Origin of the sequence: Aquimarina muelleri DSM 19832 (assembly GCF_000430665.1) — a bacterium.
Lineage (GTDB): Bacteria > Bacteroidota > Bacteroidia > Flavobacteriales > Flavobacteriaceae > Aquimarina > Aquimarina muelleri.
In genome coordinates this window covers 57,672-115,342 of the sequence record NZ_AUML01000016.1, presented here as the reverse complement: position 1 = coordinate 115,342, position 57,671 = coordinate 57,672, and the positions used below count along the sequence as shown (strand labels likewise).

Genomic DNA, 57,671 nt, shown 5'->3' with positions numbered 1-57,671 from the left:
TTTCAATTTCGTTAATTTCAATAGGCATTGCTTGTGTAAGATTTATATTTCCTGTTTCGGTAATTAGATAATCATTTTCTAGTCGACAACCTATCTCTTCCTCTGGGATATAAATTCCAGGCTCGCAAGTAAGTACCATCCCTGGTTTTAAAACTTGAGAATATAAACCTACATCATGCACATCTAATCCAAGATGATGCGCAGTACCGTGCATAAAATATTTTTTGTACAAAGGTTTTTCGGGATCTTGATTAGCAATATCAGAAGCTTGTAATAACCCAAGTATAATAAGTTGTTCTTCAACTAAAGTTACCATCTGTTTTTCATAATCAGCAGGAAGAATACCTGGTTTTAGTAACTGACTCCCTTTTTTTAAACAATAAAGTACAGACGAATACACTTCTTTTTGTCGTTTAGAAAACTTACCATTTACAGGAATACAACGTGTAGTATCGCTATTATAATTTCCGTAGCAAACGCCAAAATCTAATAATATCATATCCCCTTCTTTACAAATACTGTCATTCGTATTATAATGTAAAGCACAGGCGTTTTTCCCTGAAGCAACAATAGGTTTAAAAGCATGTCTTGTACCACCATTTTTGATGAGCATATACGTTAGCTCAGCTTCTAATTCATATTCTTTACAATTTGGTTTTACCGTTTTAAGTACCCTATGAAAACCTTTAATGCTAATATCAACAGCTTTTTGTATTAATGTAATCTCTTCATCAGACTTAATAGTGCGTAAGGCTCTTGTAATTTTTGCAGCTCTGTAATATTGGTGCAAAGGATATTTTTCTTTGCACCAATTAATCCATCTGTCTTGTTGTGTTTGTTGGTTATGAGTAACTCGTTTTATATGTTCATTATGTCCTAAATAAAAACCATCTGCTTCAAAGGCCATACTTTGAAGTGTTTTTTCAAAATCATGAACCCATTCAACTCTGTGAATGCCAGAAATTTTGAAAGCTTGTTCTTTGGTAAGCTTTTCTCCATCCCAAATTTTAATATGCTCATTGGTTTCTTTAATAAATAAAATCTCTCTATTTTCAGTCTTATAAGCATCGGGATACAGTACCACTATTGTTTCTTCCTGATCAATTCCACACAGATAAAACAGATCGTTGTTTTGGGCAAACCCCATTACATCGTCTGCATTAGTATGTTTGATATCATTGGAGGTAAGAATAGCAATAGTATTATCCTTTATTTTGGAAATAAATTTTTTTCTGTTCTTTATGAATAAGCTATTGGGGATAGTTTGGTATCGCATATTAAAAAGTTCTATCTGGATGAAAAGGGTTTAAATCTAGTGATAATTTTTTATTAGAAATGATTTCGGAAACTAATTTTCCTGTAGAGGGTCCCATGCTCCAACCCATCATTGCATGGCCTGTGGCAATAGTTAAATTTTTACATTTTTTAGATCTACCAATATAAGGTATTCCATCTGGCGAAACAGGTCTTAATCCACATTCTACAGTATTTTTTTCTGTAGTAGAAAGTTGTACTTTAGGGTAGTATTTTTGGGTAGCATTAGCAATGGCTTCTACTCTTGCTTTATTAATAGTATGATTAATTCCTGCAATTTCCATAGTGCCTGCAAATCGAGTAAATCCCTGCATAGGGGTTATTGCTACTTTAGCTTCGGCTAATATTGCAGGAATAGTGATTCCAAAATCTCTTTCAGAATTAATGCGATATCCTTTTCCTGCCTCTAGTAATAATTTAATCCCTAGTTTTTTACTTAGTAGGTTGGACCAGGATCCAGCTGCCAAAACAAACTCATCTGCGGTATATGTTTTGTTTTTTGTTTGTACCGAAGTAATTTTATTATTGGTTACAACTATATCCTCTACTTTTTCGTTTTTGAGAATTACTACTCCAGAATCCACTAGATGTTTTTTCATTTCCTCCATAAAAGTTTGTGGAGTAGTATGCCAGTCACAGGAATAGTGTACAGCTCCTTTAGCTTGTATGTTAGCGTTAGGTTCCAGCTTTTTCAATTCATGAAGCGAAAGTTCTTTTACAGCAAGACCTTCGTTAGCAGCAATATTGGCAACTTTTATTTCCTCTTCTAACATTTTGTCGGTTTGACAAATCATTAGAAGTCCTTTTTTTTCTAATTGAAAAGAAAATTTTTCTTCCGTCTTAATTTCAGCATATAAATCTCTACCCGATATTGCAATATCTTTGATAGCAGTAATCCCCCGATGTACATTTTTTGCGGAGCAAGATTTGTTAAAAGCCCAAGTCCATTCTAGGAATTCTGGATTAAGACGTGGTTTTATAAATAAAGGACTTGTAGAGTTAAACATCCATTTTAACCCCTTTTTCATTACACCCGGAGCAGCAAGAGGAATAATATGACTAGGAGAAAGATATCCCGCATTAATATAAGAGGCACCAACATCCATAGAGGATTGGTCAAGAATGGTTACTTGATGTCCTTCTTTTTGTAAGTAATAAGCAGAACATAATCCTATGATTCCACCGCCAATGATGATGATTTCTTTATTCATAATTGTATACACTTCGACAAGCTTAGTGTGATATTTTGTTACGTTTAATTTAGTTTTATTATTACTTTATTTGTTTCCTTAAAAGTTAATAACCAATTTAGGCGCTTATGTGAGCTCGTTGAAAATTTTAGATAACCTGAAAACCATGTGCGTAGGGATCATTCTCTTCGTCTATGATAATAGTATTATACCCATACACCTTTGCCCATCCTTGTATACTAGGTATTATGGCTTTTGTACCAACTAATTCTGTTTCTTCTTCAATTCTACCTATAAAGGTACTACCTATATAACTTTCATGAATAAACTCTTCTCCTTTTTTTAGTTTCCCCTTGGCATGTAGTTGCGCAATTCTAGCAGAAGTTCCTGTGCCGCAAGGAGAGCGATCAATAGCTTTATCTCCATAAAAAACGGCATTTCTACCAGAAGAAGAAGGATGGATAGGATCTCCTGTCCATAACATATGTGTTACATCTTTAATGGTATGGTTTTCTGGATGTATAAAAGCATTTGGATATTTTTTGTTAATACACTCTCTTAGTGTCTGAGAGTACTGTATTAATTTACTAGCAGTAAAGTTGTGTACTCCACTAAAGTTTTTTTGCGGATCTACAATAGCATAAAAATTACCGCCGTAGGCAACATCAAAGGTAAGCTCTCCTAGTTCTGGACATTCTATGGTCAATCCTTCTGCGGCTAGGTAGGATTTTACATTTTTAAGCCTTACCCAATCTACCTTTTTATTAGTTTGCTGGTATTCTATCTCTACCAGACCAGCTGGGGCTTCCATTCTAATTTTACCTGGAACTTTTGGAGTAATTAATCCTTCTTCGATAGCAATGGTTATAGTTCCTATAGTACCATGGCCGCACATAGGTAAACATCCTGAGGTTTCGATAAATAATATAGCAAAATCATTATCGGGATGGTGGGGTTCAAAAATAAAACTACCACTCATCATATCGTGTCCTCTGGGTTCAAACATTAATCCTTTTCTAATCCAATCATATTCGGCAAGAAAATGTTGCCGTTTTTCGCTCATCGTTTTACCTATTAGATTTGGTTTTCCTGTGGTAACTACCCTTACTGGGTTTCCGCAGGTATGTGCATCAATACATTTATAGAGATTTCTTGCCATTTTTTGTCTTTTCAATATATCTGTTAATTCTATTTTCTAAAATAGAAAGTGTTACGGTTCCTTGTTCTAAGATTATTTCATGAAATTCTCTGATATCAAATGTGTCTCTTAGTTCTTTTTCTGCTTTTTTACGAAGTTCTCTTATTTTCAATTCTCCAATTTTATAAGATAAAGCTTGACCAGGCCAAGAAATATACCGGTCTGTTTCTGTATGTATTTCATGCATGGATAATGCGGTATTCGATGCCATAAATTCGATAACCTGTTCTCTGGTCCAACCTTTAGCATGAATCCCCGTATCTATAACTAATCTACAGGCTCGCCACATTTCATAGGTTAATTTTCCAAAATGCTCATAAGGAGTAGTATACATGCCCATTTCTTCTGCGAGAAATTCTGAATATAATCCCCAGCCTTCTCCATAAGCAGATAGGTACAGATCTTTTCTAAACTGGGGGATGCTATCTCCTAGTTCGTTGTTTAAACTACTTTGCAGATGGTGTCCTGGTACGGCTTCATGTACTGTTAGTGCAGGTAATGTGTATAGTGTTCTGCTTGGTAAATCATAAGTGTTCACCCAATAGTAACCAGGCTCTGTACTATTGGCTTCTGTGCCTATATATCTGCCACTAGTATATTTTGGAGCAATAGCATCTGGAACAGGAGCTACGCCATATGGTTTTCTTGGTAATGTTTTAAAAAAACGGGGTAACTGCTCATCTGCTCTTTTTGCCATGTCTCTGGCAATTCTAAGTAATTCTTCTGGGGTTTCTGCATAGAATTGCTTATCAGTACGCAGAAATGTAAAGAAGTCTGAAAAACTACCTTTAAAGTTTAAATCTTTTATGATTTGTTGCATTTGCGCATGTATTCGGGCAACTTCTTTTAACCCTATAGTATGAATATCCTCTGCGGTATATTTTGTACTTGTAGTATAATAGTTTATTCTATTTTGATAGTATGTTTTACCATTAGGGGTTTGAGATATTCCAAGAGTAGTTATGGTTTTAGGTAAATATTCTGTTTCAAAAAATGTTTTTATCCTTTTAAATTCAGGAACAACTTTGTTTTTTATAACTTCTTTTGCCGCATTTAGTATAGAATCTTTTTGATTTTTGTTTAAGGATTCTGGTAGATTTTTAAAAGGAGAATAGAAATAACTTTCTTCCACATTTTCAACGATATGATCGTTATAAGTAGATTCATATCCGTTAAAAATAACTCTGGGTTGCGAAATGCCTTTTTCAAGCCCTTCACGCAAATTTTTATAATGTTGTTTGGCGAATTCTGGTATTGCATTAAGAGTGTTCATGTACTCTTTAATTTGCATGTAATTAGTAAATGGTTTAACAATATAATTAAGATTGTTATGAAATCCAGAATCGGATAGTAAGGGGTTTAAATAACTTTCAAAAACATAGAAATCAATGTTTTCTTGTAATGTAAATTTTAATAACTCCAAAGATATTCTATCTGTTTCTTTAAGGAGAGTTGTATCTATATTTTTAAGTTCTGTTATTTTGTCTTTTGCAAACTCTGCTTCTTTTTTAAAATATTCTTTGGTGAAGAGTCCAAGTGGGTATTTTTTTTTATCATACGCTTCTCTTTCTTCGGTTTGAGTTATAATAGTATGTAATTTTTCTTCTTCAGATACTTTTTTTGTTTCTTGTTTGGTATTGTTACAACTAATAAACAAAGTCAGTATCCCTAAAATTTTAAAAACTCTCATATTACATACATATTATACATACTAGTTCTTATATCATTTTATTATAAAAGAACAAGAACTAGTATGATTTTGAGGATTAAGATAGAAAATTATATTTTTCTATAGGTATGTTGACTGTCTATTACTCTCGAAATACCTAATGGGTTTTCATTTTTAAGTTCGTCTGGCAATAAGTCGTTAGGCCAGCTTTGATAACTAAATGGTCGTACCCATCGTTTGATTGCATGAATACCTACTGCAGTAAATCTACTATCCGTAGAAGCAGGATATGGTCCGCCATGAAGCATAGCGGGACATACTTCTACCCCGGTAGGAACACCATTAAAGATAATTCTTCCTACACGATTTTGTAGGGCTTCAATTACAGTATTGTATTTTACAATCTCTTCGTTTTCTGCTATAATAGTTCCTGTAAGTTGTCCTTCCAGATTATTTATTATGGTTTCAAGTTCTTTGGCATCTTGGCATTGTACCACCATAGAAAAAGGTCCAAATACTTCCTCGTGTAAGGTTTTATTTTCCAGAAATGTTTTTCCATCTACAGTAGTTAGGGTTTGCCGTGCATGGTTTGTTGCAATATCGTTATTGAACTCTGCAGTAACCGCTAAACCGTTTTGTTGCAATGCATTTGTTTTGTTTTTGTCGTAGTTGCCAATAATATTTGGGTGCAGCATACAAGAAGGTTCAATTTTTACTATTTCATCAGATAATACCTTTATAAAATCATCCAAAGACTCTCCTTTAATACCAAGGATAAGACCTGGGTTAGTGCAAAATTGTCCTGCTCCCAGAGTGATAGATTGTGCATAGGTTTTAGCTATTTCTGTTCCTCTTAAAGTAGTTGCTTTTGGTAGTATAACAACAGGGTTTACACTTCCCATTTCTGCAAATACAGGTATTGGTTCTGGTCGTTGTGAAGCTAGGTCAAACAAAGCTCTTCCTCCTTTAATGCTACCTGTAAACCCTACAGCTTTTACTTTTGGATGCTTAACAAGTTGTACACCTACTTCTATGCCAGCACTATTAAGATTTGAAAACACTCCTTCTGGCATTCCAGTTTTTTGTGCAGCCTTACTAATTGCAGAAGCTACTAATTCTCCTGTAGTAGCATGCATAGGGTGTGATTTTACAATCACAGGACACCCAGCTGCAAAAGCAGCAGCAGTATCTCCCCCTGCGGTAGAATATGCCAGAGGAAAATTACTTGCTCCAAATACAACTACTGGTCCTAACGGAACTAACATTTTACGAATATCTTGTTTGGGTATAGGATTTCTGTCTAGATCCGAAGTATCTATAGTTGCTTCTACCCAAGAGCCTTCTGTTACCAAATCAGCAAAAGTTCTTAATTGCCCTACAGTTCTCCCTCTTTCTCCTTTTGCTCTTCCCTCTGGTAAGCCAGTTTCTGACATATATGCTTCTATCAAAATTTCATCCAGATTCAAAATTTCATCAGCAATAGCATTTAAAAATTCTCCTTTCTTAGCTCCAGATACTTTTTTGAAAACTTCAAAGGCTTCAGTAGCTAGGGATACTGCTTTTTCAATCTCTTCTTCTGAAGCTTCAAAAAAAGTATGCTCATTTTCAATATTCAGCTTTGGATTAAAAGTTTTGTATGTTTTGTTTCCAGTAGCTAAGAGTTGATTTCCTATGTAATTTTTGCCTGTTATCATAATTTTTAATGATTTAATCTCTCACAGCGGGTTTTTACTTCTCTGAAGCTTCTTTAGAAAATAAAATATATGTTCAGAAGTATGATCATGAGTTTGCTATAAGGTTGGTGATTATAAAATGAATACTTGTAAAATTACTAAATGTTATATAGTATATATAGGGTTTAACATTTAATATGTTACTACATTAAGTTCTTTGTAATTAGGTAAAACAGGTCTTGTTTTTATGCCTTTTTCAATAATTTCAAGGACTCTTTTACGCTCTTCGCCAACAAGAGATAATCTTGGGGCGCGTACATTTTCTGAACCAATACCAGTTGCTACTTCTGCCAGTTTTATGTTTTGTACTAATTTAGCATTTATGTCTAATTCTAGTAATGGTAAAAACCAGCGATAAATTGCTATAGCTTCTTTAATTCTTCCTGCTTTTTGAAGTTCATAGATAGCTACAGTTTCTGCAGGAAAAGCATCTACTAACCCTGCAACCCATCCATCTGCGCCCATTATTAGGCTTTCTAGAGCTAAGGTGTCTACGCCGGTAAAGATTTTTAATCGATCACCAAATCTATTTTTAATTCGGGTAACGTTAGAGATATCTCTGGTAGATTCTTTTACAGCTTGTATATTATCTAGTTTTAATAGCTCCTCAAACATATCTAAGGTAACTTCAATTTTATAATCTACAGGATTATTATATACCATTATCGGTAGATCTGTGCTTTGAGCAATTTCTTTAAAGTATACTATGGTTTCATGATCTCCGGCATTATATCGCATAGGAGGAAGCACCATTAATCCGCTGGCACCATCTTCTTTTGCTTTCTTTACCGCTTCTATAGCTCCTTTTGTAGTTTGTTCGGCAATGTTAATAATAACAGGAACTTTGTTTTTAACGATGTCTACTGTGGTTTTTACTAAAATTCTTTTTTCATCATCACTTAATGTACTGGCTTCTCCTAAGGTACCCCCAAGGATAATACCATGAACACCTGCTTCTAATTGCGCATGGATGTTAACTTCAAACATTTTTAAGTCTAAAGTGTCGTCTTTTGTAAATTTTGTAGTTACTGCAGGCATTACGCCTTTCCAATCTATTACCATAATCGAGTTTTTTTGTCAAAGATATTAGTAAACCCATGAAAGGGATACTGTGAAATTATCCAAAAGTGATACTATATTACCCTAGATTAAGGTATTTTAATAGTAAAATGAATAATATTAGTTAGTTTTGGTGTGATAAATAGATGAGTAAAGATCTGACTATTAAAAACAAAATGTGTATAGATGAAAGTTTTACCCTTTAAAATACCTAAAACATCTACAGATACACTTATCGTTCAAGAGGATAAAGGTTTGATGTTTTATGACACTCTTCATCAGCATGAAGAGATTCAAATGTCTCTTATAGTTAGTGGAGAAGGTAGTTTGATTGTTGGAGATACTATTACAAACTATAAAGCAGGTGATGTTTTGGTCTTTGGTAGTCAAGTACCTCATGTTCTAAAAAGTATTGCTGCAACTATAGATTCTTATATGATTTCTATTTTTTTTACAGAAAAATCTTTTGGTTCTGGCTTTTTTGAACTTTCGGAGTTTAATGACATATCTAATTTTTTTAGTAGTTTATCTTATGGCATAAGAGCAGTGTCTAAAAAAGAAGAATTAAAAGAACAATTTTTAGCAATTCAAAAAAAGAAATTTCGATTAGATCGTTTTATGATTTTTTTACAGATTTTAAAACTTTTTAGCAAAGCAGATATACAAACAATATCGACTTCTATTACTAGAAAAAAGTATACGGACAATGAAGGAAAACGAATGGCAAATGTTTTTCAATTTGTAATGAATAATTTTTATAGAGATATGACTCTAGATGAGGTTTCAGATATTGCAAGTATGACTTCTAACGCTTTTTGTAGATATTTTAAGCAACGAACTAATAAGACTTTTTTTCAGTTTTTAACAGAGGTGCGAATAGAGAATGCTTGTAGGATTCTTTCTAAAAAGCCAGATATTTCTATTACTGAAGCATCTTTTGAAAGTGGTTTTAAAAACCTTTCTAATTTTAATAGAAAGTTTAAATCTATTAAAGGTATAACCCCGTCTAAGTACAGAAAAAAAATACAACAATCTCATCTTATTTAATCTTTAATCCACATTGTGGAGTTTAATTCTCCGAGGCTTACCTCGAAAACAAAATATATTTTCGGAAACATACCTCGTAAGCTTGCTCTGAGGTTATTGATTTATTCGTAAATCGTATTAACTCCTAAATAGGGGTGATTATCCAAAGCTTGTCTCGAGAAAATAAATATTTTTTTAGAGTGTACTTTATTATCCTACTTAAGGTTATTTATTTTGCAGGATATTCTGCTATATTATTATTAGTTTTTGGATGTTTTGGATTACCACAAACAGGAATAGATGGTTCTTTGGTTACACTGTATGGTAAGTTGCCTTTTTTTGTAGGTAATTTTGAAATGGCTTCATGTTTAAATATATGAACGTCTGATCGGGTATATCTTCCTGCCAGAGCTAAACGCACTTTGTTTTTTGAAGTATTTGCATAAGAGGCATGGGTATTTAAAGAGGTAAAGATAATAGCTTCTCCTGCTTTCATTTCGAGATCTCTAACGGTAACATGATCAAAAAGAGAAGGAACTTCTTTTTTTATCTTTTCGAATACTAATTGTGCTTTTTTGAAATTACCAGTAGTATACCATATAGTTTTTAAAGATTTAATAATTTCTGAATAGGATATTGACATTAAATATCCCAAAAGATCATTTTGGATATTGGTAACAATTCTTTCTAAACGTCCATCTTTAAAAGATCCTTCGATCATTCGTAAACATCCTGTTTCTTTATTCGTATCTCTAAGTGCAATCCAAACGGATAATTGTACTATTGCAGGGTGTGTAGGAGTGGTTGGTTCTAATTTTGGTTTTGTATCAGATTCTCTAAAAGTGCCAGTTTGATGCCAAAATGTTCCTTCTTGTTTTGGTTTTTTTTCGAAAAATTGAGATCTCCAACATAATAAATCATCTCCCAAAATACTTTGTAAAGGCTGTGCTATTTTTGGATGTACCAAAACATCCCAAATCTTTCGATATTTGGATCCTTGAAAAAAACCCAAATAATTAATAGAATAATTACCAGATACTTTTAAAGAGTTTAAAATATCATCTCCAAAAGCGGTAGTTTTATGAAAATTATCATGAAAAAGAGTATCACTGTCATTAGCCAAATCCTCTGCGTCATCTGTTGCTAATACTCTAAAAGGGCCATGAATTCCACTTTTTAAAAATTGTTGTATTTCTGATTCTGTAAGATAGTTTTCTCCAAATTCCTCTTTTCGTTTACTTCCTAAAGCTTCAAAATCGCCTAAATAATCATTTGTATTTGCTAGTAAATCAAAACTTTTATTAAATAAAATTCTAATTGGTTTAAGAATAAGTTTAAGTACTGTTATTATGATAGCAGTACAGTGTATTTTTATATTTTGTGTAGTACTTAATTTTGTCTTAGTCCAATAACTATCCAGGTTTTCATAACAATCTGTCATACTAGTGTCTTATTTTTTAATCTCTCATCTAGGGTTAGAAACCCTAAGACTAGCCTCAAAAATAAAATATATTTCCAGAAGCATATTTTGTGATTTTATCGTGAGGTTGTTGATTTGTTTTAATATGCGAGTAGTATACTAATCACGCCTATAACCAAACATAATGGAGAAAATAATCGGGCATCTAATTTACCAAATTTGGTTTGTGTAATTTTTTTAAAAAACCCTATATATTTAAAATCCCCTATGGCTCTTAAGATAAATATAAACGGAATAATCCATTTTAATATATTGTATATCCAATTAGATAACTCATAACTAACAAGACCAGATTGTAAAACATAAAAAGAACCAAAAAGAGTTAGTCCTATCGCAACTATAGCACTGTCGGTTTTTTTAGGGTTTAGTATTTTTGTGCCATCTTCTTTTGTTGGTAAGGAGGCATCAAAACCAAATTTTCCGCCAATAACCCAATTAAAATGTATACCAGCCAAGATGAAAAGGATAATACTTAATAATATAGATAGTATCATATATTTATTTATAAATTATTTTAGGTTTTAAAATTCCAGTTAAGGATTGGTGTTTTTCGTTTTTCATTACTATTCCAAAGTCCGAGTTGAATACCTCTGGTATTTTTACTTTTGTTAAATATCCCGATTTGAATACCCCGTACTGTTTGTCCATAATTTACGGCACCTATTTGAAGCCCGTTCATGAGTATTGCCGAATTACTTAAGGCTATTTGGATGCCACTTAAATATATTGCTTCATTAAAAAACAGGGAAAGTTGCGCTCCATTGGATTTATCCATTGCATTCCAAACCCCTGCGATTGCTACTCCGTTGCTTAGTTCTCCAAATTGCGCTATAGCTGCAATCGTTATTCCGTTAAAATTAACACTGCCAATGGTTCCTGTAGAAACATTTATACCATTAACAATTTCATTAAAATGATACTTTTTTCGATCAAATTTTTCATCAACACTAATAACATTAGATATTGGACTTCCATTTCCTAAAGGAGCTAAAAACCCAAAACCAGGTATTTCTAATCGAATTCCATTAGTTTTTACGAATTGATTTGAGGGAAATGCACCTATAGAAATTCCATTTACTGTAGTGTTTTTGGTATGAAAAGTCCAAAACAAATACTTGTTATTTTGATTGTACTCCTGACTTTGAGAGCTAACAACAAAAAGAAATATTATAACAAAAAGGGTGTTTTTCATTCGATATGTATAGTATTACTTGCTGTATAATATCAATCTATAGATATATTTAGGTGGTATAAATGTACTATTAATGTTTTAAAACAGTATCTGTTTTAATTGCTAATTTTCTAAGGTTTGTGTTGAAAACAGAATATACCTTCAGAAACATGTCTTGTAAGCTTTCTTTAAAGTTATTGATTAGTTCTACTGCATAAAACGGTTTAGACATTACTACTGATTTGTTAGATATTATTTTCTTTTTTTAACCAAAAGTGTAACTAATTGATATACAAAATTATGGTTATCCTGTAATATGTGTATTGGTTTTTTAGAGAAGAAATATCGTGAAATATTTTTTTATAAATATTTTTCAGACATTGTATGATGTAATCAAAAGTATACTATCGAATTGAGTTGCAACTATTTTTATTTTGTTTATAAAGGCGGAATCTGAAAAGCCTGTTTTTAATAGAGTAAGAGATAATAATTATACATAATTATGAGAACAATCACACAACAAATAGTTCCAACTTTTGATGAGGCAATGCCCCTTCATTCTGGTGATGAGAATTTTTTAAAGGAACTTCAGGCTGTTTTAGAAAAACATGGAAATATTAATAGGTTTGGACTTACCCTTTTACATGACCATTTTACAATTAACGAAGATGAAATTTTATTAGAGACTAATGATCATCACGATAGAACATTAGAAATGCAGGTAGTTAAACGATCTGATTTAACACCAGATGTTAAATTTACAAGTTGGCGTATAGGAGGACCTAATGCGGTAGCATTAACTGGATGTAAAGAGGATAAATGTAAGAGTCCTGTTACTATAGAAGCACTTACTGGATGTAAAGAGGATAAATGTAAGAGTCCTGTTACTATAGAGGCACTTACTGGATGCAAAGAGGATAAGTGTAAGAGTCCTGTTACTATAGAAGCATTAACTGGATGCAAAGAGGATAAGTGTAAGAGTCCTGTTACTATAGAGGCATTAACTGGATGTAAAGAAGATAAGTGTAAAAGCGCGATTATTTCTGCAAAAGCATAAATCCTAATTACAAATTTTAATCAATAATATAAATTTTCGCAGTAGTACATAGAGTCTACATTGTAAACTCTATGTACTACTATGTTTTTCAAAGATTTTTAAGACTATCTTTTGTTCTATTTAGAAAATTTCAGATCATGGATTATATGTTTAAAAAAGATTTAAGACTTCCTTTTGTTAAGGATACTCCTGTAACGAGTTTATCGGATTACCTTGTCAGTAAACAAAAACTTGATCATGAAATAATGCTAGGGGTAGCTAATGCTAAAGTATTATTTGCAAACTATGCTGTTATTAAATCAGATTTTCCAAATCAATGGAATAGAATAACCAAAAACACCAAAAACCCAGAAGAGGCGATAGATAATTGGCTTTTAAAAAACACTGCTTTTATATCTGTTAGCCAAGCAAAATCTAAAATTACTAATACGACCATACATACCACAAACGCTAAGTCCTCTGCATGGCGACCACCACGATATGGTAGAGCAGCAATTTTGGGTCAACCAGAAGAAAAAGAAGAAAGTTCCCCTTTTTTATTCGATGTTAAAGGTACAGGTGTTCCTCCTTATGAAGAACCAATACTACCAAATTCAAATGGGTTAATGACTTTGTCTGAGGCGGTACATGAAGTTATGATGGAGCACTTGGTTTATATGTCTATGAATCATGCAAATACAGATATTCGTCCTTTGCCATCCTATGCAGTTATCGATCTTGGTTTTGATGCACTTTGGCTGGATGGAAATGCGCCAGAAAGAGCTGTTTTATTGCTAAGAAGAACTACTACTAGGCCTCGTTTTCAGTGGGAACGTTTTTATCAAGGAAAAGAAGTAGCATCTGCTTTATTAGAGGTAGAATTATTGTTGCGCAAATACGGACTAACAGCGAGTAATTGTGGAGCTGTTCGATTTAATATTTTTAATAATGGAGAAGAATTGATTGCAGATAGAGACGGAAAAAACATAGAACTAAAAAATACAGTAAAGAATCTTGTGATGAATTCACTTAAAATAAATGAAGGAGATACTGTTATTGTAGATGGGGTTAATGTACAAATTGCAGGTCAAGTAGAAACTAATCCATTATCTATGCGAATAATGGATTTTGGTAGGTATAGATTTTGCTCTCAGTTTAATAATGAATTATACTCATGGATAGATGCAGATTATCAAAATTTAAATGGAGTGTTTTTGTCGAAAAAAGATAAAGAGTATACGCAACCTGATCCAATCTTAAATTTAGCCAATACTACTACAACTCCTGATTTTTTATTGTTAGATGATTTTGTTAAAAATTACAGCAAAAACGATGCGTGCCCTGAAGAACTTGCAAGCTTATTTCGTAATGTAATTACTTATGCAACAGCAAAGTTGAATAGTTGATTTTTGACTGAATTTAAAATACCTCAATTTAATTTACGGTAATTTCATTTAAGAACAGATAAAAATTGAGCTTAAAGGATTCTATCTACTCTTTATTTTTAGATTGTAATATCATCTTTTTAATTAAAGTAATTTGTCCTAAATGATAGTAACTGTGTTCTATCATTGCCTCAATATTTCTTTGGTATGTCCCGTATTTTTTGTCTACAAATATTTTATCTAAATCTTCGTCGGGCATATCTTCAATACTATTCGCAAATTTTTGGGCATTATTCCACATAGTATTTATCAACTCTTCCCAATCTTTTTGTGATGTAATAGGGGGCAGATCAAAGCTATATTTATCTCTAATTTCTAGTGCGCCTCCTTCAAACACATTCAGAATACCAGCTATATAATAGTTGATATGAAAAGTAAGAGCAGCAATGGTGTTTAAAGACTCTATTTTGGTTGTTGCCTGATGCCAGGTTATGCTAGTCAATTGATCTTTATAATTAGTATTAGCAATCCATACGCCATTTAGAATTACTTCTCTAAATCGATTTGCTATTTGTTCTGTTCGTTTCATATGTTACTTTTTTATATGTCGAAAAATATTGTGGTAGTAACCTGAGTTCGATTTATCTGAAATGCGTCAGTTTGAGTAAAATTCTATTAAGAATTTTGTATAGAAAATTAGCATTTTCAGATAAATCAAACTCGAGTTAGTAAAGCTTTTGTAATAAGTCTGTTAGTGATTTTGTATCAAAAAAAGACTTTACAGGATATAATCTGGTTTTATATTTATTGTTACAGATATAACATAGAGTAAAAAATATTCAAAAGTTGAGTGAAATATACTCAAAAAAGAAACCCAAAAGATCCTTTTTTTGAGTCTTTTGGGTTTAAAAAAAAAGATTCCCTTATCTTTTTTCACTTATTTTTTTAAAAATTGTTGTTTTAAATCGTCGTAGATAGATTTTGTACTAGTGATTCCTTTTTTATTAGCTCATAGTATAATATAGATACTTGTAATGCCTCATTACCTACCAGTAATATGTTATTATCTATATCTCAAAAAAGTTGTTCTATAAGATTAGTAATCGGGTTAATTGTGCTGCTACAGGTTCCGTCTTTTAAAAAATTCTTCCTTATCCATATACAATGGCATCAACTCTGAATTAGTTTTTAATAGCCATTAAAATGAGTTTTTATGTGTATTAAATTTTGATAAACCAAATGTAAAACAAAAATAGCTCTGTTAATCAGGGGATTAAACCCCTTTTTCGCAGGGGAATTTTCTTAAATTTTATTTTCAACCAATACAGATGTAGTAGTATTTATGTATTCTTATAGCATAAATTAGATATAGAATTTTGTTTTTAGCCTACATTGTGGAGTTTAATTCTCCGAAGTTATTGGTTATAAACCAATTTAGTTTTTTGAGATGTTTAAGGATATGTTTCTCATTTTATTTTTTGGTATTTCTGATATATGAGTGGCAAAGTTGTAGCTATTCTTTTCCTCTAAAATTGATAATACAAGAAAAATGATATTCTTTTTTAAGAGCAAACAATAGATGTTTTTACGTTTTATATTAATGAATAGTATTGTATCTGGAAAGTTATAAAATCATCAAAGATCGAGAGTGCCTTTTTTAGTTTCCTTATAGATATTATACTCCCTATGTATAATTTTATATTCCTTGTATAATATATGTTTATCCACAGACTAAAAGTAGTGCTCCCCGCTATCATGAGCATAAAATATAGTGCGGGGATGAGTATATATGCGCGGGGATAGACAAAGGTAGTGCGGGGGTGGGTAAATATAGTACGGGGATGAGTATATATGCGCGGGGATAGACAAAGATAGTACGGGGGTGTATAAATCTAGTGCGGGGATGAGTATAGATGCGCGGGGATCAGTAATATCAAGGTATTTTTCTTTTGCTTACTAACCCTTTTGGAGTATACAGGATAGTATAAACTATACAATCCCCATCTTTTTTAATAAAAACGAGGCATTCATGTTCTGGCAAATACCATCTTTAAATTTATAATCAAAATAGAGTTCGTCGTCTATGATTTGTGCATCAAAAAAGCGGTTTTTTACTTGCGGTAGCTCTGTCGCTATTTCGCAAAGGCTTAAGTCGTGTGTTGCAATAATACCTGTTGCCTTGGCCTTAACTAGTTTTTCTACAAACTTGCGGGATCCAGCAGCCTTATCTTTACTGTTGGTACCTTTTAGGATTTCGTCCAAAATGATAAAATATTCATCGGTTTCCAGAGCGGTAACAATTTTTTTAAGTTGTGTTAATTCTGAAAAGAAATACGAAGCATCATCGCTTAATGAATCTGAGGTTCGCATACTGCTTATTAATTTAATAGGGCGATACTCACATGTGGTTGCGCAGATTGGTAATCCTATATTAGATAGTACAATTTGTAAGGCTACAGTACGTAAAAAAGTACTTTTGCCTGCCATATTAGCTCCTGTAATGATTAAAAACTGTTCTTTATCGATAACCATATCATTATCTACTCTTTTGGCAGGATTAAGCATAGGGTGTCCTAATTGTTTTGCATTAAGTACGGTAGTTTTTTCGGTTATGGTTGGATATATATACTTTGGGTTGTTAAAAGCAAAATTACCTAAAGAGTTATAGGCATCAAAAAAGGCAATTACTTCAAACCATTGTGCTACTTTATCGTGATTTTTGGCAATCCATTTTTCTATACGGTAACTTTGTAAGAGATCCCAAAGGAATAACCCGTTGGCAAGAACTCCAAACAACATATTATTACGTTGGTCCAAAGCATTAAGTATGTCTGCAAATTGCTTAAGGGTTTGCGAAGCTTTTTCTTTTTGGTCAATAACCAGCTGTTGTTTTTCTTGTAATAAAGCAGCTTCAAATTTGGTGTTTTCTATTTTATCTACGAGTTTATAATACTGCTCAAAAGTATCTTTTGCTTGGTTAGAGTTACGGTATATGGTGTTGATTTTTTTAAGTTGTGTTCCTGTAATACCAAGTCCAACAAAAAACCAAATGATGAACATATTAAAAGTAATAATCTCGATAAAAAGTAATACTAGTAGTAGTACTGAAACGGTAGAGACTATAGCGGGTAATATGCGCATAATTTTTGGTATAACCAGAGTGTAGTTCTGTAACCATTTTTGAATTACCGAGATAGAAGTGCTTACTTCTGCCAAAGATGCGATGGCACTAAACTCTTGCCTCCACTCGGGTAGTATCGACATGTTTTTTATAGCTTCTTGTTTTTTTTCTATAACATCGATAGTGTTTGCAGCCAGTATTTCTGCTAGTTTGTTTTTTCCTGCTAGTGTTGTTGTACGGTTGGTGTATTGAAAAAAAGAATGCTCCCCAAACAGATCGATATCGTGACTATAAAAATGGGTTGGATCGGTATACTCACTACCAGAGGCTAGCTTGCTTATGTCTCCTTTAAAAACATCTAATTCTAATTGGTTGATGTTTAAAAGTTTTTCTAGTTTGTTTTTAATATACGTAAGGTTAGAATGCCGGGTTACTAAATAAATAAAACCGATAATTCCAATAACAATGCTACCAATAATGATTTGAGTATTAGGATATCCATAATATACTCCTGCGATTATAGCAAAAAAAACAGATAGCCGTATCGTACTAGAAATGGTAAGTTGTTTTTTTATTTGTTTTAAAGATTGGCTATGTAGCGAAATTTGGGTTTTATAAAATTCTTGTGGATTGTTCATATATGTTGTCGAAAAAAAATAGAAATTTTTATGTAGATAAAACGATTGTCTGCTTACAGAAGGTTTTTGTCTGCAAATTTGCCTTAAAAAAGGTTATGTCATTTCTGTTTTTTAATTTTAAAGGTTCTCTAATTCTTGTTTTAATTTTTTAGTTAGACCATTTACAATTAAGTCGTAAGAGTGGTCTATCAATTCTTGTTTAAGATTAGTCGATAAACTTCCAGAAAAGTTAACGGTATTCCAATGTTTTTTATTCATATGATATCCTGGAGCAACTTCGGGATGCTGTTCTCTAAGTTCGAGAGCGCGATCTGGATCGCATTTTAGGTTTACACTAAAAGGGGTTTTTTCGAGCCCTGTTAAAGCAAACATTTTACCCATTACTTTAAAAACAAGAGTGCTTTTATCAAAAGGAAAACCTTCTGTAACTCCTTTTTTGGATAGGCAATATTCTCTAAACGTTTCTATATCCATTTTTTAATCCACATAGTGGAGTTTAATTCTCTGGAGGCTTGCCTCGAAAACAACATATATTTTCGGAAGCATACCTCGTGAGTTTGCTCCTAGGTTATTGATTTAGTTATAAGTTTTGCCATAATCTTGGTAGGATCAGGTAGGGCTGTAAAACCAAATTGTGTATATAGTTTATGAGCGCCGCTAGTTGCTAACATCCATCTGCTAATATTTTGTAAATCGGGATGTTCCATAATGGCTTTCATTAACAATTTAGAATATCCGTTTCCTTGTTGTTCTTCTATAATAAATAGATCCATCAAATATCCAAATACGGTATAATCTGTTAATACTCTAGCAAAGCCAATTTGCTTATTATCCAAATACACACCAAAACACAAGGGGTTTCTGGTAGTAGTACTTACTTTTTGTTTTGTTCTTTTTTTTGCCCAATAAGAACGGGTTAAAAAATGATGAATAAAGTCCATATCCAATTTTTGTGTATTTGTAGAAATATCTATTGTCATAGGTATTTATTCTAACTTTTTAATATCCGTATTATTATTCAAATATAAAGCAGAATAGTCTAATTGCCACCCTATAGATTCTGCAAGAGTTTCCATAAGAGAGATAGCGTCTAGAGCTTCTCTTTTTGCAGATTCCATTAATCCGCTTTGCGGAACTTTATCTCTAATAAATTGTTTGGCTTCTAGATTGATTTCTGTAAGGTCGCTAGAGGTAAAAGGATTTAGCCAACCTTCTTTCATGTCATAAAACTTAAAATCGGTTTCTATAGTAAGAAGTGTTGGTTGTGGAAATTGACTAATGATAATCTTTTTGTTTTTTATATCACTTTGTATTGTAATTTTAGAAAGATCAAACCCTACATGTGCTTTGGCATCTATTAGGATAAGTGCTTTTTTTCTTCCGATTAGTTGCTTAAAAAACTTGTCTTTTACGCTTTCATAATGATAGATTTCTGCAAAATCTCCTTCTACAGTAACCAGTTTACTCACTTTTTTTATTTTTTCCATAAGAACCACAGATTGTGTTTTTACAGAGGATTTGTTTTTTGCAGCACTAAATCTTGCAAAAATAAAGTAAGCGAGGATACTACCTGCGATAAGACCAATAAATAATAACTCCATTCTAATTCTTTTTTCCTAGATCACCTAAGTGTGTAAATTTAAAACCTTTTTCGTATTTCAAGTCATATCCGAGAATTCTATCGAATGCAGCGTGCGAAAAAAGTAGGATTCCTGCTAGTTGTAGGATGGGATTTGTACTATAAATTCCGATACCATAGATACCAATTGCAAGTCCTTTATGATGAAATATGTTATATAGTAAGGCTCCGATTTTAATATTAATAAGATACCCAAGCATGCCGATATCTGGGGCAAGAAATAAGGCTAAAAATAGCCACCAGGGATAGGGTAATGTGTTGTATAGATATATTCCTAATGCCAACATTGCAATTTCTTCTAATTGTAGTGTTGTTTTCATTATTATAGTGTTTTATATAAAATGGGTTTGCTGGGCGAAGCATCATTTTCGAACGAGGCAATTTGTAAATTAAGCAGGTACATGCCATCTGTGATGGTATTTTTAACATAAATCATTTCTGTAATGGTTGCTTGATGGCGGGTTGCTTGCGGGTAGTTCCAGAAGGCTTTATGTGCTACTAGTTTTCCTTCATCTTTTTCTTTATCTACCGATGGCAGATCGATAAGCAGGTGTTTGATACCTAATGTTCTGATATAAATAGCCGCTTCTTCTGTAAGATATGCCCAATTGGTATGCGAGTATTGGGTGTTGTTTTTTTCTTTGGTATTGGGTAGTGTTCTTATTACTAATGCTTCAGGAGAGGCAGAGGTTATTGCTGATGCAATATGTTGTTTGGTAATGATGGTGTCTTCTCCTTGTTTTTGCGGAACTACTGAAATGACTTCGGCAATAAAAAAAAACTGTGTTAGTGCATCATTAATACTATAAAACTCTGGGGTAATGTGTCCTACACATTCGGTATGGGTACCATGTCCGTGGGGATTAAAATATATATTATTAAAATTGGTCGAAGCGCCTTTGGATACTTTTCCTATCCATTTGCCATCGGTAACTGGTTCGATATTGGGTGCGCCAATATACCATGCGTTTACATTGTTTTTGGATGCTCTTAAAAGAATAGATATGTCTAATGGTTTAGAAAGATCTACGGTATAGGATGTGTGGTTATGTGTTATGGTTGTAATCATAGTGTTTTGCGTTAGGGATAGAAGTGATATCCTTTTTTGTTTTGTAAAAAACAGGAAAGATATAACGGATAGCCCGCTCGAACGCCCTAATTATTTATAAACTACTCTAAATTTAGTAAGAAAAGATCACTTGCTATACCATCGCTTAAAAACTTTCCTTTTTTGGTTACCAACAGGGTATTATTATCTATATATAATAGATGTTGTTCTATGTGTTTTTGGGCTTGCTGGAGGAGATAATCTGTGTGTTTTTTACCAAATTCTTTTTCTACTTTTAGCAAAGATACTCCCCACTGAGTTCGTAGTCCGGTCATAATATATTCGTTATATCTATCGGTGATAGTTAAGGTTTCTATTTCACTGGGCAATTTGTTTTGTTGTAGTGCTTTTATATATTTTGTGTTATTATTTATATTCCAACTTCTTTGGATTCCGTTATAGGAATGCGCTGATGGGCCGATACCCAAATAGTTTTTTCCTTGCCAGTACGCAGTATTGTTTTTACTAAAGAACCCTGGTTTTCCAAAGTTAGAGAGTTCGTAATGTTCAAAACCATTGTTTTCTAAAATCTCTACCAGGATTTCGAAATGTTTTTGTGCCAGATCATCATTTACTGGTGCTATTTCTCCTTTTTCAATTAATTTTGGTAATGCGGTATTTGGTTCGACTGTAAGTGCGTAACAGGATATATGCGGTACTCCAAAATCCAAAGCTGTTTGTATGTTTTGTTTCCAGGCATCGATAGACATATTTGGGATCCCGTAAATTAAATCTATGGATATGTTATCAAAGTATTGCGTTGCCAATGCCAGGCTTTCTTTTGCTTCTTTAGCATTATGAGCGCGGTTCATTATTTTAAGATCTTCTTCAAAAAAAGATTGTATGCCTATGCTTAATCGGTTGATGTTACTTTTGGCTAGTTGTTCTATTTTTTGTTTAGTAAGGTCATCGGGGTTGGCCTCGATAGTAATTTCTACCTCTTTTGCAACGGTATAATGTGTATAAATAACATCGATAATATGTTGTAGCTCTTGTATAGATAATACAGATGGTGTGCCGCCACCAAAGTATATGGTTTGTACAGAGTCGCCTGTATGGATCTCTGGTTGTCGAAGTATGATTTCGTTACAAATTGCAACTACCATTTGCTCTTTTTTCTGCATAGAGGTAGAAAAATGAAAATCGCAATAGTGACAAGCTTGCTTACAAAAAGGAATATGTATATAGATACCGCTGATGTTGTTAAGGTTTAGGGATTATAGTTATTTTTTTACTCTCTTTTCATTTTGTTTTACAAAGGCACTCCAACCAGTATAACTTTTACCTACAATATCTGCACGACCCATATTATAAAAATGACATACGGCAGCTGCAAGGCCATCGGTAGAATCCAGATTTTTTGGTAATGTTTTGAGCTGTAAAAGGCTTTGTAACATTTTTGCAACCTGCTCTTTACTGGCATTACCGTTACCTGTAATTGCCATTTTTATTTTTTTTGGCGAGTATTCGGTTATAGGTATCTCCCGACTTAGTCCTGCTGCCATTGCTACTCCTTGTGCCCGACCAAGTTTTAGCATAGATTGTACGTTTTTACCAAAAAAGGGTGCTTCTATAGCTATTTCATCTGGGTGGTAGGTATCGATAAGCTCTATGGTTCGCTCAAAAATGAGTTTTAGTTTTAAGTAATGGTCATCATATTTACTTAATTGCAACTCGTTTAATTGCAAGAAATACATTTTTTTCTTTTGAACTTTGATTAGCCCAAACCCCATAATGGTTGTTCCTGGGTCAATACCCAATATGATTTTTTCGTTTTCCAATGGTATGCAGGATTTTTACAAAACTACGCAATTAAGAATAAGTAATAATCTATTCGACATGTATAACCAAAGGAAGTTTGTATAGTGTGGTAACGGGTGTGCTTCGGGTGTGTGCTGGTTTAACGTTTGGTAGAGAATTGATGCTTTTTTTTAATTTATCTTTTAAGGTGGGTATTTGTTTTTGAATATTAGAGGGTAAATTAAAATCTTCGAGTATGATTTTACCATCTTTGGTGATAAGCAATGGTACCCAAATAGTATCTTTAATGGTTTCTTTTACTGTGATAGGATGCTCTGTAAGATAGTTGTAAATATGCTGGGTAATGGTGTGTTGAAAGCAAGATTCTAGATCTTCTGTAGACTTTTCTTTGCAAAGATCAAATAAAGGAGGTTGTTCTACCTCGTTCCAATTCAGTTTTTGGAGGCTTTCTTTTATAATATCTTTTTTATTCTCTTTTTTAAGTACAAAATTATCGCATGAGAATAACGTAAAAACCAAGAAGCCTATATACCAATTTCTTACATTCATTATCCGTATAACTTTTTCGGATAGCAAACTACATAAAATTTTTAAGAGAACGAAGTATAACAATTGGTACTTGCTAATTTTTTAGGAGGTTTATATAGTGGGGAGTATATGCTGTAAATATGCTATGCCATAAATAAATACTTTTGTTTTATTTATTGTTGATTATTCATAAAACCACAATTAAAGCTTACGGGTTTATTATACACAAAACTTTGTTTAGAGGGATTGTATTTTAGAGGAGCATTTAATCCTTTCATAGTTTTTATAATACGATATAGTTTAGTTTTTGAGATGCCTAGCTTGGTAGCAAATTGATCAGGAGTTCCGGTAGCTTGTAACCTTACAAGTTTATCAATTCTTTCTATGAGTTTAATCTGTTTAATAATAATATTCATTCTTGATAATAGATTAACTGATATAAATAAAAGCAATAGATTATGCATCTGCAAAATAATTAAATTATAGATTGTTTTGTAGATGCATAACTTGTGTTACTTCTGTTTTAGAATAGAGGTATGATTTTATTTTTTGTTATGTATAACTAGAGTGTTTTTTATAAGACAGCAGCATTATTTATTGTCATCGATAGATAAATCTAAATTATAGCTGGGAACATTTAATCCTCTATCTGTTTTTAAAGTATTAAAATCAAGGATATTTTTGTTGATCGTTTTTTTGTTCTCTATTTTAAAGTATGCTATGCATTCTCCATTTATCGTTTTTTCGCTATAGTTTTTGCCATAAGTGATATGAAGTTGATATTTCCCTTCTGGAATATTTTTTATAAGATATATTTGATTTTTACCTAGATGTATTGTTCTAATGCTTTTCGAACTTTTAATAGAGGTAACATGTATTATACTTTCTGAGTTTTTACTAGATGTTATTTTTAGATAATTATCCAACTCATTATTATATTCTGCATTTTGATTAGGACATTCTGGTTCATTAGTTCTACGAGTAGTTAAAGTCTCTTTTCTGTTAGGGTCGATGAAATTTTTATCCAGAGATATACTATAACTAGGAGTGTGATAGCCTGTATCTGTCTTTACTCCATTAAAATCAAATAGATTTTCATTTGTTACTTTTTCTTTTTCATTTTTAAAATATGCCAAACATTTTCCATCCACCATTTTTTCAGCATAGTCTTCTCCGTATGTTATATGTAGTTTGTATTTTCCTTCTGGAATATTTCTGCTAAAATAAGTTTGGTTTTTGGAAAAATAAATTGTCCTTATTTTTTTTGAAGTCTCGACAGAGATAATGTTTATAATAGCTTCATGATTTTTTCCATTTCTTATACTCAGGTAGTTGTCCAGTTTTTTTTCATATAACGAATTTTGATTAGGGCATTTAGGTTCTTGACTTATTAAAGGTTTTGAGGAATTTAAGTTCTTGCTATTTTCTATAGTGGTGCTATTTTTTATTTGATTTTCGTTATCACTACAAGAGGTGTAGATTAGAATCCCTATAAGCACAGGGGCTAATATTAGATATTTAAACTTTGAAGTGGTTTTGGATTTAGTTTTTAATAACATAAGTATTCGTTTTTTGATTAATGATTGATTATAAAATTGATTGATGAATGGTATTTCTTGAGTTTGAAAAGTAGTATTCAGTAATTGTTGGATATATGTTTTTTTATTTATCGTTTTAACAACTATTGCATCGGCAATATATTCATGTAGTATAGTCACTCTGGATTGATATATGTATATAATTGGGTTCCACCAGAGTACTATTTTAAGAAGTTCAAACCATATTTGATCGAGAGAATGTTTTTGTGATAAATGAACGGTTTCATGTATAAGTATTTGTTCTTTTTCTTTTGTATTTAAAGCGTCTCCTATGTAAATGGTATTCCAAAACGAAAAGGCTTGGCTACTATTAGGAAGGATAACTATATTGTTTTTTGATTTAGTTTTGGTAGCAATAGATTTTAGGATATTAAGTTTATAAAGTTTAAGGGCAAGTATAATTATATTTGTGAGAACACCAGTAAAATATGCTATTAACCACCAATTTATAGTGTTTGAAGAGGTATTGTTAATTGTTATGGCAGTAATGTTTTCGGAGGAAACGGTAATTATTCTTTCTAACTTAGAAACATAAACCTGTGACGTTTCTGTTTTAAAAAAATCTATTTTTATAAAAGGAAGTATGAGAGATGCAATAGGGGTAAGAATTAGGTATATTCTATTCCAATTAAAAAAAGTGTCTTTTTTTAGAAGAAAATCATAGATAGCTAAAAATGAAATCTGAAGGATTAGTATTTGTAATATATACTGTACCATAAAACTAATTTTCTTTATCTAGTTCTTTTAAAACTTGTTCTAAATCTTTAATGTCCATATCATTTTTTTTAACAAAAAAGGATACCATGTTTCTAAAAGACCCATTAAAATAATTATTAACTAGCTTGTTAAGAGATTGGTTGCTGTATTCTTCTTTTTTTACCAAAGGAAAATATATATATCCTTTTCCTTCTTTGCGATGGGATACAAATTTTTTGGTTTCGAGAATCCTAATAATAGTAGAAATAGTATTGTATGCCGGTTTTGGCTCGGGCATTTGTTCTATTATAGAAGCTACATTGGCTTCTTGTAGCTGCCATAGCTGCTGCATTATTTCTTCTTCGGCTTTTGTAAGTTGTTTCATGTCTATGTAACTAAATGATTAGTTCTATGAAACAAATGTAACTAAAAAATTAGTTTAAACTAATTTTTTAGTTACAAAATAGATATTTACAGCTTCAAAGCTAAAATGGGATAAGAGTGTGTTTAAGAAAGAAATACTTAAAAATTAGTCATTACCTGTTATTCTTTTTTGAGAGGATATATCTATTTCTGTAGCGTCTACTTGAAATGTAATAGCTAAGGTATATGTGTCTTCAAAAATTTCATTTTCTTTTTCAGAAATACTCATTGGGGGTATAGTATGTGGAAAAGATTGTAGAACTCTTATAGCTTCTAATTCTAACTCTAAAGAAGATGCTTTTGCTTGAATGTCTGTTATACCTCCTGCTTCATTAACGTTAAATCTGGTATAAACCCGATTAGCTCCGGGTTTAGCATATATTGCGATTGCTCCAATATTATAATTTGCATCAACAAATTCTTGTATTGCCGTAGTAATACAGTTTTTTCGGATACGCTCATTTGTTTCCTTATTGCATTTTAAAGTAGTAGAAGTTCCTTGGGAATAAGATACAGAAAAGATCATTAATCCGAGTAAGACTAAAAAATATCGCATAATTTTAGGGTAATTTTAAACTATAACTTTGGCTTATTTGTGTTTACGAAGGCAAATAAAGGAAATAAAAACAGGTATAAAGTGGTGTAGAAAAATTAATAATCTAAATCTATAGTTAATTTATATTGTCGTAACAAAAAAGAAACATTTTCGTCATATATCCAAAAGGATATGGATATAGCATTAATCATTATTGGGTTTTTATTTTGTTTGTTAGGGGTACTAGGAAGTTTTCTTCCTGTATTACCAGGGCCATTTACTTCGTGGGTAGGTTTGCTTATTCTTCATTTTACGGATGCGATTCCACAAAACTGGATGTTTTTAGGGATTACTTTGGTAATATCTATATTGGTTTGGGTGTTGGACTACATTGTGCCTGCTATAGGTACAAAGAAATTTGGAGGTACAAAATATGGAATGATTGGTAGTTCAATAGGTCTTATTATTGGTCTTATATTTATGGGGCCTTTAGGGATTATCATAGGGCCTTTTGCTGGAGCTTTTTTAGGAGAGTTTATAAAAGATAGTAATCAGCCATCAAGGGCATTGAAGGCTGCTTTTGGTTCGTTTATTGGTTTTTTAGCGGGTACTTTTCTTAAATTTATAGTATCTGTTGGGTTTGTAGTATTTTATATTATTAAAGTATTCGAAAACTGGGATATAGTCTTTTAAATTGCTTAAAAAATTCCTAAAAAAGTTATAATTCGCTTTGTTTTTTCTTAATTGTAGTTTTTGAGATTTAAGAATTGCACGCTATTGATTATCTTTAAATCTTTTTTCAACATACTTATGTTCATATTTGTTTAAAATAATAAGAGGTGGCAAAAAATATATTAGTGATTGAAGATGAGCAAAATGTGGCTTCATTTATAAAACAAGGTCTTCTAGAAGCAGGATATGAAGTATTTTTAGCTTATGATGGTCTTACAGGGATAGAGCTTTTAATGCAGAAAAATATAGACTTGGTTCTACTAGATATTATTTTGCCAAAAATGGACGGTATAGCTGTGTCTTTGAAAATTAGAGAACTGGGGTATAAGAATCTTCCTATTATTATGTTAACGGCTCTTGGTACTACAGAAAATGTAGTAAAAGGACTTGACTCTGGAGCGAATGATTATTTGGTTAAACCCTTTAAATTTAAAGAACTTTTAGCCAGGATACGAGTATTAACCAGAAGAACAAGTTCTTCAAGACCTATCAATCAAATATTAAAAATTCAAGATCTTGAACTGGATAGTGATGCTAAAATGGTTAAGAGGGCAAACAAAGAAATTAAATTAACCTCGACAGAATATAGATTATTAGAGTTTCTTTTGAAGAATAAAAATAGAGTATTAAGCAGGATTGATATCCTTGAGAATGTTTGGGATATCAATTTTAATATGGGAACCAACGTGGTAGATGTTTATGTAAATTATTTGAGAAACAAAATAGATAAAGATTTTGATCCAAAATTAATACAAACTGTTATAGGTATGGGGTATACTATAAAGGATCAATAATGCAGTTACGAACTAAAATTACTGCTATTTTTATATTACTTACAGGTCTTTTTCAAGTAGCAGTCTTTGTTTTTATTTATCATTTTTCTAAAAGCTATACAGAGAGTGAGTTTTATTTGCGATTAAGTCAGAGAGCTACTATTGCAGCACATACTTATTTGGAGGATAATGAAATGAATATCAATATTTATGAAGATATAAGAGAGAGACATCTTCAAACTCTTCCTAATGAAAGAGAAGCTATTTATCCTGTTAGTAAAAGGACCAATAAGGAAGATAATCACATGGATAAATCTCTTCCGAATTCATTTTTTCAAGAAATTTTTGATAAACAATATGCCGAACTGAAGCAAGAAAAATTTTATTATACAGGATTATTGTATAATGATAATGAAGGGGATTTTATAGTTATATTATCTGCTCAAGATTTTTATGGAGAAGGAAAACTTGAAAACCTTCGAAATATTTTGATCTTGGCATTTTTTCTAAGTATGATCTTTATATCTCTGTTAGGACAATATCACGCTAAGCAAGCATTAAGTCCTATATCAAAAATGATCAAAAAAGTAAATACAATAAGGGCAACAAATCTTCATTTAAGAATAGAAGTAGGTGCAGGAAAAGATGAACTAGTCGAGCTAGCACATACATTTAATAATATGTTAGATAGACTTGAAGTATCATTTGATTTACAAAGTAACTTTATAAATAATGCCTCTCATGAACTTAGAAATCCTTTAACAGCAATATTAGTACAAACAGAAATTGGTTTAAATAAAGATAGAACAATAAAAGAATATCATTCTATTTTAGGAGGTATCGAAAAAGAAGCATTACGGTTAGATACTTTGGTAAACGGATTGCTAAAGCTTGCGCAGATGGATTTTGACAAAAAAGGTATTGTTATAGAGCCTATTCGTATAGATGAGACTGTAATCGAGATTAAGAAGATTTTGGATACAACAAATCCTGAAAACAATATATATTTAGATTTCAACCATCTGCCTGAGGACGAATGTTTACTTGTGTTTTTAGGAAGCCAAAACCTCCTTAAAGTTGCTCTTAATAATATTTTAGAAAATGCATGTAAGTTTTCTGAGAATCAAAAAGTGACTCTAAAAATATTGGCAGACACCAATAATATCAAAATTATAATTACAGATAAGGGTATTGGAATTCCCCCCGAGGAATTAAAAAATATTTTTGAACCTTTTTATAGAGGGTCTAATGCGTTAGGTACGAATGGATTTGGATTTGGACTACCTCTAGCGTATAGAATTATAAAGTTGCACTCAGGAGAGATTAGAGTTTCTTCGCAAATAGATAAGGGAACTATTGTAAAAGTAAGTTTGCCTAATCAAAAAAAATACACTTCTTTCTAAAAAAAAAATCTAATCTCATTCTAATTTCATTTTTAAACCATTCTAATTACCTGGCTTTACTTTCGCAAAGAAATAAAGAATCAGATGAAGAAAATACTAATTCCGACAGACTTTACAGTTGAATCGTTACAGTTAATTGAATATGGGATTTTAAATTATCCAAATACCAAACTAGATGTAGTGTTGGTTCATGGACACAGAATGCCTGAAAACAAATGGGGGGTAATTAATTTTTCTTGTAAAAGACAAATAAGTAATTTAACAAAAGAAAACTTCATTGAGGCAAAAAATAACTTCATTAATGAGCACAAAAGCGAAATAAATTCTATAGAGCTTGATCTTTTTACAGGCATAAACTCAGTAGCATTCAAGAATTTTTGTAAACAACATCAAGTAGAAGATGCCATTATCCCTAAAGATCAATTTTTAATTTTTGCTCATAAAAATAGTTTTGATCCTACGTTTTTTATGAAACGAAATATCAAAAATGTGGTTGAGGTTCATCTAGAAAATCCTAATAGAGAGATAAGTAGAAAAAAATTTTCGATTTCAAATCTTTTGAACTTATAAAACAAACAAACCCAGATCAATATAATCATAATTAGATAAAAAATATTATATGAATAATTTCACAACAAAATATATTAAATCAGACATAAAATCAGGATTAGTTGTATTTCTTGTAGCTCTTCCTTTATGTTTAGGTATTGCTCTAGCAAGTGGAGTGCCCTTGTTTTCAGGAATTATATCCGGAATAATAGGAGGTATTCTTGTAGGGGTGTTAAGTGGTTCGCAACTTAGTGTCTCAGGTCCTGCAGCAGGATTAACTGCTATTATATTAGCCGCATTAGTAACTTTAGGTTCTTTTGAGGTTTTTTTACTAGCTGGAGTATTGGCGGGGATTATACAGTTGATACTTGGTTTTTTAAAAGCAGGAATAATTTCGAACTATCTTCCTTCTAATGTTATTGAAGGAATGCTAGCTGCAATAGGAATCATTATTGTATTATCACAAATCCCACATGCAGTAGGGTATGATGCAATGCATGAAGGAGATTATTTTCATATAGATGCAGAAGGAAATCACCAGCTTTTTTCTGTTTTTATCGATGCAATTAATTTTATTCACCCAGGAGCTATACTAGTTGCATTAGCATCATTAGCAGTTTTAATAGCATTTATTAGAGTTCCTTTTTTAAAAAAAATAAAATCTATCCCAGGTGCGTTAATAGCAGTTTTAGTAGGGATTTTGATTAATGAAATATTTAAAGCAACAGGATCATCTTTGTTGATAGGAGAAAACCATTTAGTGAGTCTACCTGTTCCAGAATCTATCGAACAATTTTTTGGGCAATTTAGTTTTCCAGATTTTACTCAAATAGCAAATGTCGACGTGTGGGTAGTAGCATTTACAATTGCAGCAGTAGCGAGTATTGAAACCCTTCTTTGTATTGAGGCTTCTGATAAATTGGATCCACTAAAAAGGTATACCAATACGAATACCGAATTAAAAGCACAAGGAGTAGGAAATATTTTAAGCTGTCTTATAGGAGGTATCCCAATGACTTCAGTTATTGTAAGAAGTTCTGCTAACATAAATTCTGGAGGAAAAACAAAAATTGCAGCAATATCTCATGGAGTTTTTCTGTTATTATCTGTAGTGGCAATACCTCATTTATTAAATAAAATACCATTAGCTTCTTTGGCAGCAGTTTTATTAGTAATTGGTTATAAACTAGCCAGCCCACAAGTCTTTGTTCATATGTGGAAAAACAGCAAGAAATTTCAATTTATACCATTTGTAGTTACAATTGTAGCTATTGTTTTAACAGATCTATTAATGGGTGTTGGTATTGGATTAGCAGTAAGTGTTTATTTTATTTTGAGAGGTAATTTAAAGCTAGCATACTTTTTCAAAAGAGATAAGCATACAGAAGGAAAAACTATTCAAATGGAACTTGCTCAAGAGGTTTCTTTTCTTAATAAAGCAGCGATAAAACAAACTTTTATACACTTGCCTGAGAATACCAATGTTGTTGTAGATGCATCTAATACAGTTTATATTGATCATGATGTTTTGCAACTCATTAAAGATTTTGTCAATTTTGGTTCAAAAGAGAAGAATATAAAAGTAGAGCTAGTCGGTTTTAGAAAAGAATATAAGATTGAAAATTCAACAACACATGTCACTTCTGTCCTGTCGGATAATAGTGAGCCTGTGTCTCCTGAAAATATTGAGAATGGGGCAAAAGTGCCATCAAGTATCTTGCTTGTTAAAGAATTGAGTAACGTATAATATTAGTTTATAGAAATAGTTTTTATAACCCTAAAATAAAATTATGAAAAAAAGAGTCTACGGGCTCTTTTTTTGTTTTATAGGTATTATAACATACACGTAATAGTGATTAGTAATGCTAAACAAACTTTAAAAGTATGCTAAAAAGTCATTTTTGTAATGATGATTTATAGTTGTCGATTTTATGATCTTTTTATCCATTAGACATACCTTTTAGGTAAGCTTTAAGTCGATACTATATCTGACTTCTCAAAATGATTTAATTTAGGAACCAAATAAAGTTTCTGTTTTACCAAGATTATGTAATGTCTTTCTTTAGATTTTAATTTTGTAAATAATTCTGAATTTCTATTACTTTAGTATTTGATTTCCTTCCCATGCCCAAAATTAATATAATTAAAAAGCTTGTAAAATATTGAAATACTTTACAAAAAAAATTAGCACACTAAATAGTATATGTATTCGTTTATTTAAGTATAAAACACAAATGTGAAAGAAATCAAAAATTTATATATTTAGGAGTTTTTCAGTTTAAAAATATTAGTGTTTTTTTACTTTTTATAATGGATACGTTGTTTTATGTTTATTTGATTTTAGGAGTACAATCTTTTGTTGTTGCTTTAATTTTGATTTTTTATAAATCAAAGAAGCCAAAAATCAATAAATATCTTGGCTTGTTTTTTATGTCTCTTTGTATTGAATTGCTAAGCTATATTTTTATGTGGAGCATAGAAGAAGCGATTAAGATTTACAACCCATTTACATTTAATTTCTTGAATATGCTCTTTGTTTTTTTCTATGCTATGGAGACAGCAGGTATTGAGATTAGAAAAAAGTATCAATATTATATTCCAGCAATAATAGAATTTTTTATATTTTCTATACTTTTTATTAAAAAAATTGAGAACCCAAATCTTAAACCTTCTATAGGGTATGTATTATTTTTGTTTTTTGATTTATTTTCTTCTACTTTTTTTATAATTTATATGTGTGTGAGAACGATATTGGCTATAAAAGATCATAATAAGTTTTTACCTTTCTTTTATGCAGATGTAAAATATAAATCTTTAGGATGGTTAGCGGTATTTTGTAAGATATTCATTGTTTATCATTTAATTGCATTAAGTTTTGTGATTACCTCGTTTGAGGGGGAGTATATACGATTTATGCTTGATGGCTTGGCTTTGTTGTTGTTATATTATTTTACCATAGGAAGTTTAATGCAAATTAACATTGTTAATATGACATCCGAAAAGGAAGTGAAATTATCAAAGCGTAAACAAGAAGAAAATAAGGAGTTTTATGAAAAAATTTCAAAAATAGTTGAAGTTTTTATGATAGAAGAAAAAGCATATCTGGATCCAGATATGACTTTAAAACTATTTGCAAAAAAAACAAAAACATGTAGTCGAGATATTTCAAAAACAATTTCCGTTATGGGATATAAAAACTTTAATACTTATATTAATTACTATAGGGTAGAAGAGTTTAAAAATTTAATTGGTTCAGAAAAACATAAAAAATATAGTAATACCGCATTAGCAAGAGAGGCAGGTTTTAATTCAAGGGCTTCTTTTTATAAAAACTTTAAAGAGATTGTAGGTATCTCTCCTTCAGAATATTTTGAGAGCTTAAATTCAGATGTTATGTGATTCTTAAAGAGAAATGTCTGTTAGCTTGTAGAATGTGTAGAGTTTTAAAGGTGTATAAGGTTTGGTTTTTAGGTTGCGTTTGGATACTTAAACTTTGCTGTACGCTATTTAAGATATATAAGGCAAATTTTTATTAAGTTGTAGAAATAGAATCGCCCGAAAATATTTTCAGGCGATTCGTTGCTGCTAAAGTCTAATTGAGTTAAAAGAAGTTAGCTTAAATATTAACTGTACAAATAATTTACTTTTTAATAATTACTTTCTTTATATCTTGACTCCCTCTCTTTACAAAGTAAATTCCAGGATTTAATCGAGATACATCTATCTTCAGGGTGTTGCTTCCTAAAGTTGATTTTACTTCTTTGTTGTATACTACTTTTCCAAGAATATTAACAATTCTGATCTGAGAAACAGTATCTAAAGAATTGAAAGAGACGTTAAGGTCATTCGATGCTGGATTTGGATATACATTAAGTCTAGTAGAGTTGTTTATTCCATTTCCGAATGTTGAAGCAAAAAATACAGAATCACAAGATCCAATAGATACCCATCCTATAGCTGTATATTGGTATATAATACCAAAGTATTTTACTTTAGTTCCGATAGGATAATTAGTTCCAGCTTGGTATTCTGGGATATTATCACAGTTGCCACCTGCAGTGTCTTCTAAAGTGGTAAATGTTATCACAGCAGAATAAGGAGCATCTACCTGATTGCCGCCTGATCCACCACAAGGGCCAATATTTTTCCATGAAGAAGCGGTTTTTTCATATAAATTACCTTGATAAGTAACTTTATCACCTACATTGTATGCGACACCTGATTGATGTGCTGGTACCCCAGCACAAGGATCTGTACCACCTGTAGAGCAAGTGTATTTTACTCTTGCTTCATATTTGGTGTTTGCTGCTAAACCAGATAAATTTCTAGATACTCCAGATACAGTATTGGTTGTATACGAATTATCTGTTGTTTTTTTGTATTCTAAAACATAGCTAGATATACCGTTTATACCTGTCCAGCTTACTGTTGCAGAGTTAATAGTTATGTTAGACGAATGTACTCCAACAACAGCTTTACAATCACCACCACCATCTGCGGTAGTTGTAAAAGTAACTACTGTAGAGTATGGAGCAGCTTCATCACTAGTACAGGTGTATTTTAAACGTACTTCATATGTTGTATCCACAGTTAATCCATCTAATGTTTTACTAGTACCTGTTACAGAAGAAGTAGTGTAAGATGCGTCTGTTGATTTTTTATACTCAAAAGTATAGGTAGAAATCCCAGTAACTGCATTCCAGTTTATAGTAGCACTATTTTTAGTGATATTGGATGCTGTTACTCCACTTATAGCAAGACAATCACCACCGCCATCACAGTTCGCATTACCTGTAAACTTAGCGCCAACACCTACCGCGTTTAATGCATTAGTTACCACTTTTACTTCACAAGAGTTAGCTCCGTATAAATCTTTGGCTGCATTAATTACTGCATTTCTGGCATCCGTATATTGAGAACTTCTTGTTAAATATTTCGTTAAAGAGCGATATGCGATTTTTCCTGCTTTTTCGATACCAATACCTTCTACATCATAAGCTGTTCCACTATCATTAGATCCTTTAGCTCCTTGAGAAACAATATAAAACCAATGGTTCATTACACCACTATTAATGTGTACTCCACAAAAATCATTTTGGTCACTAGGTTGACACCCTTGAGTTTGTAGCCAGTTTGTTCCTCCGTATGTGTCAGGTTGTTTGTGTAATTTAGGATTAGAAAGATCTCTTTTAAGTCTTGGATCTGGGTGTTTATCTGCTAGTTTCCATACCTTAGCATCTACTACTTTATTAAATGTATAATACTCTACCAAAGACCCAAACATATCACTATACGATTCGTTTAGTGCTCCAGATTCTCCTTGGTATACCATTGCTCCAGTTTCTTGCGTAACTCCATGAGTCATTTCATGACCAACTACATCTAATGCAGTAACAGGAGTTCCTTGAAGTTGTTTAGCGTTTCCGTAATACATCCATGTACCTGCCCAGAAAGCGTTGTCATCACCGTACCGACCAGTACCATTTACATACATGTTAATATTACTTCCCTTGTTATCGTAACTAGAGCGGTTAAATTCGGTTTTAAACATATCCCAAGAACGTTCTGCTCCCCAGTATACAGCAGTTCTATGATTTTGTTCTCCACCAATTCTAAAATCTTTAGATTGACTTGAGTAGATAGAACGAGAGTTTATAGGCTCTATTAATGCTGTTTGTGAAGCATTAACTTGTAGTTCCGCTCCTTGCATATCATACAAAACAAGTTTTCTGTCTCCAGATTGTCTCATTTCATATCGACCACCTGTTTGTGTAATAGTAATATTTTTTGGGCCATAATACCCTGTGTCTGTAGTGCCATCTATATGGTGTATTTTTTCTTCAACAAAAAGAATATCACCATTTGCAGCATCAACAAAAACTTCTTTACGTCCAAAAGGTTCAACAGAGTACATGTCGAATTTGTATGCTAATCTTAATGCATCAGCATTCATTTCGTTGTTAGCAGTAATATAAACTAGTTCTCCTTCGTCACTTACTTTCTCACCATTGAAAGTTTCGTTTTTAGTTCTTGGAGTTCTGGCTTCCCAAACATAACTCTTCGCTTTGATTACATCTTTTGCTTTTTGTAGTGCCTGAGCAGAAGATAAACTATTACTTTTTGCAAAAGATTTAGCAGGGGTTGCTGTAAACCACTCTCCGTTGGCAGAAGTTACTTGCCCATTTTTAACGTGTATTAGATACATAGAACTCTCTACAGGAATCCCATTAATAGATTGTTGTAGGCGATAATGTGTAAAGCCTAATTCATCTTTAACTATTTCAGTAGTAATAACCCCTTGTCCTGATACTGCACCAAAGTTTTCTGACATAAAATTCTCTGGAGAAGAGAAAGAAGAAGATTTTTTAGCTATGTTTTGAGTAGCTTCAAAATCGATAGCTCTTGGAGCCATTCCGTTACCTCCATTTTGAATAATGTTATACTTCTCCTGTCCATACGAAGAAATAATCATCATCATTGTAAATACAATTAAGATGTTTAATTTTTTTTTCATGATTTGTTGATTTTGTGTTTATATTAAGTCAACGAAAGTATCCAAAACAAGAAGGTAATTCAATTAACACCTGTCTTAAACGATGATTAAGACAGCTTAACTACCATTTTAAGACAGTTTAATTTATTGATTATTAAATAAGTGTGTGTTTTGAGGTCATTTTGGAGATCATTCCCAAAAATTGTGTGTGAATGAAAAAAAGCCTCTCCAAATTTATGGAAAAGCTTCTCATTGGTTTTCTACAAAACCACTCACGACAAGCGTGAGACAACACAACACTTTTATGCTAAAAAAAAGCTTCAATCTAGATTGAAGCTTTTTGCAATTTTGCGGTCTGGACGGGACTCGAACCCGCGACCCCCTGCGTGACAGGCAGGTATTCTAACCAACTGAACTACCAGACCAAAGCCGTATTGCGGATGCAAATATACACCTCATTTTGATTCTCACAAATGTTTTTTTGCTTTTTTTTTACTTTTTTTTGTTTGGGTTATGCAAATTTCTGTCTTTCAACAAAGTATGTGGTCAAAATTTTATTAAAATCTTTAGTGGTGTCCGCTTCTACATACTTTATGCCGTATTGTATACATTTCATTTTTAAATCATAAAAGTAAGAAGATACTGCTTTTTGGTAATTTTCTTTAATATTATCAGCATATAGGTTGATGAAATCACCAGTTTCAATATCTACAAATCGGGTAGGTTGGTTGCTAAAGTTAAAAGCTAATTCTTTTTCGCTATCAAAAGTATGAAAAAGTACAACTTCATGCTTATTGTGCTTTAAGTGTCTAAGTGCTTCAAATAGTTTCTCAGGATCAGAAGTTGCTTGCAGCATGTCTGTAAATAAAAAGATTAAAGATCTGCGATGTATTTTTTCGGCAATCAGATGAAGAAACTTAAATGTGTCTGTATCTTTATTTTCAGAAACGTTAGTGATGGTTTCATTTAGTTTACTAAGTAGCATTTGGTGGTGCCTTTCACTGCCTTTTTCTGGGGAATAATAGTCATATTTGTTACTATATATACTTAGTCCTACTGCATCTCGTTGTTTTTTTAAAACATTCATTAAACATGCGGCTGCTAGAGCTGAAAAACTAATCTTATTTAAAGATTGTAAATGATGTTCTTTTATTTTAGGATAGTGCATAGAAGAAGAGTTGTCAATTATAATATGACATCTTAGATTTGTTTCTTCTTCATATCGTTTAGTAAAAAGCTTATCGGTTTTAGCAAAAAGTTTCCAGTCTATATGTTTGGTGCTCTCTCCATTATTGTACACTTTATGTTCTGCGAATTCTGCAGAAAAACCATGAAAAGGACTTTTGTGTATACCTGAAATGAAACCTTCTACAACTTGTTTGGCAAGAAGCTCTAGATTAGTAAATCCTCCTGTTTTATTTATCTCTTGTTGAATGTTCATTGCGGAGTTTTTTTTGTATGAGAAGGTCTTTTATATGTATGTTAACGATACCAATATACGGATACAAAATTAGTATTCATAAAAAAAAGGTTTGACATCAAAGTCAAACCTTTTTGCTTATTATAAATAATATGTTTTTTACAAAAGAGAATCTAATGCTTCTGCGTATACATTTTTTGGAGAAACACCTACTTGGCGACCAACTACTTCTCCATTTTGGAAAACTAATACAGTAGGGATATTTCTTACACCATATTTAGCTGCAAACTCTTGATTAGCGTCTACATCTACCTTTCCAACAACTGCTTTTCCGTCATATTCCTCACTAATTTGTTCTATGATAGGGCCTACCATTCTACATGGACCACACCAAGCTGCCCAAAAATCAACTAATACTGGTTTTTCACTTTTAAGTACTACTTCATCAAAAGTTGCGTCTGTTATTTCTAGTGCCATAGTAATTTACTTTTTTTTAAATCTTAATATATCTAATGTTTACAAAATTAGTCAATAATTCAACTAAAACTTACACATAGTGTGCATAATATGTGTAAAATTAGTTAATAATTCTGCGAAACTCTATATATCTAATATTTCTTTTGGTTATAGGGTTATTTGGTTTATTGATACCGAATATAATATTATAAAGGATAAAATATTTCAAAAGTATCAATATAATGAATGTATTTGCGACATATGGACTGTTATTTTCTTTTTAGTTTAGTTTATAATATATAGATTCATCTTCTAGAGCTGTTAATAAATCGGGCGAAATATTAACTTTCTGCTTTCTACTAGGCATGTGTAATTTTAATTGTTCTGCCATTTCGTAAATCACAAAATTTAAAGTATGATTCCCTGTATGTGAGGTTAGTAATTCTTTTAAATCGTCAATTCTGGAGTCAGACAATTCATTTATATCAAGTTGTATAGTGAGTTTTCTGGCGTAGCTTTCCATAACATCATGCAATAATTGAAAACTATTAAATTGTATTCTGGGATCTCCTTTTTTACCAGTATCTCGATTTACCCACCCTTCTTTTATAAAGGCTTTGACATATACAAAGGTACTTTTTACTAAAAAGGGTCGGTGTTTTAGATATTCTTCTCCAAAAACTCTGAATTCATGTGCGGTATTATAATCTTCAATTGTAAATGTAGCCCAGCCTTTACCGTTTTTTGATGTACGATGTTCAACGTTAGAAATTACCCCGCCAAAAGAAATTTCACGATTAAGATTGTTTTCTAGGTCTGCAAAATTATGTAAGGTGCCATTGCAAAAATATTTCATTTCATATTTAAAATCATCTAATGGATGACCAGAAATATATATTCCTACTACTTCTTTTTCTCTTGCTAACTTTTCCATAGTACCCCATTCTTCGCAAGGAGGAACAATAGGTTCCGGAATTTGTACATCACTAGCTTCTCCAAATAAGCTAACTTGTGAAGAGTTTTCACTTTCCTGAAATTTAGCTCCATAACGCACTGCTTTTTCCAAAAAAGTAATTCCATCTCCTTCTTCATGAAAATACTGCCCTCTATGTGTGTCAGAAAAAGAATCAAAGCCTCCTGCCAGAGCTAAGCTTTCAAAAGCTTTTTTATTTGCAGCACGAAGATCAATACGTTTTGCGAAATCAAAAATAGATTTATAATGTCCATCTTCTTTTCTGTTTTCTACTATTGTAGCTACGGCACCAGTTCCTACTCCTTTAACGGCTCCCATTCCAAAACGGACAGCCCCATCTTTATTTACCGAGAATTTACGATAAGATTCATTTACATCAGGTCCTAATACGTCTAATTTCATGCGTTTACATTCTTCCATAAAGAAAGTAACTTGCTTAATGTCATTCATGTTGTTAGAAAGTACCGCTGCCATATATTCTGCAGGATAGTGTGCTTTGAGATATGCAGTTTGATAGGCGATCCATGCATAGCATGTAGAGTGGGATTTGTTAAACGCATAAGCAGCAAAGGCTTCCCAATCTTTCCATATTTTTTCTAATTTATCTTCGGCATGTCCTTTTGCAGAGGCTTGCTGTATAAATTTAGGTTTCATTTTATCCAGAACAGCCTTTTGTTTTTTTCCCATTGCTTTACGCAAGACATCGGCTTCACCTTTGGTAAAATCTGCAAGTCTTTGCGAAAGAAGCATTACTTGCTCTTGGTAAACGGTGATTCCGTAGGTTTCTTTTAAGTACTCCTCACAGGCTTCCAAGTCATATATGATCTCTTCTGTGCCATGTTTTCGATTAATAAAGCTTGGTATATACTCTAGAGGTCCGGGGCGATATAAAGCATTCATTGCGATAAGGTCGGCAAAAACAGTAGGCTTAAGTTCTTTCATGTATTTTTGCATCCCAGGGGATTCATATTGAAATACTCCTACGGTTTCTCCTCTCTGGAAAAGAGCATATGTTTCTTCATCGTCTAAAGGAAAGTTTTCAGGATCCAGATCAATATCGTGTTTAGCCTTTACGATTTTAACAGTGTCTTTAATAAGGGTTAATGTTTTTAACCCAAGAAAATCCATTTTTAACAGACCTGCACTCTCTACCACAGAGTTGTCGAACTGGGTACAGTACATGTCAGAATCTTTTGCTAGCGCTACAGGCACGAATTTGGTAATATCATCTGGGGTAATAATTACTCCACATGCATGGATTCCTGTATTTCTAACAGAGCCTTCTAGTATTCTTGCTTGATTTAGTGTTTCAGCTTCCAGATCATTTCCTTCAGCAATATTAAGAAGTTCATTAACCTTTTCTAGTTCTTCGCTTCTAAATTTTTGTTTTAAGGTTGCTTCGTCTACGCCAAAAATCTTTCCTAGCTTAGACATGTTAGGAATAAGTTTAGAAATACGATCTGCATCACTAAGAGGTAAGTCTAATACCCTTGCTGTATCTCGTATCGAGGATTTGGCAGCCATAGTACCATAGGTAATGATTTGTGCTACTTGGTTGGCGCCATATTTATTGATTACATAGTCCATAACACGACCTCTACCCTCATCATCAAAATCAATATCAATATCGGGCATACTTACACGATCCGGATTAAGAAAACGCTCAAAAAGTAGATCGTATTTGATAGGATCCAGATTTGTGATCCATAAGCAATATGCTACGGCAGATCCAGCAGCAGATCCACGACCAGGGCCTACCGAGACATCCATGTTTCTGGCAGCACGAATGAAGTCTTCAACAATTAGAAAATATCCAGGATATCCTGTTTTTTCAATTACTTTTAGTTCGAAATCTAAACGCTCATCGATCTCTGGTGTTATTTCTACATATCGCTTTTTAGCACCTTCATAAGTGATATGTCTTAAATATTTATTTTCACCACGTTTACCTCCGTCAATTTTATCTTCTTCCGATTGAAATTCTTCTGGGATATCAAATGCGGGTAATAATACATCTCTGGCAAGTTCATAGGGTTCTATTTTATCTACAATTTCTTGAGTGTTTATAATACTCTCAGGTAGATCTTTGAAGAGATTTTTCATCTCTTCTTGAGGTTTAAAATAATATTCTTGATTTGGTAACCCGTATCGATATCCTCTACCACGACCAATTGGGGTTGCTTGTTTTTCCCCGTCTTTTACGCATAAAAGAATATCGTGTGCATTGGCATCTTTTTTTTCGCAATAATATGTGTTATTGGTTGCGACAGTTTTGATATTATGTTTTTTAGCAAGTTCAAGTAATACGGGATTTACTCTATTTTCGTCCTCTTGATTATGGCGCATGATCTCAATATATAAATCGTCGCCAAATTCTTTATGCCACCATAATAAAGCTTCTTCTGCTTGTTTTTCACCTATATTAAGTATTTTACTAGGCACTTCTCCATATAAATTTCCTGTAAGTACAATAATATCTTCTTTATATTGTTGGATTATTTTTTTATCGATACGAGGAAGGTAGTAAAACCCGTCTACAAATCCAGTAGAGGACATTTTTGCTAGATTGTGATACCCATTTTTGTTTTTGGCAAGCATCACTATTTGGTATCCATTATCTTTTCTGGATTTATCGGTGTGATTTTCGCAAACAAAGAACTCACAACCTACTATCGGTTTTATTTCAACCCCTTCGGGTTCTTGTCCATTTTCGATTGCTTCTTCATTAGCAGCAATTACACTTTTGTTATGGTTAGAAACAGCTTGAACAAAATGAAAAGCCCCCATCATATTTGCATGGTCTGTCATGGCAACAGCATTCATTTTATGTTGGGCTGTTACTTTTACTAGATCAGGAATACTGGTTGTGGATTGAAGAACAGAAAACTGGGTATGATTATGTAAATGCACAAAATTGACCTCGTTTAGAGCTGCAATATTGTCATTGATCTCTTTTTGTGATAAATCGGAAGCGTCTTTTTTGGCAAGTGCTTCTCTGATTTTTTTAGAAGCTTTTTTGAGGTTAATATGTTTTAATCCTATTAACTGAATAGTTTCGGGATTAGCTTCAGAAAAACTTTTAAAATACTCTGGTTTTACATCCAGCTCTTCTGTAGTAAAAATCTGTTTTCTGATTAATTCCAAAAAACATCTGGTAGTAGCTTCTACATCGGCAGTAGCGTTATGTGCTTCTCCAAAGGCAACTCCAAAAAGATGCTGGTGTAGTTCGGTAAGTGTTGGTAGTTTAAATTTACCTCCACGACCTCCTGGAATCTGGCATAGCTGTGCTGTAGTCTCGGTACATGTATCCAGTACGGGGAGATCTTGTAGGATATTTTCTGCACCAAGGCGATAGAACTCTGATCCCATGATGTTGACATCAAAACCTACGTTTTGCCCTACAATAAATTTAGTTTTGGATAGGGCAATATTAAATTTTTCTAGTACTTCTTGTAAGGAGATTCCATCTTTTTCTGCTAGCTCGGTAGAAATACCGTGAATTTTTTCTGCATCGTATGGGATGTTAAACCCTTCGGGTTTTACTAGGTAGTCTTGATGTTCAATACAGTTACCCATAGCGTCGTGTAACTGCCATGCTATTTGAATACATCTAGGCCAGTTATCGGTGTCACTAATCGGGGCATCCCAGCGTTTTGGTAACCCTGTGGTTTCAGTATCAAAGACTAAGTACATAAAAAGAAGTGTTTTTTATAGAAATTATCCTTTATAAAGGACTTTCAAAAATAACTAAAATACTAGTTTGTTCTTTTAAAAAGTTATTCAGAATTATTAACCAGTCGTTTTTATAGGTAATATTTAAGGTGAAAACAAACAAAAAGCGATTATCAATCTAAAACAATCGCTTTTTGTAAGTAAAGTTAAATAATAGTAATTATTTTGGGGTGTTTTTTAATTAATAACCAAATTCGAAAGAGCCTTCTGATATTTGAGCGCTACTCCTGGTGTTAAATTCAAAGCTTCCAGCAATACATTTGGTATTGATATCGTGATTAGTGACAATAAGTTTGCCTGATAAAGCAGAAGATTTATCGTTATTTAGCGCGTAAGAGGCACTAAAATCTCCAGATCCTGTAAGAGAATATTCTCCTGGAGCTACATCTGCTTTAAATACTATAGTGATCTCTTGGTTATCATTGGTAGCTGTAATCAATATAGATGCATCTTCTACTCCGTATAAGCTAGCAGTGTGGTTATCTGTGATCATTTCAGAGCCATTAACCATTGCTGTTAAAGAGGCATTAAGTAAACATGGGTTAATTTGTTCTGTTACTTCTTCTTCAATTGTTCCGTTTTCTAAAGGTAGCCTATAGAACCATCCATCACTAAAATTGGATATATTACCGTTTTCGTCTTTAAGGTTTCTGAAATTAAACTTTCCGGAAATTTCGTTATTATAAATTTCAGTAATAGTTACATGACCTTCAGTTTCTTGGTTTTTAGAAACAAATTGTATTTGGTCTTTTTTAAAACTTATCTTATTGATAGTGTTTTGAGAGGTCATATAAGTTCCTATTTTAGTAGAGGTAGTAGTGAAACTTATAGATTTGTCTCCAGAACTTCCTGATATAACTAAAGTTCCGTCATCATAAATAACAGCTTTTTTAATGGAAGATCTAAATAGCTCTCCATCAATTTTTGCTTGTAAGGCAGGATCGTTAATTTCTATATCTGTAGAACAAGAAATTAAAAATATGCATATAAGTATAGGTAGTAGAGTAGTTTTTTTAATCATAGGCTTTGGGCTTTATTATGATTTTTACTGTTTAATTAAACAACATGTATTCTTACAAATGTAATATTAAAGAATCGATAAAACAATTTTTCCATCGAAAAAAAGCATATTTTATCGATGAAATACACAAAAATAAATATTAAGACGAAGAAAAGTAATGGGTTTAAGTGATTAATTCATAAAACAAACAGTGCTTATTTACGTTAGATGCATATATTAGGATCGATAGCGATCAAAATGTTAAGATTGAGTAATGAAAAAAATAGTTTTTTTACATTGATAATTGATTTTTCTTTTTTTAGCGAAACGATTTTCGATTATACCTATAAAAAGACTTGTTAAATAAAAAACTATGTAAGTAATAAACTTTTGATTTATAGGTTTTTTTCGTTTTAAAAAAACTATATTTGCGCCCTTAATTATGAATAGGGTCGCGTACCCAAAAATTAATTTTTATGCCTGTTAAAATTAGATTACAGAGACACGGTAAAAAAGGAAAACCTTTTTACTGGATCGTAGCAGCAGATGCTAGAGCAAAAAGAGATGGTAGATTTCTTGAAAAGTTAGGTATTTATAACCCAACTGTAAACCCAGCACAAATTGACTTAGACGTTGATGGAGCTGTTAAATGGTTACAAAATGGAGCACAACCTACCGATACAGCAAAAAACATCTTATCTCATAAAGGAGCTTTATTAAAAAATCACCTTGCTGGTGGAGTAAAAAAGGGTGCTTTAACAGAAGAACAAGCAGAAGAGAAATTTAAAGCTTGGTTGTCTGAAAAAGAAGGATCAGTTAATGCTAAGAAAGATGAACTAGCAAAAGCAGAAGCAGATGCTAAAGCAAAAGCTTTAGAAGCTGAAAAAGAAGTAAATGCTAAACGTGAAGCAGAAGCAAAAGCCCAAGAAGCTGCTGCCGCTGCTGAAGCTTCAGCAAAAGAAGTAACAGAAGAAGCTAGCAACGAGGAAGAATAGTTGCATTATTAACGATGAAGAAAGAAGAATGCTTCTATCTAGGAAAAATCGTAAGTAAATTTAGTTTTAAGGGAGAGGTGTTGATTAAATTAGATACTGATGAACCCGAAAGTTATTTAAAAATGGAATCAGTTTTTGTTGATTATAACAACAATCTGGTTCCTTTTTTTATAGATAAAAGCGCACTACATAAAAGTGATTTACTACGAGTGAAATTTGAGGACGTAGATTCTGAAGAAGATGCAGATGACCTCATGAAAACAGATATTTACCTTCCACTTACATTATTGCCTAAACTGGAAGGAGATCAATTTTACTATCACGAAGTTATTGGGTTTACAATACAAGATGTTACTTTTGGAAAAGTAGGGATTGTTAAAGCTGTTAATGATTCAACTGCTCAGGCTTTGTTTGAGGTAGATCGAGATGGTATAGAAATTCTTATCCCTATGAATGATGAGTTTATAGGTAAAATAGATAGAGAATCTAAAGTGATTTATGTGGAAACTCCTGAAGGATTAATTGATTTATATCTTTAGTCTAGCTAATTGTAAACTCTAACAAAAGTCTAAAAAGCGTGTTTCGGGCATGTTGTTGCTATGATTAAACCTTTCCAATTTAAAGAATTTACCGTTCAACAAGACCGTTGTGCTATGAAAATAGGTACAGATGGCGTATTACTTGGTGCCTGGGCACCAATTAAAGAATCTGTTACTTCTGTTCTGGATATAGGAACAGGAACAGGAGTTATTGCATTAATGGCAGCACAACGTTGTCAAGCAGAGATTATAGATGCTCTCGAAATAGATGCAGATGCTTATGAGCAAGCAGTTGAAAATTTTGAAGAATCTTTTTGGGGAGATCGATTGTTTTGTTATCATGCTTCTTTTCAGGAGTTTGTAGAAGAAATAGAAGAGACATACGATTTGTTAATTAGTAATCCCCCTTTTTATGTAGAAGAGTATAAGTCTTCTAATTTAAAAAGAGATATAGCTAGATTTGAAGATGCTTTACCTTTTGAACACCTATTAATAGGAGGAGCAAAATTATTATCAGATCAAGGGCAATTTGCATTGATTCTTCCGTATAAAGAAGAAGAAGAAATTCTTACTATAGCCAGGCAAGTAGGTTTGTTTCCGCAAAAAATTACCCGAGTAAAAGGAACACCATCTTCAGCAATAAAAAGGAGTTTGTTATTGCTAGGTAAGGAGCAACAAGATTTTGAATCAGATGAATTGATTATAGAGAGCTCCAGACACGAATATACCGAGGCATATATCAATCTTACCAAAGATTTTTATTTAAAGATGTAGAGATATCGCTTTAATATAAAACACTAAAAATAAATATTTTATAAAAAAAAAGGAAGATATATTACAATCTTCCTTTTCTAAATTCAATCACTCTACAAAGTTTAACTTTTTTGTATAAAGAAAAACTCTTGTTTTTTAATAAAGTTTATTTTTTAGAAACCCAGTTTCCGTCTGCATCACAATAAACTTCCATTTCTTTATCTCCTTGTTTTATTACTAATTTAAATTCAGAAGCATCTTCTTTAGCTCCAGCACTTTCGATAGTTGCTCCAGCATAATCTTTAGCTACAGCGTCTAAAACTGGTTGTGGCAAGTTTTCAATAGCAAGATCAATATATTTGTCTTGCATAGGTATAACTATTTCTGCATTGTCATTATATGCTACTTCTTGAGCATTCATAGTTTGAGTTCCTGTTAATAATCCAAAAGCTAATACTGGTAATACAAATAAATTTTTCATTTTTATAAATTTTAAGTTTTAATAATTCCTTTAAACGATTATGTTCTATCTAAAGGAATAACTATGCCATTTGAGTAAATGAAAGACGGAAGTATATGTAAGTGTCTTTTTTTTAGAATGTTATGATTTTTTTGAAATAAAAATATATTTTTAAAAAATGAAATTTTAGTGTAGAAAAAAATATAAACTGCGGAATTTATACCCAAATTTCAGTACAGTTTTTAGTTTCAAAATAATAAATCAGATATAAAGGATAGTAACTAGGTTTTCTTTTTTACATGATAGATATTATTTAAAGTAAAATATAAGACTCAAGAAGTTTGTTAAAAATCAAATTGACTTTTTTATAAAAGAAAAATAGAAAGGATAATTTTGATTTAGAGTTTTTTTGATTTAAGTGGATTAGATTTATTATAATAATGATCTGATCCTTTTAAAAATGGTAAAAAAATTGGTAGCTTTTTTTTCATTACCTACATTTGTTTAGGACTAGTATACAGTACTTTTGAAAAAAAATGAAAAGATAGATAATATGTATAATAATTTTTTCAACCTATCTATATAGAGTAAAATAATAGTTATGTAAATTATATATTATTGTTGAAGAAATAATAAATAAAAAACAGATGAAACCAGACTTATTTCAGGCACCAGATTATTACCAGCTAGACGAATTGTTAAGCGAGGAGCATAAAATGGTTAGAGATGCAGCTCGCAGTTGGGTAAAACGAGAAGTGTCTCCTATTATAGAGGATTTTGCACAACGAGCAGAGTTTCCTAAGCAGATTATTAGTGGGCTTGCAGAGATTGGAGCTTTTGGACCTTATATACCAGAGGAATACGGTGGAGCCGGACTGGACCAGATAAGTTATGGTTTGATTATGCAAGAGATAGAAAGAGGAGACTCTGGTGTGCGATCTACATCTTCTGTACAATCTTCATTAGTAATGTATCCTATCTGGAAATATGGTTCTGAAGAACAACGCAAGAAATACTTACCTAAATTAGCATCTGGAGAGTTTATAGGGTGTTTTGGTCTTACAGAACCAGATCATGGTTCTAATCCAGCAGGGATGACAACTAATTTTAAAGATATGGGAGATCATTATCTTTTAAATGGAGCTAAACTTTGGATTTCTAATGCTCCATTTGCAGATATTGCAGTAGTATGGGCAAAAAATGAAGAAGGAAGGATTTATGGATTAGTAGTAGAACGAGGTATGGAAGGGTTTTCGACCCCAGAAACACATAATAAGTGGTCGCTACGTGCATCTGCAACAGGAGAGTTGATATTTGATAATGTAAAAGTGCCTAAAGAAAACTTATTACCTAATAAAAGCGGTCTTGGAGCACCGTTAGGATGTTTGGATTCTGCGCGATATGGTATTGCATGGGGGGCTATCGGGGCTGCTATGGATTGTTATGATACAGCATTACGGTATGCAAAAGAGCGTATACAGTTTGATAAACCTATTGGAGCAACACAATTGCAACAAAAGAAACTTGCAGAAATGATTACCGAAATAACCAAGGCACAATTATTAGCTTGGCGATTAGGGGTTTTGAGGAATGAGGGTAAAGCTACTAGTGCACAAATTTCTATGGCAAAACGTAATAATGTAGAGATGGCAATTAAAATAGCAAGAGAAGCCAGACAGATTCTTGGAGGAATGGGAATTACAGGTGAGTATAGTATTATGCGCCATATGATGAACCTTGAAAGTGTGATTACTTATGAAGGAACTCATGATATCCATTTATTAATAACAGGTATGGATATTACAGGGATGTCTGCTTTTAAATAAGATTCTACTAAAAATACTATAATCTATAAAGTTTTGTTAGTTGAAATTTTTCGCAGGCCAATATTGGCTTTTGAAGAGTTTCAACTAACATTTTTTTATGATAGATAAAAAATATTTTTTAGTAATTTGGGGTCCAATACCATTTGTAGTTTGAGTTTACTGGAAAAGAAAATTAAGATTTATTTTTATTCTGATACTGAGGCGAAAAAGAACATTTTATTACGGTAAATTCAAATTGTAAATGGTATAAGATAGTTTAAAACTTATCCTGGTAAAAAACTATGTATATCTTTTGTTTTTCTTTCTTTAACAAAAAAGCCAAACTTAAATCCTACTGTTTTAATATATACATAACTTTGTATACTATAGTCATATTCTAAAGGGGCATTTAAAGCCTTCATGGTTCTAATAGTTCGGTAAAGCTTTGTTTTTGAAATCCCCAATCTTTTAGCTAATTCCTCAGGATTTCCTGTTGCTTTCATACGAATCAGTTGATCGATTCGCTCCATAAGTTCGATGTTTTTAATAATGTGCATAACTGTTTCTTTAATGAAGACTAAATTCTTTTATTAATCAATTTTTATTTGTGGGGATTTATAAGTGTATGTCTCTAAAGAAGGTTATGTTACCGTAACAAAACGTTTTTTAACAAAAAAAAGATAATCCTAAGTTAACTTGTTGATCTTTTTTGATTATGTTTAATTTTTAAGATAATAATCTTATTAAATTTAGAGCTTGTTACCCTATTTATGTATTAAAATTAAATAAAAGCTCTATATTCAAAATGAGTTCGATAATTAGGTGACTATAATTCAAAATAAATAGTGACTTTTGTAACGTATAAATACTTTATAATATGAAAGATGATTTTAAGCAAGATTATGATTTTGAATTACGTCTCGCTTCTGAAAGTGAAATAGCTTCTCTTGCAGAGCATTTAGCAAGAAAGAATTGGGAGCGTACCCAAAAAAACAAAGAAGATATAGAATTAAATGCTAATGCACCTGAAGCACTAGATATAATAGCTGAAGAGAAAAAGGCGATTCTTGATTTGATAAAAAATAAGGTCTTAGTACAAGATTATAAAAAATACAAAGCTTCTATTTTTGTTTATAATTATATAAAGGAGCAAAATAAAGGTGTTATTGCTACAATGACTCTTCGGGTTATTAAAACAGAATACGGAATGAGATCTCTAAATCATGAAGAAATTGTTTTAAACCTGAAGAATTTAAAGAAATTGGTGCAGAATGAAAATCTACAAGATAAAGGACGCCCTAAAGGACCAGGAAATAGAGCTTTACAAAGAACAATTGAAATTGATAAATATTTAGAGTCTAATCCCAAAAAAGATATGGATAATATCTGTAAAGAATTTGGCATTTCTAAATCTACTTATTATAGAACTAAGTGGTGGTTAAAAGGGAAAGTTGTTTTGTAAAAACGGATACTGTTTATCTTTTGAGCCTATTATAGTACAATATCTCTTCGTTTGTTTTTTAGAAGAAATCTGATCATTTTATTTAAGTTTAAAAAGAACAAAAATTAATATATAGAAAAATGTGGATAAACATAGGATCTATCAAGTACACCAAAAAATTCTTACTAATAACTTTTATAGCGCTAAGTTTTTCATGTTCAGATGCAAAAACAAAAGGGAAATCGAGTACGGTAAAACAAACAGAAAACAGAGCAACCATATTATCGGATTTTATTCAACAAAAAATAACGAATAATCTATATATTTTAAAATCAATTAATTATAATACTAATGTTGGTGTTTTTATAGGTGCTAAAGAAGTGCTTTTAATCGACCCTATGACAGGGATAAATAATCATCAACAATTACTGAAAGCGATAAAAAACCTTTCTGAAAAACCTATTAAATATATAATCAATACACATAGCCACGGAGATCATAGTGGAGCAAATTCTTTTTTTATAGAATTAGGAGCAACACTAATTTCTCATGAAAATGTTAAATATTCAAAAGCAAAATATAATATAACATTTAAGAATAGCTATGCCTTAGATATGGGAAACGAGAAAATAGAACTTTACCATAATATAGCACACACTTTTGATGATGTATTGATTTACTTTAAAAAGAACAATGCTATATTTATGGGGGATACCTATATGACGAATTCTTTTCCGCATTTTTACTATGGTGGCGGTAGTAAAGGTCATTTAAGAATTATTGATAAAGCATTGTCACTAGGAAATGTAAATACAGCTATAATCCCCGCTCATGGGGAACTATTATCTAATAAAAAGAAATTGAATACGTATAGAGATAATACTGTAAAATGGATGGTTAGAATAAAGGAACTTCATGATGTAGGAAAAACAATTAAGGAAATTGCTAATGATGAGCAAATTGAAGAATTAAGTTTGATTTTTAATGATGGGAATAGGGTATCGAATCAGACATTATTACAGACAATTAACAAAACAGTTTCAGTAGATTTATTCAATAGTATAGACATTTCTTTAAATATCCTTAAAGGTTATGAAGGTTTTTATGAATATAAGAATGGGCAGATTGACGAAATTATTTTTCAGAACAGCAAATTACTTTTACGAAGTGAAGGGCTTTATATATACGAAATTGCTCCTATTTCGAAAACGAAATTTCATATAAAAGGGCAGATTAATAAGCATGTAATTTTTGATAACACCAATCAAAAGTTTATATTTTTTAATGGAAAAGAAAACTTAGAAGCTATAAGAAAACAATAGAACAGGGTTTACTTCTTCATTGCGATCAGCAATCGATATGCTTTATCTTTATAAGCCCCGTTATATTGTATAATTTCTTTGAGCAGAGTTTTAGCTTTTTCAGACTTATCTAATTTTAAGTAGGTTAAAGATAAGTACCATTGTGCAATTTCATAGTATTTACCTTTATTGGTAATATTTTTAAACTCTTTAACGGCTTTTTCTTCTTGATTTGTATTTAAATAGCTATTTCCCAGATATATTTGTAAAGCTTCATGTTCTTTTAGGCGAGGGTGTTTTTCTAATAGATGAACTACAGAGTCATAAGAGCCGCTGGTGTAATGTTTAACGATTTCTTTTGTTTTTTTATTAGTTTCTCCACGAATTATATCTTCGGTGGGATAAGGTTTATAATATTCGCTGTATAAGTCTAAACCCTGAGTTTGATTTTTGGTATACATAGTATGCCAAAATAAAGACCCGACACCTAATAATATAACTATAGAGGCGGCAACCTTAAATACAGTAAATCTATTGGTTAGTCTAGTATTAGTAGTATCTTCCTGTTTTATTTTATTACTAATTCGTATTAGTTTTTCTTTAAAAGCCAGAGTATCCTGATCAGCAAGAGTGGTGTGCATGATCCTGTGTTTTTCAACCTCTTCTTGTAACTCTATATTAATAGCCATTTCTTGTTCAAAAATAATGGCATCTTCTTGGGATAAGGAGTTACTGAGATATGCTTCTATTTTGTCAAATATTTCTGGGGTTCTTTCCATACAATTATTCTTTTTCAGGGTTACTTTGTAACTCTGGATAAGCGGGATCTTTTTCTATCATTTCTATTAAATGTCGTTTACATTCAAATTTTTTCTTTCGGGTATACGCATCAGAATACCCTGTGACTTTTGCAATTTCCTTCATGTTCATTCCTTGAAAAACCAAGCAAAGTACCTCTCGGCAGGTATCACTTAGTTTTAAAAAATGTTTACGATATATATGTTCCTGTTCTTTACATTCTAAATCTTTAAAAACAGTAGGGTTTATAATTTCAATATCTTCAGGTAAATATTCTGTAATTACTAGTTTTTTATTTTTTCTTACTTTGTTTCTCCAAATATTTTTACATACCCCATAAAAATAAGTACGAATTGACGAATGTATTTCCAGAGAATCTGTTTTTAATCTTTGATAAATAAAAATCATTGCGTCTTGAAAAACATCCTCTACATCCTCTTCATTACCAGAGTTTTGTAGTATATACTTTCGTATATAGGGCAGATTTTTTTTATAAAACGCGGTTATGATGACTTCATCTCCTGCAACGATACCTTCCAAAATTTTTTGCTCTTCGGTAGTACTACTCATAGGTTTATGTTCTATAGCTGAGAATTGTTACCTTTTAAAGGAAAATTAACGAAATGTAAAAGTAACAATTTTAGTTTCTATGCTATTAACCTTAAAGAGAAATCATTAATAAAAACTTTATTTTTATAATAGATTTGTACAAATACGGGGGATCGATTCATAGTGACTATATATCGCGAGCAGAAGTTCTCGAAAGTTACCTCTAGAGCACCTCAGGGTTCGTAGTGGTTATATATCGTGTGAGGCACTTGAAGCTCAGAAAATACAATAGAAAAATAAAAAAATAAGAAAAGAATACACATGAGAATACCGATACTATTACATAAAATGCCTGTATACTTTACGAGGTGTTTAATTTTTTTGTGTACCATTTTTGGATATAGCCAAAAGGCAACCGATACTATTGCTGCAACCCAATATTTTACAAAAGGAGATTCTCTTTTAGTACATGCAGAGTATACACAATCTGTAGCACTTTTTAAAAAAGCAGTATTCATTTATCAAAAAGCAAAAGCTTGGGAAAGAGTAGCAAGATGTTATAATAAAATAGCAGAAAGCTATATCCTAGATTCTAAATATGAAGAATCCTTAAAGAATGCTAATAAGGCATTAGAGATTAGTACAACCTACTTAAGCAGAAATAAAACAGAAAAAGCGTATACATATTACAATTTAGGGAAATACCATGCTTTAAAACATTCAGATTATAAAAATGCTTTAGGCTTTTTTCAAAAAACACTACAAATTCGATTAGCAACTTTACCAAAAAACAACCCTCATATTGCAGGAGCGTATAGTAATCTTAGTTGGGTGTATCAATTAATGGGAGAGTATGATAAAGCTTTGAAGTACCAGAAAAGAGCTCTTGATATAAAAATTAAAGTTTTTGGTGAAAATCATCATAGTATTGCTACTTCATATTATATTATTGGTACTACTTATTTTTATTTGCAAGAATATGATATAGCATTACATTTTTATAATAAATCATTAAATATTCGAAAAAGAGTATTGGATAGTGATCATATAGATATGGGCAATACTTTATTAAGTATAGGTCTAACATATGATAAAAATGAAGAATACGATAAAGCATTAAATTATTTTAACAAATCATTAAACATTCGAAAAAATATATATAATACTAACAATGAAAAAGTAGCAATATGCAACCGAGTTATAGGCAATATATATCGAAAAAAAGGAGAATATGAAAAAGCTCTTCCTTATTTGGAGAAATTTTTATCTGTAATGATCCATTTATACGGGAGAAATGACCATAATGTAGTTTCTGCTCTTAACTTAATAGGAATTTGTTATAAACAAAAAGGAGAACATGAAAAAGCGATGGTCTATTATAATAAAGCAGTTGCTATTAGAACTAATTTATCCAAACAGAATAAGAAAAAATGTTACTCAGTTTATAATAATATTGGAGTTATATACAAACATAAAGGGGAATATGATAGAGCCTTAAAATATTATAAAAAAGCATTGTATAATAATATTGAAAAATTTGGAGAAGACTACATTCATACCGCTCTTAATTATAATAATATAGGTAATATATACCGATTAAAAGGAAATTTTGAGGAATCGTTAGTATATTATAAAAAAGCTTTAGATATACGAACAAGGCTATTTGATCAAAACAATTCTGAGATAGCAGATACGTATAATGATATAGGAGAGATGTATCATGCTAAAAAGCAATACGATTCTGCATTATATTATTATGATAAATCTTTAAAGATTAGAACTTACGTATTTGGAGAGTACCATCCAGATATTGCAAGTTCGTATGAAAACCTAGCAAATACGTATTTTAAAAAAGAAGACCATACTGCAGCAACTAAAAATCACCAAAAATCATTAGAAATACGACGTAGCATATTTGGAGAACACCACCCCAAAGTAGCCCTTACCTATACTCATATAGCAAACGTATACGTTGCGCAAAAAAACGTTGCCAAAGGTCTGGAGTATTATCAAAAAGCAATACAGTCTAATTATATCCCAAAAGATACCATTGTTACAAACAAACTGGATATAGAGCAATATCGGGATCCAAATATCTTGTTAACTACCCTAAAAGATCAGGCAACAGCGTATATGTATCGCTATCAGGAAAACAAGGAAGTACATAGTCTTGAAGATGCAGTTGCTACCTATCAAAAAGCAGATACCATAATTAATTATATTCGGCAAACGTATACCAATTATCAAGATAAAGTAGCTTTTTCTCAAAAAGTAAAAAAAGTATACCAAGGAGCAATAAAAGGACAAATTTTACAGTATGCTTTACAAAAAGATCCTAAATATTTGGAACAAGCTTTTTATTTTGCTGAGAAAAGCAAGGCGAATACATTACAAGAGATCTTAACAGAATCTAATGCTAAAAAATTTACAGGATTACCTGCAGATCTGGTAGATTTAGAAAAACAGTTGCGTATCGATAGATCCTTTTATCAATCCAAAATTACAGAGGAGCGTACCGAGATCAAGACAGATTCTTCAAAAATTAATAATTATGAAAACCAGCTTTTTACTATTGCTAGGCAACAAGATTCGATAACAGAAGTGTTAGAAAAAGAGTATCCAAAATACTACAAGTTAAAGCATCAAAAAAATAGCAGTAGTGTTGGAGATATGCAAGGTGATTTAGGAGAGCGTACTACTTTGCTAGAATTTTTTACAACAGATAGTATCACCTATGCATTTACGATATCCAAAAATAAGAATACTGTACACGAGTTAAAAACACCAGATCTTAATACTGCTGTAGAAAAACTACGAGAGGCAATTATCAATCAAGAGATAAGCGAATATAAAAAGGTAGGACATAGTTTGTATACCCAACTCATTGCTCCTGTAATAGATCAGTGTACAGGGGATCAACTTATTATTATACCCGATGGATCTTTATGGCATCTTAATTTTGAGTTGTTGCTTACCAAAAACGATGTTTCTAACGATCCTGCAAAGTTATCTTATCTGCTTAAAGATTTTGCGATATCGTATGCGAATTCGGCAAACGTATTATTTTCAAAAAACAATAAAAACATATCTTCAAAAACGGAACAGGAGTGTTTGGCATTTTCATTTTCAGATAGTGTGCAAGCCACCAAGACCAATACGATGCGTCTTTCAGCATTAAGAAATGCAGGAGAGGATTTGCCTGGTACACGTAAAGAAATCAAAGCAATATCGTCTATTATCGATGGACAGTATTATTTTGGAGCGGAGGCAGTAGAAAAAAACTTTAAGAAAAAAGCAAATGCATATTCAATATTACACCTTGCTTTGCATGGTGAAGTAGATAATGAACGACCAGAGAACTCTAAATTATATTTTACGAAAAGTACCGATACTATGGAAGATAATATGCTATACAGTCACGAGTTATTTGCATTGGATATCCCAGCAGAGCTTACGGTGCTTAGTGCATGTAATACAGGCGCAGGTAAAATTGCCAGGGGTGAAGGGATTATGAGTTTGGGTACTGCTTTTCAATACGCAGGTACCAAAAGTTTAGTACTAACCAGTTGGGAAGTGTCTGATCAGACTACTCCAGAGATTATGCAATATTTTTACACCAATTTAAAATCGGGAATGAATAAAGCAAAAGCATTACAGCAAGCAAAATTACAATATCTAGCTACAGCAAATATAAACCGAACGCAACCTTTTTATTGGGGAGGGTTTTATTTGATTGGTGATGTAGCACCAATTCCTTTTAGCAATAACACATTTTTGTATTGGGTTCTGGGATTAGGAATATTGGGTATTATAATTTTGATTTTGTTTTGGTATCGCAAAAAAAGTAAAAAACCAGATACATACTAAATAATTAAATTCATTGAATATCATGATGTAACTTTATCTTTGTAATATTGATATAATTCTTGAGAGGAAGCTCCCATCCATCTACGCATATGAATATTTAAAAAATGATATTGTAAACGCCATACACCAACCTCGTTATAGCGCCGTGCAGAAGTAATCACATTTTTTGGGATAATTACAAATTTATCTATTGCAAAAAGGCGATCTACCAGATCATTATCTTCATAAACGATATAAGATTCGTCGTACCCGTCGATTTTTTTAAAAAGAGAGGTAGTAATAAACTGGCTTTGGTCTCCTCCTCGGCATCGTTTACTTTTAAATTGGGTTAACCAACCTAAAAAATGCAACCACCAGTGACTAGAATCAAATTTCATTCTAAAACAGCCCGCTTCATTACCTTTTAGTACTTCATCGATGATATAGGTATCAAAACTTTGCGGAGGAAAAGAATCTGCATGCAAAAAATATAAAATATCTCCCATTGCAACAGCCGCGCCAGCATTTAATTGCTTAGCGCGACCTTTATTAGAAGAAATAATACGAATCGGAATTTTTTTACCCTTCGAAAAAGCAGTAACTATATCTATAGAGCCGTCTATACTACCACCGTCTACAATAACAATTTCTTCTATGTTTTTTGTAGAATGAAGTGATTTAATTAAATGAGTAATCAGAGTATTAATAGTTTCTGCTTCATTTAAAATTGGGATAACGATAGATATTTTCAATTCTATATAAAATTCTATTAGACAACAATAACTGGTATAAATTTACTCATTTAAGCTCCAATCATATTCTTTATATCCTTTTTTTGATTGGTTATCTATTTTTACGGTAGCATACCGATTGATAAAATCTTTAACATCACCACCATTTACCTTAAAGTCTTTTTTGTACCAAGTAAAAATTTTAGAGACGCTTACTTTATCTTTGGTAATTGTATTTCTGGTAGGATCGTTTATAAATTTTTTGGTTTGTGTATCTAATGCATTATTAAGGTTGTCTGCGGTGTAAGCTCGGTTCCAAACTACAGGACAAGAAAAAGAAGCACAGTTAATAGCAAAGTGAATTCTTGGATCTCCAAATTTTCTTAGGATTTTGTGTTCTAATTCTCCCAAACTATACCATTCTCCATCTATCTTGAAGAATTTTTTGCCCCAAGGATCCTCCAGATCTTTAATGCTTTTAATAGGATAACTATCAATAACAAGCTTAATAGTATATGCATTATATGCATTGATCCAGTAGGCTAATTTTTCTTCTCGAGTCCAACTTTCTTTTGGGGTATTTTCAGAAAGTTGTGTAAAATAGGTATACAATT

At 31.9% G+C, this 57,671-nt stretch carries 51 protein-coding genes and 1 tRNA gene (2 of these 52 cut by a window edge); 16 read left to right on the top strand and 36 right to left on the bottom strand.

The features are described from left to right. From H527_RS0108185 to H527_RS0108160, 6 genes are all read right to left on the bottom strand, one after another. A protein-coding gene (locus H527_RS0108185) for an aminopeptidase P family protein (protein WP_027412254.1) crosses the window boundary here: on the bottom strand, positions 1–1,276 show its 5' portion. Its footprint begins 17 nt before the window's first position; 1,276 of the gene's 1,293 nt are visible here — the first part of the coding sequence; it begins with the start codon at positions 1,274–1,276; the stop codon falls past the left edge of the window. A 1-nt stretch (position 1,277) separates the two neighbouring features. Next, the gene (locus tag H527_RS0108180; protein ID WP_027412253.1) at positions 1,278–2,525 is read right to left on the bottom strand and encodes an NAD(P)/FAD-dependent oxidoreductase; all 1,248 of its coding nucleotides are present in this window, start codon (positions 2,523–2,525) and stop codon (positions 1,278–1,280) included. Positions 2,526–2,652: 127 nt separating this feature from the next. After that, positions 2,653–3,663, bottom strand: a complete 1,011-nt coding sequence (locus H527_RS0108175) for a 4-hydroxyproline epimerase (RefSeq protein WP_027412252.1) — start codon at positions 3,661–3,663, stop codon at positions 2,653–2,655. Beyond that, on the bottom strand, positions 3,644–5,392 hold the full coding sequence (locus H527_RS0108170; RefSeq protein WP_027412251.1) for a DUF885 domain-containing protein: 1,749 nt from the start codon (positions 5,390–5,392) through the stop codon (positions 3,644–3,646). The genes H527_RS0108175 and H527_RS0108170 overlap by 20 nt, the downstream gene beginning before the upstream one ends. An 89-nt stretch (positions 5,393–5,481) precedes the next feature. Beyond that, positions 5,482–7,065, bottom strand: coding sequence for an aldehyde dehydrogenase (NADP(+)) (locus tag H527_RS0108165; protein WP_027412250.1), 1,584 nt, complete (start codon positions 7,063–7,065; stop codon positions 5,482–5,484). A 171-nt stretch (positions 7,066–7,236) separates the two neighbouring features. Next, complete coding sequence (locus tag H527_RS0108160; protein WP_027412249.1) at positions 7,237–8,166, bottom strand: dihydrodipicolinate synthase family protein; 930 nt, start codon at positions 8,164–8,166, stop codon at positions 7,237–7,239. Positions 8,167–8,349: 183 nt separating this feature from the next. Between H527_RS0108160 and H527_RS0108155 the strand changes: the two genes are divergently transcribed. After that, positions 8,350–9,210: an AraC family transcriptional regulator gene (locus H527_RS0108155; RefSeq protein ID WP_027412248.1), complete on the top strand. Its 861-nt coding sequence runs from the start codon at positions 8,350–8,352 to the stop codon at positions 9,208–9,210. A gap of 208 nt (positions 9,211–9,418) precedes the next feature. On the opposite strand, the gene H527_RS0108150 is transcribed toward H527_RS0108155, so the two are convergent. The 4 genes from H527_RS0108150 to H527_RS23895 form a co-directional block, all read right to left on the bottom strand. After that, positions 9,419–10,630, bottom strand: a complete 1,212-nt coding sequence (locus H527_RS0108150) for a phytanoyl-CoA dioxygenase family protein (RefSeq protein WP_027412247.1) — start codon at positions 10,628–10,630, stop codon at positions 9,419–9,421. A 119-nt stretch (positions 10,631–10,749) separates the two neighbouring features. Continuing rightward, complete coding sequence (locus H527_RS0108145; RefSeq protein ID WP_027412246.1) at positions 10,750–11,163, bottom strand: DUF3995 domain-containing protein; 414 nt, start codon at positions 11,161–11,163, stop codon at positions 10,750–10,752. A 20-nt stretch (positions 11,164–11,183) separates the two neighbouring features. Then, positions 11,184–11,861: an LA_2272 family surface repeat-containing protein gene (locus H527_RS0108140; protein WP_027412245.1), complete on the bottom strand. Its 678-nt coding sequence runs from the start codon at positions 11,859–11,861 to the stop codon at positions 11,184–11,186. Positions 11,862–11,931: 70 nt separating this feature from the next. After that, entirely contained in the window at positions 11,932–12,072 is a 141-nt protein-coding gene (locus tag H527_RS23895; protein WP_155837833.1) for a hypothetical protein, read from the bottom strand. 270 nt (positions 12,073–12,342) lie between these two features. Here H527_RS23895 and H527_RS0108135 point away from each other — a divergent pair, with 270 nt between their 5' ends. Together H527_RS0108135 and H527_RS0108130 are read left to right on the top strand one after the other, a co-directional pair. After that, on the top strand, positions 12,343–12,897 hold the full coding sequence (locus tag H527_RS0108135; protein WP_027412244.1) for a hypothetical protein: 555 nt from the start codon (positions 12,343–12,345) through the stop codon (positions 12,895–12,897). Between the two features lie 137 nt (positions 12,898–13,034). Continuing rightward, on the top strand, positions 13,035–14,282 hold the full coding sequence (locus tag H527_RS0108130; RefSeq protein WP_027412243.1) for a hypothetical protein: 1,248 nt from the start codon (positions 13,035–13,037) through the stop codon (positions 14,280–14,282). Positions 14,283–14,367: 85 nt separating this feature from the next. Here the strand turns inward: H527_RS0108130 and H527_RS0108125 are convergent, their stop codons facing one another. The 14 genes from H527_RS0108125 to H527_RS0108060 form a co-directional block, all read right to left on the bottom strand. Then, a complete protein-coding gene (locus H527_RS0108125) occupies positions 14,368–14,850 on the bottom strand; it encodes a DinB family protein (RefSeq protein ID WP_027412242.1) in 483 nt (160 codons plus the stop codon). Positions 14,851–16,250: 1,400 nt separating this feature from the next. Further along, a complete protein-coding gene (locus tag H527_RS0108120; RefSeq protein WP_027412241.1) occupies positions 16,251–18,020 on the bottom strand; it encodes a MutS-related protein in 1,770 nt (589 codons plus the stop codon). Positions 18,021–18,137: 117 nt separating this feature from the next. Next, positions 18,138–18,494, bottom strand: a complete 357-nt coding sequence (locus tag H527_RS0108115; protein WP_027412240.1) for an MmcQ/YjbR family DNA-binding protein — start codon at positions 18,492–18,494, stop codon at positions 18,138–18,140. Between the two features lie 89 nt (positions 18,495–18,583). After that, positions 18,584–19,000 (bottom strand): GNAT family N-acetyltransferase, encoded by a 417-nt coding sequence (locus H527_RS0108110; protein ID WP_027412239.1) that lies wholly within the window; start codon positions 18,998–19,000, stop codon positions 18,584–18,586. Between the two features lie 6 nt (positions 19,001–19,006). After that, positions 19,007–19,621: a DUF4230 domain-containing protein gene (locus H527_RS0108105; protein WP_035087654.1), complete on the bottom strand. Its 615-nt coding sequence runs from the start codon at positions 19,619–19,621 to the stop codon at positions 19,007–19,009. Position 19,622: 1 nt separating this feature from the next. After that, entirely contained in the window at positions 19,623–19,979 is a 357-nt protein-coding gene (locus H527_RS0108100; protein ID WP_027412237.1) for a DUF4260 domain-containing protein, read from the bottom strand. A gap of 2 nt (positions 19,980–19,981) precedes the next feature. Further along, positions 19,982–20,728, bottom strand: coding sequence for a cyclase family protein (locus H527_RS0108095; RefSeq protein ID WP_027412236.1), 747 nt, complete (start codon positions 20,726–20,728; stop codon positions 19,982–19,984). Positions 20,729–20,829: 101 nt separating this feature from the next. Beyond that, positions 20,830–21,966, bottom strand: coding sequence for a radical SAM family heme chaperone HemW (gene hemW / locus H527_RS0108090; protein WP_027412235.1), 1,137 nt, complete (start codon positions 21,964–21,966; stop codon positions 20,830–20,832). Between the two features lie 24 nt (positions 21,967–21,990). Continuing rightward, a complete protein-coding gene (gene ruvC, locus H527_RS0108085; protein ID WP_027412234.1) occupies positions 21,991–22,548 on the bottom strand; it encodes a crossover junction endodeoxyribonuclease RuvC in 558 nt (185 codons plus the stop codon). A gap of 49 nt (positions 22,549–22,597) precedes the next feature. Next, the gene (locus tag H527_RS0108080) at positions 22,598–23,077 is read right to left on the bottom strand and encodes a hypothetical protein (protein ID WP_027412233.1); all 480 of its coding nucleotides are present in this window, start codon (positions 23,075–23,077) and stop codon (positions 22,598–22,600) included. Between the two features lie 152 nt (positions 23,078–23,229). Continuing rightward, a complete protein-coding gene (locus tag H527_RS21685) occupies positions 23,230–23,472 on the bottom strand; it encodes a hypothetical protein (RefSeq protein ID WP_051316693.1) in 243 nt (80 codons plus the stop codon). A 174-nt stretch (positions 23,473–23,646) separates the two neighbouring features. Then, positions 23,647–25,371: a M56 family metallopeptidase gene (locus H527_RS23105; RefSeq protein WP_051316692.1), complete on the bottom strand. Its 1,725-nt coding sequence runs from the start codon at positions 25,369–25,371 to the stop codon at positions 23,647–23,649. A gap of 4 nt (positions 25,372–25,375) precedes the next feature. Next, positions 25,376–25,735 carry a BlaI/MecI/CopY family transcriptional regulator gene (locus tag H527_RS0108065; RefSeq protein ID WP_027412232.1) on the bottom strand — a complete coding sequence of 120 codons (360 nt, stop codon included), beginning with the start codon at positions 25,733–25,735 and terminating at the stop codon, positions 25,376–25,378. A gap of 144 nt (positions 25,736–25,879) precedes the next feature. Further along, complete coding sequence (locus H527_RS0108060; RefSeq protein WP_155837832.1) at positions 25,880–26,329, bottom strand: hypothetical protein; 450 nt, start codon at positions 26,327–26,329, stop codon at positions 25,880–25,882. A gap of 171 nt (positions 26,330–26,500) precedes the next feature. Here H527_RS0108060 and H527_RS0108055 point away from each other — a divergent pair, with 171 nt between their 5' ends. The 6 genes from H527_RS0108055 (at position 26,501) to H527_RS0108030 (ending at position 33,164) form a co-directional block, all read left to right on the top strand. Next, positions 26,501–27,001 (top strand): DUF456 domain-containing protein, encoded by a 501-nt coding sequence (locus tag H527_RS0108055; protein WP_027412230.1) that lies wholly within the window; start codon positions 26,501–26,503, stop codon positions 26,999–27,001. 146 nt (positions 27,002–27,147) lie between these two features. Then, positions 27,148–27,834 (top strand): response regulator transcription factor, encoded by a 687-nt coding sequence (locus H527_RS0108050; protein WP_027412229.1) that lies wholly within the window; start codon positions 27,148–27,150, stop codon positions 27,832–27,834. Further along, positions 27,834–29,216: a sensor histidine kinase gene (locus H527_RS0108045; protein ID WP_027412228.1), complete on the top strand. Its 1,383-nt coding sequence runs from the start codon at positions 27,834–27,836 to the stop codon at positions 29,214–29,216. Before H527_RS0108050 ends, H527_RS0108045 begins: the two co-directional genes overlap by 1 nt. Positions 29,217–29,300: 84 nt before the next feature. Beyond that, positions 29,301–29,786 carry a hypothetical protein gene (locus tag H527_RS0108040; protein WP_027412227.1) on the top strand — a complete coding sequence of 162 codons (486 nt, stop codon included), beginning with the start codon at positions 29,301–29,303 and terminating at the stop codon, positions 29,784–29,786. A 49-nt stretch (positions 29,787–29,835) separates the two neighbouring features. Next, a complete protein-coding gene (locus H527_RS21675; protein WP_081414575.1) occupies positions 29,836–31,512 on the top strand; it encodes a SulP family inorganic anion transporter in 1,677 nt (558 codons plus the stop codon). 563 nt (positions 31,513–32,075) lie between these two features. Next, positions 32,076–33,164, top strand: a complete 1,089-nt coding sequence (locus H527_RS0108030) for a helix-turn-helix domain-containing protein (RefSeq protein WP_027412226.1) — start codon at positions 32,076–32,078, stop codon at positions 33,162–33,164. 241 nt (positions 33,165–33,405) lie between these two features. Here H527_RS0108030 and H527_RS0108025 read toward each other — a convergent pair whose 3' ends face one another. The 6 genes from H527_RS0108025 to H527_RS0108000 form a co-directional block, all read right to left on the bottom strand. Then, on the bottom strand, positions 33,406–36,279 hold the full coding sequence (locus H527_RS0108025; protein ID WP_027412225.1) for a M4 family metallopeptidase: 2,874 nt from the start codon (positions 36,277–36,279) through the stop codon (positions 33,406–33,408). A gap of 330 nt (positions 36,280–36,609) precedes the next feature. Continuing rightward, positions 36,610–36,683 (bottom strand) — tRNA-Asp (locus tag H527_RS0108020). 86 nt (positions 36,684–36,769) lie between these two features. Continuing rightward, on the bottom strand, positions 36,770–37,699 hold the full coding sequence (locus H527_RS0108015) for a DUF58 domain-containing protein (RefSeq protein WP_027412224.1): 930 nt from the start codon (positions 37,697–37,699) through the stop codon (positions 36,770–36,772). A 138-nt stretch (positions 37,700–37,837) separates the two neighbouring features. Continuing rightward, positions 37,838–38,155 (bottom strand): thioredoxin, encoded by a 318-nt coding sequence (gene trxA / locus H527_RS0108010; RefSeq protein WP_027412223.1) that lies wholly within the window; start codon positions 38,153–38,155, stop codon positions 37,838–37,840. A gap of 259 nt (positions 38,156–38,414) precedes the next feature. Continuing rightward, positions 38,415–42,800 carry a DNA polymerase III subunit alpha gene (gene dnaE, locus H527_RS0108005; RefSeq protein ID WP_027412222.1) on the bottom strand — a complete coding sequence of 1,462 codons (4,386 nt, stop codon included), beginning with the start codon at positions 42,798–42,800 and terminating at the stop codon, positions 38,415–38,417. A gap of 220 nt (positions 42,801–43,020) precedes the next feature. Beyond that, the gene (locus H527_RS0108000; RefSeq protein ID WP_027412221.1) at positions 43,021–43,860 is read right to left on the bottom strand and encodes a DUF6252 domain-containing protein; all 840 of its coding nucleotides are present in this window, start codon (positions 43,858–43,860) and stop codon (positions 43,021–43,023) included. A 455-nt stretch (positions 43,861–44,315) separates the two neighbouring features. On the opposite strand from H527_RS0108000, the gene H527_RS0107995 reads away from it, so the two are divergent. The 3 genes from H527_RS0107995 to H527_RS0107985 are packed head-to-tail and all read left to right on the top strand — an operon-like array spanning position 44,316 to position 46,147. Next, positions 44,316–44,834, top strand: coding sequence for a 30S ribosomal protein S16 (locus tag H527_RS0107995; protein ID WP_027412220.1), 519 nt, complete (start codon positions 44,316–44,318; stop codon positions 44,832–44,834). 14 nt (positions 44,835–44,848) lie between these two features. Further along, positions 44,849–45,373, top strand: a complete 525-nt coding sequence (gene rimM, locus H527_RS0107990) for a ribosome maturation factor RimM (RefSeq protein ID WP_027412219.1) — start codon at positions 44,849–44,851, stop codon at positions 45,371–45,373. A gap of 60 nt (positions 45,374–45,433) precedes the next feature. After that, the gene (locus H527_RS0107985; RefSeq protein ID WP_027412218.1) at positions 45,434–46,147 is read left to right on the top strand and encodes a tRNA1(Val) (adenine(37)-N6)-methyltransferase; all 714 of its coding nucleotides are present in this window, start codon (positions 45,434–45,436) and stop codon (positions 46,145–46,147) included. Positions 46,148–46,292: 145 nt separating this feature from the next. Here the strand turns inward: H527_RS0107985 and H527_RS0107980 are convergent, their stop codons facing one another. Then, entirely contained in the window at positions 46,293–46,607 is a 315-nt protein-coding gene (locus tag H527_RS0107980; protein ID WP_027412217.1) for a hypothetical protein, read from the bottom strand. Between the two features lie 626 nt (positions 46,608–47,233). Between H527_RS0107980 and H527_RS0107975 the strand changes: the two genes are divergently transcribed. Continuing rightward, a complete protein-coding gene (locus H527_RS0107975) occupies positions 47,234–48,412 on the top strand; it encodes an acyl-CoA dehydrogenase family protein (RefSeq protein ID WP_027412216.1) in 1,179 nt (392 codons plus the stop codon). A gap of 263 nt (positions 48,413–48,675) precedes the next feature. Here H527_RS0107975 and H527_RS21670 read toward each other — a convergent pair whose 3' ends face one another. Continuing rightward, a complete protein-coding gene (locus H527_RS21670) occupies positions 48,676–48,921 on the bottom strand; it encodes an HTH domain-containing protein (protein WP_155837831.1) in 246 nt (81 codons plus the stop codon). 347 nt (positions 48,922–49,268) lie between these two features. Here H527_RS21670 and H527_RS0107965 point away from each other — a divergent pair, with 347 nt between their 5' ends. Together H527_RS0107965 and H527_RS0107960 are read left to right on the top strand one after the other, a co-directional pair. Beyond that, on the top strand, positions 49,269–49,853 hold the full coding sequence (locus H527_RS0107965) for a hypothetical protein (protein WP_027412215.1): 585 nt from the start codon (positions 49,269–49,271) through the stop codon (positions 49,851–49,853). A gap of 119 nt (positions 49,854–49,972) precedes the next feature. Continuing rightward, positions 49,973–51,154, top strand: a complete 1,182-nt coding sequence (locus tag H527_RS0107960) for an MBL fold metallo-hydrolase (RefSeq protein WP_027412214.1) — start codon at positions 49,973–49,975, stop codon at positions 51,152–51,154. A gap of 8 nt (positions 51,155–51,162) precedes the next feature. Here H527_RS0107960 and H527_RS0107955 read toward each other — a convergent pair whose 3' ends face one another. Together H527_RS0107955 and H527_RS0107950 are read right to left on the bottom strand one after the other, a co-directional pair. Next, positions 51,163–51,912, bottom strand: coding sequence for a tetratricopeptide repeat protein (locus H527_RS0107955; RefSeq protein ID WP_027412213.1), 750 nt, complete (start codon positions 51,910–51,912; stop codon positions 51,163–51,165). Between the two features lie 4 nt (positions 51,913–51,916). Beyond that, entirely contained in the window at positions 51,917–52,501 is a 585-nt protein-coding gene (locus H527_RS0107950) for an RNA polymerase sigma factor (protein ID WP_027412212.1), read from the bottom strand. Positions 52,502–52,801: 300 nt separating this feature from the next. Between H527_RS0107950 and H527_RS0107945 the strand changes: the two genes are divergently transcribed. Further along, on the top strand, positions 52,802–56,347 hold the full coding sequence (locus H527_RS0107945; RefSeq protein ID WP_081414574.1) for a CHAT domain-containing protein: 3,546 nt from the start codon (positions 52,802–52,804) through the stop codon (positions 56,345–56,347). Between the two features lie 20 nt (positions 56,348–56,367). On the opposite strand, the gene H527_RS0107940 is transcribed toward H527_RS0107945, so the two are convergent. Then, on the bottom strand, positions 56,368–57,078 hold the full coding sequence (locus tag H527_RS0107940) for a TIGR04283 family arsenosugar biosynthesis glycosyltransferase (protein ID WP_308427903.1): 711 nt from the start codon (positions 57,076–57,078) through the stop codon (positions 56,368–56,370). A 42-nt stretch (positions 57,079–57,120) separates the two neighbouring features. After that, a protein-coding gene (locus H527_RS0107935; protein WP_027412209.1) for a DUF547 domain-containing protein crosses the window boundary here: on the bottom strand, positions 57,121–57,671 show its 3' portion. 160 nt of this gene lie beyond the right edge of the window; the window shows 551 of its 711 coding nt (coding positions 161–711); its start codon lies beyond the right edge, outside the window; the stop codon is at positions 57,121–57,123.

Bases quoted from the DNA above. Each gene is read 5' to 3' on its own strand.
- rimM (WP_027412219.1), top strand. From the start codon at position 44,849: ATGAAGAAAGAAGAATGCTTCTATCTAGGAAAAATCGTAAGTAAATTT.
- H527_RS0108135 (WP_027412244.1), top strand. From the start codon at position 12,343: ATGAGAACAATCACACAACAAATAGTTCCAACTTTTGATGAGGCAATG.
- H527_RS0108115 (WP_027412240.1), bottom strand. From the start codon at position 18,494: ATGGATATAGAAACGTTTAGAGAATATTGCCTATCCAAAAAAGGAGTT.
- H527_RS0107955 (WP_027412213.1), bottom strand. From the start codon at position 51,912: ATGGAAAGAACCCCAGAAATATTTGACAAAATAGAAGCATATCTCAGT.
- H527_RS0108180 (WP_027412253.1), bottom strand. From the start codon at position 2,525: ATGAATAAAGAAATCATCATCATTGGCGGTGGAATCATAGGATTATGT.
- H527_RS0107960 (WP_027412214.1), top strand. From the start codon at position 49,973: ATGTGGATAAACATAGGATCTATCAAGTACACCAAAAAATTCTTACTA.
- H527_RS0107980 (WP_027412217.1), bottom strand. From the start codon at position 46,607: ATGAAAAATTTATTTGTATTACCAGTATTAGCTTTTGGATTATTAACA.
- H527_RS0107975 (WP_027412216.1), top strand. From the start codon at position 47,234: ATGAAACCAGACTTATTTCAGGCACCAGATTATTACCAGCTAGACGAA.
- H527_RS0108065 (WP_027412232.1), bottom strand. From the start codon at position 25,735: ATGAAACAACTTACAAAAGCCGAAGAAGAAATAATGCAGCAGCTATGG.
- H527_RS21670 (WP_155837831.1), bottom strand. From the start codon at position 48,921: ATGGAGCGAATCGATCAACTGATTCGTATGAAAGCAACAGGAAATCCT.
- H527_RS0108160 (WP_027412249.1), bottom strand. From the start codon at position 8,166: ATGGTAATAGATTGGAAAGGCGTAATGCCTGCAGTAACTACAAAATTT.
- H527_RS0108175 (WP_027412252.1), bottom strand. From the start codon at position 3,663: ATGGCAAGAAATCTCTATAAATGTATTGATGCACATACCTGCGGAAAC.
- H527_RS0107950 (WP_027412212.1), bottom strand. From the start codon at position 52,501: ATGAGTAGTACTACCGAAGAGCAAAAAATTTTGGAAGGTATCGTTGCA.
- H527_RS21675 (WP_081414575.1), top strand. From the start codon at position 29,836: ATGAATAATTTCACAACAAAATATATTAAATCAGACATAAAATCAGGA.
- H527_RS0108000 (WP_027412221.1), bottom strand. From the start codon at position 43,860: ATGATTAAAAAAACTACTCTACTACCTATACTTATATGCATATTTTTA.
- H527_RS0108080 (WP_027412233.1), bottom strand. From the start codon at position 23,077: ATGAATGTAAGAAATTGGTATATAGGCTTCTTGGTTTTTACGTTATTC.
- dnaE (WP_027412222.1), bottom strand. From the start codon at position 42,800: ATGTACTTAGTCTTTGATACTGAAACCACAGGGTTACCAAAACGCTGG.
- H527_RS0108100 (WP_027412237.1), bottom strand. From the start codon at position 19,979: ATGAAAACAACACTACAATTAGAAGAAATTGCAATGTTGGCATTAGGA.
- H527_RS0108120 (WP_027412241.1), bottom strand. From the start codon at position 18,020: ATGAACAATCCACAAGAATTTTATAAAACCCAAATTTCGCTACATAGC.
- H527_RS0108125 (WP_027412242.1), bottom strand. From the start codon at position 14,850: ATGAAACGAACAGAACAAATAGCAAATCGATTTAGAGAAGTAATTCTA.
- H527_RS0108025 (WP_027412225.1), bottom strand. From the start codon at position 36,279: ATGAAAAAAAAATTAAACATCTTAATTGTATTTACAATGATGATGATT.
- H527_RS0108155 (WP_027412248.1), top strand. From the start codon at position 8,350: ATGAAAGTTTTACCCTTTAAAATACCTAAAACATCTACAGATACACTT.
- H527_RS0108105 (WP_035087654.1), bottom strand. From the start codon at position 19,621: ATGGAGTTATTATTTATTGGTCTTATCGCAGGTAGTATCCTCGCTTAC.
- H527_RS0107965 (WP_027412215.1), top strand. From the start codon at position 49,269: ATGAAAGATGATTTTAAGCAAGATTATGATTTTGAATTACGTCTCGCT.
- H527_RS0108165 (WP_027412250.1), bottom strand. From the start codon at position 7,065: ATGATAACAGGCAAAAATTACATAGGAAATCAACTCTTAGCTACTGGA.
- H527_RS0108170 (WP_027412251.1), bottom strand. From the start codon at position 5,392: ATGAGAGTTTTTAAAATTTTAGGGATACTGACTTTGTTTATTAGTTGT.
- H527_RS21685 (WP_051316693.1), bottom strand. From the start codon at position 23,472: ATGAATATTATTATTAAACAGATTAAACTCATAGAAAGAATTGATAAA.
- H527_RS0108060 (WP_155837832.1), bottom strand. From the start codon at position 26,329: ATGCGATATTTTTTAGTCTTACTCGGATTAATGATCTTTTCTGTATCT.
- H527_RS0108145 (WP_027412246.1), bottom strand. From the start codon at position 11,163: ATGATACTATCTATATTATTAAGTATTATCCTTTTCATCTTGGCTGGT.
- H527_RS23105 (WP_051316692.1), bottom strand. From the start codon at position 25,371: ATGGTACAGTATATATTACAAATACTAATCCTTCAGATTTCATTTTTA.
- H527_RS0108040 (WP_027412227.1), top strand. From the start codon at position 29,301: ATGAAGAAAATACTAATTCCGACAGACTTTACAGTTGAATCGTTACAG.
- H527_RS0108055 (WP_027412230.1), top strand. From the start codon at position 26,501: ATGGATATAGCATTAATCATTATTGGGTTTTTATTTTGTTTGTTAGGG.
- H527_RS0107945 (WP_081414574.1), top strand. From the start codon at position 52,802: ATGAGAATACCGATACTATTACATAAAATGCCTGTATACTTTACGAGG.
- H527_RS0108015 (WP_027412224.1), bottom strand. From the start codon at position 37,699: ATGAACATTCAACAAGAGATAAATAAAACAGGAGGATTTACTAATCTA.
- H527_RS0107985 (WP_027412218.1), top strand. From the start codon at position 45,434: ATGATTAAACCTTTCCAATTTAAAGAATTTACCGTTCAACAAGACCGT.
- H527_RS0107995 (WP_027412220.1), top strand. From the start codon at position 44,316: ATGCCTGTTAAAATTAGATTACAGAGACACGGTAAAAAAGGAAAACCT.
- H527_RS0108045 (WP_027412228.1), top strand. From the start codon at position 27,834: ATGCAGTTACGAACTAAAATTACTGCTATTTTTATATTACTTACAGGT.
- H527_RS0108095 (WP_027412236.1), bottom strand. From the start codon at position 20,728: ATGATTACAACCATAACACATAACCACACATCCTATACCGTAGATCTT.
- H527_RS0108030 (WP_027412226.1), top strand. From the start codon at position 32,076: ATGGATACGTTGTTTTATGTTTATTTGATTTTAGGAGTACAATCTTTT.
- H527_RS0108130 (WP_027412243.1), top strand. From the start codon at position 13,035: ATGGATTATATGTTTAAAAAAGATTTAAGACTTCCTTTTGTTAAGGAT.
- H527_RS0108110 (WP_027412239.1), bottom strand. From the start codon at position 19,000: ATGACAATAGATATTTCTACAAATACACAAAAATTGGATATGGACTTT.
- trxA (WP_027412223.1), bottom strand. From the start codon at position 38,155: ATGGCACTAGAAATAACAGACGCAACTTTTGATGAAGTAGTACTTAAA.
- H527_RS23895 (WP_155837833.1), bottom strand. From the start codon at position 12,072: ATGTCTAAACCGTTTTATGCAGTAGAACTAATCAATAACTTTAAAGAA.
- H527_RS0108140 (WP_027412245.1), bottom strand. From the start codon at position 11,861: ATGAAAAACACCCTTTTTGTTATAATATTTCTTTTTGTTGTTAGCTCT.
- H527_RS0108150 (WP_027412247.1), bottom strand. From the start codon at position 10,630: ATGACAGATTGTTATGAAAACCTGGATAGTTATTGGACTAAGACAAAA.